Source organism: Tateyamaria sp. LSS28, from assembly GCF_059611725.1.
The window spans coordinates 645,001-702,671 of record NZ_JCAPFI010000002.1 but is presented as its reverse complement, the minus strand read 5'-3'; the positions used below and the strand labels follow the sequence as shown (position 1 = coordinate 702,671).

Below are 57,671 nucleotides of genomic sequence, written 5' to 3'. Positions count from 1 at the left end.
AGCCCAAAATCCATCCCGGCTCACAACGGATTGTATATTGTCGCCTGAGAGCTGCATGAAGGTAGCCTATCTCCCGGCCGGCACGCGCCTTAGAACCACATATCCTTCACGCTTCGACCGTCACTTGAAAGCGCGCTGAAGCTGTCGCGCCCGTCAAAGCGACGGATTGGCAGCTCACTGATTGCTCCCATGTCCGACATCCTGACATTCACCGCAGTTCAGTTGCGCCCATTTTCATCCGCGATGCACGCGACATAGTGGGTCACACACCCGCACTCGGGACAGAAATGGAACCGGATATCGCCACTGTCGGAACGCTGGTAGGTCCTTGTTTCTCCTTCGGTTTGGATGTCTTGGCCGACATAGCCATAGGCCCACAAGGCTCCGTAGCGTCGGCAGATCGTACAATTGCACGCCGTGACCGAAGTTGGCCTTGTCTCAAGGGTCCAGCGCACCTGACCGCAATGGCAGCTTCCTGTCAGCATGTATCATTCCCCGTTCTTGGAGCCGCTCGCGATCCTCGTAATTTTGGCGTGCGGACCGTGACACCGACCTCAGGCTCTCCGTATCAGCCCACGGGATGTCGCCAACGTCATGGCATAAACCAAAACGCCGCCTCCGCACAGATATTGGGGGGCCGAGTAGCGCAGCAGGCACTTTATGCAGCCAGCCCCCGCCCCTTGAGCAGCGCATCAACACCGGGCAAACGGCCGCGGAACGCCTTGTACAGTTCCGCCGCATCCACACTGCCACCTGTGCTGAGGATATGCTCCTCGAGGGCAGCCGCTTTTTCAGGATCAAACGGGCCGTCCGCCTCTTCGAAGGCGGCAAAGGCATCGGCATCCATCACCTCGGACCACATGTAACTGTAATATCCAGACGAATAACCATCGCCTGCAAACACATGCGCAAAGTGTGGCGTGGCGTGGCGCATCCCAATCGCGTGGGGCATTTCGAGACGTTCCAGCACCTCGGCCTGTTTCTGCATCGGATCGGCAGGGGCATCGCCATCATGGAATTCAAGGTCGACAAGGGCCGAGGCGACGTATTCCACCGTCTGAAACCCCATGTCATAGGTCGCTGCCGCCAACACATTGTCGAGCAGGGTCTGCGGCATCGCCTCCCCCGTCTCAGCATGGGTGGCAAACTCTTGCAGCACCTGCGGCACGTCCATCCAGTGTTCATAAAGCTGGCTGGGCAGCTCGACAAAATCACGGGCTACAGAGGTGCCACTGATCGACTCGTAGGTCACGTTTGACAGCATCTGGTGCAGCGCATGACCAAACTCGTGGAACAGCGTGCGCGCGTCGTCATAGGACAAGAGCGCCGGATCCCCCTTGGCGAAATTGCACACGTTGATGACGATGGGGGTTTGCGGTTTGGGATACTTGGCCTGCGACCGCATCGCCGAACACCACGCCCCCGACCGTTTCGAACCGCGTGCAAAATAGTCGCCGATGAACACGGCCACATGCTCGCCACCGCGCGTAACCTCCCACGCGCGGCAATCCGGGTGGTAGAGCGGGATGTCGAGCGGTTTGAATGCGAGGCCGAACAGGCGGCTTGCGCAATCAAAGGACGCGTCGATCATACGGTCGAGTTGGAAATACGGTTTGACCTCAGCCTCATCCAGATCGTGCAGTTCCTTGCGCCGCTTTTCGGCATAGAAACGCCAGTCCCAGGGTTCCAGCGGGCCGTCGATGCCGTCGGCCTTGAGCATCTGTTCCAACACCCACGCATCTGCATTCGCCTGGGATTTGGCGGGTTCCCAGACGGCCATGAGCAGGTCGCGTACGGCCTGTGGCGTCTTGGCCATCTCGGTTTCCAGCTTGAAGTTGGCAAAGTTGTCATAGCCCAGCAGCTTCGCCCGTTCTTCCCGCAGCTTCAGCGTCTCGGCGGCAATGGCACGGTTGTCCGTTTCACCGCCATTGGCCCCGCGTGCTGCCCAGGCGCGATACGCCTTTTCCCGCAGATCGCGGCGGGTCGAGAATTGCAGGAAAGGTACGATGATCGAGCGGGACAGGGTGACAACCGGGCCACCGGCCTCTTTCTCTTCCCCGGCCGCGTGCGCCGCATCGACAACAAAGGCAGGCAGTCCGGCCATGTCACCGTCGCCCAGCGCCATGTACCAATCGCGCTCATCCGCCAGCAGGTTCTGGGTAAAGGCAGTGCCAAGCTCAGCGAGCCGTCCCTTAATTTCCTTCATCCGGATATCGTCCGCCCCGTCAAGTGCCGCGCCCGACCGGACATAGTTGCGGTGGGTCAGCATCAGCACGCGGGCTTGTTCATCCGTCAGGTCCAGATCGTCGCGGGCGTCCCACACGGCTGCGATGCGGGCAAACAGCGCCTTGTTGCTGGAAATCTCGGCAAAATGCGCGGCCAGTTTGGGGGAAAAGTCCCGTTGCAGCGCCTCGCGCTGCGGGTTGCTGTCGGCTCCTGCCACGGTAAAGAACGTGCCCAGCACCTTTTCCAGGCCTTCGCCCGCCGCCTCTAATGCCTCGATCACGTTGGCGAATGTGGGTGCGTCATCACTGCCAGCAATCGCATCGATCTCGGCCTTGTGGGCGTCAAGGGCGATGTCGAGCGCTGGGGCAAAATCATCATCTGAAATGGCGTCAAAGGGGGCGATCTGGAACGGTGTGTCCCAGTCTTGCAGCAGCACGTTGGTCATGGGCGGGTCTCCTTTGAATACTGATGTAGGGCGGGGTTCACCCCGCCACCACCCCGGCGCAGGTTTCACAGTCCTTGCGGCGGGCCAGCGCGATCTTGCGGCTTTCGCCATAAAGCGCGTCGTAAATCACCATTTCACCGCGCAGGGGGGTGCCTGCACCGGTGATCAGCTTGACAGCTTCCACCGCCATCATGGATCCAACCACGCCCGGCAGCGGTCCGATCACCCCGGCCTCGGCGCAATTGGGCGCCAGTTCGGGCGCGGGCGCTTCGGGGAAGATGCAGCGGTAACAGGGGGCGTTGCGTGCGGGATCAAACACGCTCACCTGCCCTTCCCATTGCGTCAGCGCACCCGAGATGAGGGGAACGCCGGCCCGCACGGCGGCAGCGTTGACCCGGTAGCGCGTGTCGAAATTGTCGGTGCCGTCGATCACCAGATCATATTCTGCCACCAGGTCGTCCACCACATCATCAGTCAGGCGACGGTGATAAGGGCGCACCGTGACAAATGGGTTCTGCGCCTCCATCGCGGCCTGGGCCGAAAAGACCTTGGGCATCCCGATCCGGTCATCGGTGTGGATCGTCTGGCGCTGCAGGTTGGTGTTTTCCACCGTGTCATCGTCGATCACACCGATGGTCCCAACCCCGGCAGCGGCGAGGTATTGCAGCACCGGCGCACCAAGCCCCCCTGCCCCAACCACAAGCACCTTCGCGTCCTTAAGCCTCTTCTGACCGAGGCCGCCCACCTCGCGCAGTACGATGTGGCGGGCGTAGCGGTTAAGCTCGGTATCGCTGAACGGTCCCTCCTGAGCTTCGGCTGGCGCAACCTTGGCCTCCGCCACCTCGGCACGGTTGCGCAGCTTGCGCAAAACAGCCCGGTAGCCAACCGCGATCACGGCGAAGCCGCCCACGATCAGCCACAGCGCGGGGCTTTCCCCGGTTGCCATACGCAGCGGATGACCAGTAGGCAAAGCGACCTGAATGGCCAGCACCACCACGTAGAGCAGCCCGATCATCAACCATCGCGCCTTGCGCGGCGTGTTCATCATGGCACCGATGCCCCACAACACCCCGGCAAGCAGGACAACCAGAAGCATCAGCCGCGCCCCGTGGAACCGAAGCCGCCAGCGCCACGCGCGGTGTCATCAAGCGTATCCACCACGTCGAACGCAGCCTGTACGACGGGGGCCAGCACCATCTGCGCGATCCGCATGCCATGGGTCACGTCGAACGGCTGGTCCGAGGTATTGAGAAGGATCACACCCACCTGCCCCCGGTAGTCGCTGTCGATAGTGCCAGGGCTGTTGACCAGCGCGATGCCGTGTTTCAACGCAAGACCAGAGCGCGGGCGCACCTGCACCTCGAACCCATGTGGAATGGCCATAGCGAGGCCCGTGGGGATCAATGCCCGTTCGCCGGATGCAAGTGTCACGGTCTGACCATCCGGGAAATTGGCCCGCATATCTGCTCCCGCCGCGCCACCAGTCTCGTAAGCGGGCAAGGCAATGTCCGGGTCCGATCCGGCGACACGCATGATCTTCAATGCAACTCTGCTCATTTTCACCTTGTCAAATAAACTCAAGTCCGGCCGCTGCCAGTGGGTGCGACGCTTACGTTAACGCGTCCGCGATCCGCTGGGCGAGACGCATCGCCACCTCGGCCTTGGGCATACGCGGCCACGGATCGGCGCCATCCTCGGTGATCAGGATCACCGCATTCTCTGACCCGCCCATGATGCCCGTTTCAGGCGACACATCATTGGCAACGATCCAGTCGCACCCTTTGCGCGCGCGTTTGGCGGTGGCGTGGGCCTCCACATCATCCGTCTCGGCGGCAAAACCGACAACCAGGCCGGGTCGTCCTGCGGTCATCTGGGACACGCCTGCCAGAATGTCTGGGTTCTCGGCAAATTCCAGCACCGGCAACCCGTCTTTCGATTTCTTGAGCTTGCGGTCACTGGCCGTCGCCACGCGCCAATCCGCCACGGCGGCCGCAAAGACAGCCGCATCGGCGGGCAGTGCCGCGTCAACAGCCGCTTTCATCTCTTGTGCTGTTTGTACTGGTACGACACGCGCACCTGCGGGGGCGGCAACATCCGCCGGGCCAGTGACAAAGGTGACATCGGCTCCGAGTGAAACCAGCGCGCTCGCGACAGCGGCGCCTTGCGCTCCGGAAGAGCGGTTGGCAATGTAGCGCACCGGGTCAATCGGTTCGTGGGTTGGACCAGACGTCACCAACACATGCTTGCCCGTTAGAGGCTTGGGGCCGAAATGCGCTTCGACCGCTGCGGCGATCTCGAGCGGCTCGGACATACGGCCGGGACCATATTCGCCGCAGGCCATGTCGCCGTCATTGGGACCGACAACGGAAACACCATCATCCGCGATTTGCGCCAAGTTGCGTTGTGTCGCCGAGTGATCCCACATGCGGACATTCATCGCAGGCGCGATCATCACCGGTGTATCGGTAGCGAGCAGAAGCGTGGACGCCAGATCATCAGCACGACCCTGCGCCATCTTTGCCATGATGTCAGCGGTTGCCGGAGCAACAAGGATCAGATCGGCGGACCGGGAGAGCTGGATGTGCCCCATCTCAGCCTCATCTGTCAGATCGAACAGGTCGCGATAGACTTTTTCCCCTGCCAGCGCTGACACAGACAGGGGCGTTACAAATTGTTCGGCGGCGCGGGTCAGAACGGGCGTCACTGACGCACCGCGTTCCCGCAGGCGCCGGATCAGGTCGAGCCCTTTGTAGGCTGCGATCCCACCCGTCAGGATCAGCAGAATTCGTTTGTCTTGCAGCATGATAGCGTGTCCAGCTGGCTGTTATCGATGTGACCATAGGCGGACAGGGCACCGAGAACCAGCCCTGCGGCAATCAGGGGGCCAGCCCCCTCGCGCATCCGCGCTCACCCCCGGGATTTTTTTGAAACAGGGAAGAAGCGACGTCGGCTATTGCTTGAACACCGCGCACGGATCGTCACGGTCTGGGGAGGCTGCTCCGTTCAACGTCCAGGAAAACACGCCGTCGGGTGGCTCCTGCCGTTCGCCTTGCCCGATGCTGGTGACGTCAAGCGTTGGGCGTGCGCGCGTCAGGTAAGCGGGCACCCCCCAATCCATCCTGGCATGGCCGTTGCCAGTGATCAGGACCACCGGGCTGCCATAGGTCTCCAGCGCCTTGATGACAGACCGCGCAAAGGCGGCGTCGCGCAGGCGCTGCGCCTCGACCATCCCCCCCATCATCGCCTGCGGCATCGCTTCGCAGTGCGCATCAAACTGGTTGAGTTCGCGGATGGCCTGTTCCTCTTCCGCCAGCGGCTGTGTCAGGCCATAGGAATCGGCTTCCGCGCCAAACACCTCAGCCGCGCCGGAACTGAAGGCCGCGCGCATATCCTCGCGTGACAGGGCCGCACCGACGATCACCGGGCTTGCCGCCAGAACATCCGCGTAGTCCGCGATATTGGACCATTGAACGCTGCCGGTTGCGTCGCGCATTGCGTCAGGATCGCGGGGCACCTCTGCCAGTGCCTGCGCCTCCTCCGGCGTCAGCATTTCGAAGACAACCGCCTTGGGCTGGATGATCCGCACCGCATTTGCCTGCTCCGCGTGGTGCTGCGGGCTATCATGGACTTCGCCCATGATCAGCACCTCACCGGAGAAATCAGACCAATCCGTTGCCGCAAATAGAAATGCCGCCGTCGGAATGGTCGCGACGGCGGCAAGAATGATGCGTGTTATCGAGGTCCTCATACGAGGAAATGATGGACCTCGCGGCTTTGGTTTTCCAGTGCCTTGCGCATCTTTGTGAACGCCGCTGCCTCAAGCTGGCGCACGCGCTCTTTCGACAGGCTCAATTCGTTGCCAAGGCTCTCCAGCGTTCGGGGGTCTTCGCGCAGCTTGCGCTCTCGGACAATGAAACGCTCACGTTCGTTCAATCCGTTCAGCGCAGTCAGCAACCATTCCCGCAACTGTTCGGTGTCGTGCGAATGCTCGACCGTTTCCGCGGCCTGCGCGCTGTCATCCTCAAGTGCATCGATCCATTCCCGCCCTTCGTCATCGACGGATTGGGTGGCATTCAGCGAATAGTCAGAGCCCGACAGGCGCCCTTCCATCATTTCAACATCATGCAGGGGCACGCCAATCTCGGTCGAGATCATCTGACGCAGCTGGTGCTTGTCCAAAGTCTCGCCCGCGGCGGCGCTTTCACGTTCCAGCCGGGCCTGCACACGGCGCATGTTAAAGAAGAGGGACTTTTGCGAGGATGTCGAACCCGTCCGCACCATGGACCAATTGCGCATGACGTAATCCTGAATCGATGCTTTAATCCACCAGACGGCATATGTCGAAAACCGCACGCCGCGGTCCGGGTCGAACTTGTCCGCCGCCTTCATCAGGCCAAGGCCCGCTTCCTGGATCAAATCGTTCATCGGCGCGCCGTAGCGTTTGAACTTCGACGCCATCGAGATGGCCAGCCGCATATAGGCCGTGATCAGACGGTGAAGCGCCGCCTCGTCCCGTTCGTCTCGCCAGGCATATGCAAGCCGCAATTCTGTCTCTGCATCCAGCAACTCGGCTTTCATCGCCGTGCGCGATAGAGACATGTCCCGAACATTATCCAATGCCATGTAGTCATCCCCCTGGATGGTTATGCTTGTTTTGCGCACTTGATATGGATACGGGTCGAACCCGCGATTGGTTCACTCGTGAGACGAAAAAATGTTGCCCAACACGACACTCGTTCTAGGAGGCGCGGCTTCAGGAAAGTCGCAATGGGCGGAATCTCTGATCCTTAACAGTAGGTTAACGCCGATCTACTTGGCGACATCGCGCATCTGGGACGAAGAGATGCAGGCCAAGGTCGATCTGCACAAAGCGCGGCGTGGCGCGGAATGGACCACAATCAACGCGGCCGACGGGGTCGAGGATGGGTTGCGTGGCGCAACCCTGGATCAGTCCGTGTTGTTGGATTGCGCGACCATGTGGCTGACCAACCTAATGATGGACGAGGCGGATATTGGCGCGGCCCAGACTTCCCTACTGGCTGCACTTGCCGATTGCCCTGCGCCGGTCGTTGTCGTGTCGAACGAGGTGGGTCAGGGGATTGTCCCCGAGAACGCGCTGGCCCGCCGATTTCGCGAAGCACAAGGGCGTCTGAACATCGCCTTGGCTGCGCAGGCGGACACCGTATGGCACGTGCTGGCGGGCCTGCCGCAGCTGCGCAAGGGGGACGCGCCATGACCACCTGGCACTGGGTGCGGCACGGCCCAACGCATCAAAAGACATTCACGGGCTGGCGGGATGTGGATGCCGATCTGGGCGACACGGGCGCCATTACACGACTGGCAGCGCACCTACCGAACGATGCACTTGTCATCTCATCCGACCTGACCCGATCGATCAACACCGCAACAGCCCTCCAAGGCACGCGCACGCGCCTGCCTCATGACCCGGCCCTGCGCGAATTTCACTTCGGCACATGGGACGGTGTGCATTTTTCAACCGTGGCCGATTGGCACCCGGATCTGAGCCGCGCCTATTGGGAAACACCCGGAGATCACGCGCCCCCCGGAGGTGAAAGCTGGAACGCGTCCGCCGCCCGCGTGGCCATGGCAGTCCGTCGCATCGAAGCGGCACATCCCAGCCGCCATATCATCGCCGTGGCGCATTTTGGTGTGATCCTGACCCAGGTACAGGCTGTGTTGGGCATCACCGCGCATGATGTGTTAGGCCACAAGATCGACCCACTGTCCGTGACCAGCCTCAACCGCGCAACCGGGCAGGCGGAAACCATCAATCACACCCCGTGATGCGACACCCCACAAATCACCGTTGGGCAAAGGCACGCCCCTCCGCCTAGCCTGAGCGCATGACTTATGACCTCTATATCGGCGACCGCACTTTTTCGAGCTGGTCACTGCGCGGTTGGCTCATGCTAGAGAAATTCGGCCTGCCCTACCGCACCCACATGATTGGACTGTACTCGGGCACCATGGCGGATGACCTGGCACCGCTGGCCCCTGCACGGCTGGTGCCCACACTGAAACTGCCGGACGGAACGGTGGTGGGCGAAAGCATCGCCATGGCAGAGACATTGGCCGAACAGAACCCGGACGCCGGCCTGTGGCCCAAAGACCCCGCCGCGCGCGCCACCGCCCGGTGGCTCTGTGCCGAGATGGCATCGGGCTTCTCCGCCCTGCGGGGCGCATGCGCCATGCAACTGCAACAAGTGAACACCGGGTTCGAGGTGTCGGACGCGGTCCGCACCGATCTGGACCGCATCGAAACCCTCTGGACCCATGTCGCCCGCTTTAAAACAGACGGTCCGTGGCTGTTTGGTGCCTATTCGCTGGCTGACGTTTTCTATGCCCCGGTGTGCGCCCGGATCGTGGGCTACGACCTGCCTGTATCCGACATGGCGCGCACTTACTGCATGACCACGCTGGCAGATCCGGCATTCAAAGCGTGGCGGGCAGAGGGGCTGAAGACGGTTTATGACCCGTTCCCTTACGATATGGGTTTGCCGACGACGGATTGGCCTAGCGCATGAACCGTTGGCGGGCTTCGCGGGCGATGTTGTAACGCAGTTCCAACCGCGCAAGCTCCGCCATCGCGTCCTTGCGTGCCACCGGATCGGTCAGGCGTGCCAGCTGCGCACGCTGCTCTGCCAGGGCCTGTTTGATCTCTATCTCTTCGGGGACAACACCGGCCTGCGCCATCATCCGAAACCCGACGGCATCTCCAGTGTCCACAAACGTGTCTTCGGGGCGGTCAGGCAGGGGTTTGCCTTCGCCCTCTAGTCGATCCAGCTGACCCTCAAGGCGGGCCTTCTGGATCTGCCGTTCAATCAGTTCGCGCAAGCCTCGCGTCATGCCCTATTGTACCAGACGCAACATGATCCCACCAGCAACCAAACTTTAACCAATCGTAAACCAAGCCCCCGTAATCGTTAACCAAGAGTGAGGGAGATGGTTATGGTCGCACGGGCCTATACGGTTGCATTTCAGGGGGTCGACGCGCGCGAGGTCGAGGTGCAATGCGCCATGACACCGGGTCTGCCTGCCTTTTCCATCGTAGGACTGCCGGACAAGGCCGTGTCCGAAGCGCGCGACCGGGTCCGCGCGGCCCTGACAGCCATGTCCATCGCGCTGCCGTCGAAACGGATCACGATCAACATGTCGCCCGCCGATCTGCCCAAGGAAGGGTCGCATTTCGACCTACCGATTGCGCTGGCGCTGCTCGCCGCCCTTGGCATCCTGCCCGAGGATACGGTGGAAGGCACCGTTGCCCTTGGAGAGCTGTCCCTGGACGGCACCCTCGTCCCCGTTCTGGGCGCGCTGCCCGCTGCCATGGCCGCTGCCGAACAGGACCGCGGGTTGCTGTGCCCTGCGGGGTCGGGGGCCGAAGCCGCATGGGTTGACGCAACCAAGGTCATTGCCGCCACATCCCTTGGCGACGTAGTCCGGCACTACACGGGTCAGGTCACGCTGGAACCGGCAAAGGCTGGCCGGATCGCCAGCGGCACCGGCCTGCCCGACCTGCGCGATGTCAAAGGACAAGAACGCGCCAAGCGGGCGATGGAGGTGGCTGCCGCCGGGCGACACCATTTCCTGATGGTCGGCACGCCCGGGTCTGGCAAATCCATGCTGGCCGCACGCCTACCGGGCATCTTGCCACCGCTGTCGGCGATGGAAGCGCTCGAAACCTCGATGATCCACTCGCTGGCCGGTCTGCTGGACGCAGGCGGCATTTCAATGGATCGCCCGTTCCGCGAACCACACCACACCGCCTCTATGGCCGCGATCATTGGTGGCGGACGCGGGGCCAAGCCGGGCGAGGTATCGCTGGCCCATAATGGTGTCCTATTCATGGATGAGTTCCCCGAATTTCCGCGCACCGTGCTTGAGACCTTGCGCCAACCGATCGAGACGGGCGAGGTCATGGTGGCCCGCGCCAACAACCACATCAAATACCCCTGCCGCTTTATGCTGGTAGCTGCCGCGAACCCCTGCAAATGCGGCTACCTATCGGACGCATCCCGCGCCTGTGGCCGCGCACCTGCCTGCGGAGAGGACTATATGGGGCGCATTTCCGGCCCGCTCATGGACCGTTTCGATCTGCGGGTCGACGTGCCGCCGGTCACCTACACGGACCTCGACCTGCCAGCGTCAGGCGACAACTCTGCCACGGTCGCCGCGCGGGTCAATGCGGCACGACAACTACAAAGCGCACGTTTGACTGATACAAGGATGCGCAGCAATGCGGACCTAAGCGGTGCCGCGCTGGACGAATACGCCGCCCCAGATGCCGAGGGGCGCGACCTGCTCACTAAGGTCGCGGATCGGTTCGGGTTGTCGGCGCGTGGCTATCACCGCGTATTGCGCGTGGCTCGGACAATTGCCGACCTCGACGGGTCAGAAGATGTGCGCAAACCACACGTAGCCGAGGCGGTCAGCTACCGGGTCCCGGCACTCGTCCCAGTCTGAGCTTTGATCCACGCGGCCAAAGCATTGAGAGTGTGCCGCGCCTCGGGCAGCGTGTTGTGGAACAGGGGCCAAACGTGCGGCAGATCGTGTTCCTGGACATAGGTCACGTCGACTCCCTGCCCCTGCATCCGCTCAACAACACGACGACTGTCGTCCAGCAGGATTTCTGTATCTCCTGCCGTGATCCAAACCGGCGGCGCATTGGTAAAGTCGGCAAACAAAGGGCTTGCCAGCGGATTGGTGGCATCTTCTCCGTTCAGGTACATCTGCAACATTTCACTTGCCCGTTCGGCCGGCAAAACAACATCTGTCTTCGCGTTGTCGCGAATGCTCGCTCCGGAAAAGGTCAGGTCCGTCAGCGGAGAGAATGCGAAAACCGCATCAGGGGTCGGCTCTCCTTCGATCAGCAAATGCGCAAGCAATGACAGGGCCAAGCCTCCACCGGCACTGTCACCTCCAACGATCACGGGACCACCCTGCGCGCGGCACTCACGATAGGCAGCAATCGCATGATCAAGCGCGGCAGGAAACGGATGCTCCGGGGCCAATGGGTAACGCGGCAAAACCGCCCGCGCTGCCGCCCGCTTGGCAAGGGCGGCGGCCATGGCACCATGTGTTTGTGGCGATCCGAACACAAACCCACCCCCATGGAAGTACAAGATCGTCGTTTGCGGCTCGGCCCCTCGTCGCGGTGTCGCCCAAAGGGCATCTTCCCCCGCCAACGCCCCACGCCTCAGGCGCATGGACATAGGTCGATGAAAAAGCAGGCGCGCCTTGGTCTCAAGGCTGCGGCGCAAGGCATCCGGTCCTGACGCGTTCTGCATGTGCGGCTTTTCGGTCAGGCGCAGATAGGTGTTGAGAAGCGGCCGAAGCAAGCTCATCCGGTTTTTGCCTCAATGGCCTGCCAGATCTTCTCGGCAATATTCACGCCATCAAACCGTTCCAGTTCCTGGATGCCCGTGGGCGAGGTCACGTTGATCTCGGTCAGGTAGTCGCCGATCACATCAATACCGACAAAGACCTGCCCCTTCTCTTTCAGCAAGGGACCGATGGCCGCGCAAATCTCAAGATCGCGATCCGTCAGGCCGATCTTTTCAGGCCGTCCGCCCACGTGCATGTTCGACCGGGTCTCGCCCGCAGCAGGCACACGGTTAATGGCGCCCACAGCCTCGCCATCGACCAGGATCACGCGCTTGTCGCCATTCGATACATCGGGCAGGAATTTTTGCACAATCAGCGGCTCGCGACTGAACCCGGTGAACAACTCGTGCAACGAGGTGAGGTTACGGTCATTGGCATCCAGCCGGAACACGCCCGCACCACCATTGCCGTAGAGCGGCTTCAGGATCACGTCGCCATGCTTGGCCTTGAACGCCTTGATCGTGTCCAGGTCGCGGGCAATTGTGGTGGGTGGTGTGAGGTCCGGAAAATCCAGCACCAGCAGCTTTTCAGGATAATTTCGGACCCAGAACGGATCGTTCACCACCAGTGCCTGTCCTTTCAGACGATCCAGCAAATGGGTCGATGTGATGTAGTGCATGTCGAAGGGCGGATCCTGCCGCAGCCATATGACATCGAAATCAGCAAGATCAACTTCGCGTTCCAAGCCAAACTGCGCATGTTCTCCCTGCACCCGCTGGACAGTGAAATCATGGCCGCGGGCGGTTATACGTCCTTCCTGATAGGCAAGGTGATCCGGGGAGTAGAAAAACAAGGTATGGCCCCGGGTCTGCGCCTCTTCCGCCAGGCGAAAACTGCTGTCCGCATTGATGTCCACGGCCCCGATCGGGTCCATCTGAAAGGCGATCTTCATGGCGCAACTCCGCTGTGGTCTGCGCCTCTAGATGGCGCAGCGGGCGCGGTCACGCAATGGCAAGCTGTTGTGCAGTGCCGCAGAGCGTCCTGCGCACGGGTTCAGACATACCCTGCAAAGGCGTTTTCAAGGAATTCGGCGGCACCCGTTTGATCAACCAACGCGACATCAAACCGGACATCCGTCAACGCGCCATCAGTGAGAGTCGCGAGGTATTCATCCGCCGTCGCACACAGGCGTTTGACCTGCGCCGGGGTCAGATGCGCGGCGGCAGAAGCAAGGGATTTACTGGTTTTCACTTCGACCATGACCACCCCGATCGCCGTCGAGAAAATCAGATCGATTTCACCGCGTCGTCCGCGCCAGCGTTCAGCGATCAACTTGTAACCCGCGCGGATGTAAGCGCGCGCGACGATTTGCTCGGCCGCCATGCCGGCGTGATACGCCATGTGACCGCGCACCACACGCGTATCGAGCGGCTGGCCTGTATCACAACATCGCTCGTGCCGCGCCATGCGTCACCTTTCACATCATTGGTTGTTGCGCGCCAATTCCAATGCCCGTTGGTAGACCCGCCTGCGCGGCACATCCAGTGTTTCCGCCACGAATGCGGCCGCGTCCTTCACCGACATATCATTCAGCGCCGAGCTTAGCGCACCATCAATGTCTTTTTCCTTAACGGCCACCGTCTCTGCGCGGCCAATCAGCACGACAATTTCGCCTTTTGGCGTTGTGTTCTGGAATACCTGCGCCAGTTCATCCAAAGTGCCACTTCGCACATCTTCGAATTTCTTGGTCAACTCGCGGCACACCGTGGCCTGCCGGTCCGCACCCAGAACCTCGACCGCGTCTGCGAGCAATGCGCCGACACGTTTGGGCGATTCGTAGAGCACAAGCGTGGCCTTTACATCCGATAGATCTTGCAGCGCCTTTTGCCGCGCAGAACGCGATGCGGGCAGGAACCCGCCAAAATGGAAGGCGTCAGTCGGCAATCCACCGACCACCAGCGCCGTCAAAACGGCCGATGGTCCCGGCGCGCATGTCACTGCGACGCCCGCGGCTCGCGCGGCGCGTCCCAGTTCGAATCCAGGGTCCGCGATCAGAGGCATTCCAGCCTCGGACGCGTAGGCCACGCTTTCGCCACCCGCCGCGCGCGCGACCAGCCGTGTGACCTGTGTATCCTTTGAATGCTCATGCAATGCTTCGATCCGGCGTCCCTCCAGCGGCACGCCATGGATGTCCATCAACTTGCGCAAAGACCGAGTGTCTTCGGCCACAAGGACATCCGCCGACGCGAGCACGTCAAGCGCCCGCAACGTGATATCCCGAGCCGTCCCGATCGGCACGCCCACGAACCACAGACCCGCGGACAGGGGCACCTTGACATGATTCAAAGCTGGACCCGCCTTTCCTGACGTTTATTATCTGCCCCCAATGACCGGGCAGGCCAATGTCATGCCCCGCACTTAGGGAGTGACAGTATATGTTTGCGTTTTTCAAGACTCTGCGCAAGGCGGCGCGGCGGGTGATCGTGCCCTTGGCCGCCCTTGCACTGGCCGCCTGCGATCCGGCCGCTCTGGGTGGCCTTGGCGGATCGACCGGCGGGCCACGGATTGACACGTCGCAGCCGGTTCCGGTGGCGTTGCTCGTGCCGCGTGGATCGGGTCAGGCCAGTGACGAGCTGCTGGCAAACAATCTGGAAAACGCGGCGCGCCTTGCGATGCGTGACCTGCAAGGTGTGCAGATCGACCTGCGAGTCTATGGCACCGCGGGCAATGCAGGCACCGCCGCCAGCCAGGCTGCACAAGCCGTGAATGACGGCGCACAGATCATCGTTGGCCCGCTCTATGCCGAGGCCGCGAATGCAGCGGGCGTGGCCGTGGCTCCGCAAAACGTGAATGTTCTGGCCTTTTCCAACAACACCACGATCGCGGGCGGTAATGTCTTTGTCCTTGGATCAACCTTCGACAACACGGCCAACCGCCTGGTCAGCTATGCTGCCCGCCAGGGCAAGGATCGGATCGTCGTTGTGCATGCTCAGGATGTGGCGGGGCAACTTGGCCGCAACGCGATCCAGCAGGCGATCTCGCGCAGCGGCGCCACCATGGTGGGCACCGTCGACTATCCGCTGTCGCAGCAGGGTCTGGTTGCAGCGGTGCCCCGGGTAAAATCCGCCGTGGACAATTCGGGCGCCAACGCCGTGTTCATGACAGCCGCCCCTGCCGCTGGCTTGCCCCTTCTGTCACAATTGCTGCCCGAGGCAGGCATCAGCCCCGCCACAACACAGTATGTGGGACTGACACGCTGGGACCTTCCGCCACAAACACTGGAATTGCCCGGGGTGCAGGGCGGCTGGTTCGCTGTACCTGATCCGTCACGGTCATCCGCGTTCCAATCGCAGTACCAAGCCGCCTATGGCAGCGCACCTCACCCACTGGCCGGTCTGGCCTTTGACGGGATCGCGGCCATCGGGGCCCTTGCGGCACAAGGCAACTCGGGCGCGCTCACCGGTGCGGCACTGACCCAAGGGTCGGGCTTCCAAGGCGCGTCGGGCATCTTCCGTCTGCGCTCGGACGGCACCAACGAACGGGGACTTGCAATTGCAACCGTCCGCGACAACAAGGTCGTTGTGATTGATGCCGCCCCACGCGGGTTCGGCGGCGCAGGCTTCTGATCCGGCCCAACGGCCACCACGGAGAGCGTATTGAGCGACATCGCCTTTCAGGCCCCCACGACGCCTGACCAACACCTGATCTGCGCCGCCACCGAAATTTTCGATGGCGGCGCTTTCGACACGCTTCTGGGCACCAAACCTGAGCGTGCCGCGATTGTCGCGCACCTGAAGGACGCGCAAAAGGCAGGGCGGGCAGCAATCTCGGCTGCCTTCCGTGCGAACCCGTTTTCATCACGCCCAACCACGCAGGCCTATACGTTCCTGACCGACTGCCTGGTCCATGCAGCCCTGCGCACGGCACAGACGCTGATGCATCCGAACCCAACCCCCACCAATGGCGAACGGCTGGCGCTGCTGGCCGTAGGCGGCTATGGGCGCGGCGAAATGGCCCCGTTCTCGGACGTGGATCTGTTGTTTCTGACGCCCTACAAAATCACCCCCTGGGCCGAAAGCGTGATCGAAACCACGCTCTACATCCTGTGGGACCTCAAGCTGAAAGTGGGCCATTCCAGCCGCACGGTGCGGGACTGCCTGCGGCTCGGGACCGAGGATTTCACGATCCGCACCGCCATGCTGGAACACCGCTTTCTCTTTGGTGACGCCGCGCTGGCCAAGGAGCTGGACACCAAGCTGCGGACCGATCTGTTCGACGGAACCGAACGCGACTTTATCGAAGCCAAGCTGGCCGAACGGGACGCGCGACATGTGCGTCAAGGACAACGCTATGTGGTCGAACCCAATGTGAAAGAGGGCAAAGGCGGGCTGCGCGACCTGCAATCGCTGTTCTGGATCGGCAAGTACATCCACAAGGTGCAGGACGCGGCAGACCTTGTGCCGTTGGGCCTGTTCACGGATGACGAGTTCGACGCATTTGTCGCCGCTGAGGATTTCCTGTGGGCCACGCGCTGCCATATGCACCTAATCTCGGGTCGGGCCACAGAACAGCTGACCTTTGACCTACAGGTCGCCGTGGCCGAAGACATGGGCTATGACGACAAAGACGGACGGCGGGCCGTGGAATGGTTCATGCAGGACTATTTCCTGCATGCAACCGAGGTGGGCGACCTGACGCGCATCTTCCTGACCAAGCTTGAGGCCACGCATATCAAGGCCGAACCGCTGCTGGAGCGATTGTTCAAACGCAAGCCACGCGTCAAGCCCGGTTACGAGGTGATCCACAACCGGATCGCCATCGCCGATGATGGCGTGTTTCTGGATGACAAGCTGAACCTTCTCCGCATCTTCGAAGAAGCACTACGCACAGGCATGCTGATCCACCCCGATGCGATGCGGATCATCAAGTCGAACCTGCACCTGATCGACGATGACATGCGCACCACGCCAGAGGCACAGCGGATTTTCCTTGATCTGCTGCTAAAACACGGCAACCCGGAACGCGCCCTGCGGCGGATGAACGAATTGGGTGTACTGGCCGCCTTTATCCCCGAATTTGAACCCATCGTCGCGATGATGCAGTTCAACATGTACCACTCCTACACGGTGGATGAACATATCATCCAGTGCATCGCGCAACTGGCCATGATTGAGCGCGATGAGCTGGAAGAGGACCTGCCCGTCGCCTCCTCGATCCTCAAGGAAGGTGTGAACCGCAAGGTGCTCTATGTCGCGCTTCTGCTGCACGACATCGGCAAGGGACGGCCCGAAGATCACTCGATCCTCGGCGCGCAGATGGTCCGCAAGATCGCCCCGCGACTGGGGCTGAAACAGGACGATGTGGATACGGTCGAATGGCTGGTGCGCTACCACCTGCTGATGTCCGACATGGCCCAGAAACGCGACATCGCCGACCCGCGCACCGTGCGCGACTTTGCCAAGGCGGTGCAGACCGTCAAACGGCTGGACCTGCTTTGCGTGCTGACGGTCTGCGACATCCGTGGTGTCGGGCCCACCACATGGAACAACTGGAAGGCCGTGCTGATCCGCGCCCTCTACCGCCAGACGCGCCGCGCGCTTGAGGACGGCATGGAGGCGTTGACCCGCGAAGGCCGAGGAGCGGAGGCGAAAAAGGCATTGCGGGCCGAACTCGCCGACTGGCCGCGCAAGGACCTGCAAACCGAAACCGCCCGGCACTACGATCCCTATTGGCAGGGCCTGCACGTTACGGCCCACGTCGTCTTTGCCAGGCTCTTGCGCGACATCGACGAGAACGAGATCGCCATGGACCTGCATCCCGACGACGACCGCGACGCCACGCGCGCGTGCTTCGTCATGCCCGATCATCCCGGCATCTTTGCCCGACTGACCGGGGCGCTCGCGCTTGTGGGGGCCAACGTCGTGGATGCGCGCAGCTACACCACGTCCGACGGCTACGTGACCGATGCATTCTGGATACAGGACGCTGACGGCAACCCCTACGAGGCCAGCCGCCTGCCCCGCCTGCGCAAGATGATCGCGCGCACGCTTGCGGGCGAGGTGATTACCCGCGACGCGATCAAGGATCGCGACAAGGTCAAGAAGCGCGAAAAGGCATTCAGGGTGCCCACGCACATCACCTTCGACAACGAAGGGTCCGACATCTACACCATCATCGAGGTCGACACGCGCGATCGTCCCGGTCTGCTGCACGATCTCACACGCACGCTTGCGGCATCGAATGTCTACATCGCCAACGCGGTCATCGCGACCTATGGCGAACAGGTGGTGGACACCTTCTATGTGAAGGACATGTTCGGCCTGAAATACTACTCCGAGGCCAAACAGAAGACGCTTGAAAAGAAATTGCGCGCGGCAATCGTCGAAGGGGTCGAGCGGGCAGCGCAATAGGCGTCAGCCACCCGCATGAACGTCCGGCAGATCATCAGGTGATGACGTCGGGGCCATCGCGTCCGGTGCGCGCCTTGATCCCGGCCAGCGCGTCTGCGGCTGCGATGATGCCTGCCAAGGCCTCTTGCGGGTCCTGATCCAGCGCATCCGGCGCAGTTTCCAACTGCTCCAGATACACCCGCAGCGTCGCTCCATCGGTGCCAGTACCAGACAGGCGGAACACCACACGCCCGCCCCCTTCAAAATAGATGCGGATGCCTTGACCACGGGACGTGGAGCCATCGACCGGATCGTCATAGGAAAACTCGTCCGCGCCCGAGACCGTCAGCCCACCAGCACTCTGCCCAGCCAAATCACCCAAACGGGCGCGCAGATTGGCAATCAGGTCATTCGCCGCCGCGCTATCCACCGCCTCGTAATCATGGCGCGAATAGTAGTTGCGCCCATAGCTCGCCCAATGTGCCGCCATCAGATCAGATACGGACTTGCCCGTGGCGGCCAGAATGTTCAGCCACAGCAGAACGGCCCATAGACCGTCCTTCTCGCGCACATGGTTTGATCCGGTGCCCGCGCTTTCTTCACCACACAATGTCACCTTGTCCGCATCCAGCAGGTTGCCAAAGAACTTCCAACCGGTGGGTGTCTCGAAATGCGCCATGCCCTTGGCCTCGGCAACGCGATCTGCAGCGGCAGAGGTCGGCATGGACCGCGCCACCCCAGCCAGACCACCCGAATAGCCGGGTGCCAGATCGGCCTTGTCTGCCAGCAGCGCCAGACTATCCGACGGGCTGACATAGCACCGCCGCCCCACAATCATGTTGCGGTCGCCATCGCCATCCGACGCCGCCCCAAAGTCAGGCGCGTCACCCGCATACATCACATCCATCAGCGCCTTGGCCCAGACCGGGTTCGGGTCAGGGTGCCCGCCACCAAAATCCGGGCTAGGGACGCCATTCATCACCGTGCCCGCAGGCGCGCCCAGACGCTTCTCAAGGATCTCATGCGCGTAAGGCCCGGTGACAGCGTGCATGGCGTCAAAGCACATGCGGAACCCACCGCGAAACAGGGCCGCGATGGCATCGAAGTCAAACAGGCTCCCCATCAACTCGGCATAGTCCGCAACCGGGTCGACAATCTCGATCCGCATATCACCCAACTGGCTGTCGCCCAGCGCGTTCAGGTCCACCGCACCGCCTTCAAGAGTGTGATAGGCGTCAATCTCCGTCGTCCGGGCAAAGATCTTCTCGGTCACCCCTTCGGTCGCAGGACCACCGTTCGGACCGTTGTACTTTAGGCCAAAGTCCGCATCCGGCCCGCCCGGATTGTGACTGGCCGACAGGATCAGCCCGCCATCGGCCTTGCGCTTGCGGATCAGGTGCGAAGCCGCAGGCGTGGACAACAGCCCACCTTGCCCCACGATGCACTTGGCAGCACCATTGGCGGCCGCCATGCGCAGGATGGTCCCGATAGCGACGTCGTTGAAATACCGCCCGTCACCACCCACCACGAGGGTCTTATCGGCAATCCCGCCAATACCGTCGAAAATGGCCTGCGTGTAATTCTCAAGATACCCCGGCTGCATGAACACCGCCGTCTTCTTGCGCAGGCCGCTGGTGCCGGGTTTCTGCCCCTCGATCGGTGCGGTCTGAACTGTCTGATTGCTCATGCTTTAATCTTTCTTTCCTGAAATTCGGACGCGCCAACGGATCTGCCGCCAATAGGGCAGAGTTCAAGCGCAACGACGCTGTTGGGGGCGATGGACACCGCGCCCGCGCGTACAGCCCCGCCAGCGTGACCCGATGTGTCGATAACGCGCTGCCAGCGGTGTCCGGGCAGAGCTTCGGGCAGCGTCGCGCGGGTTTTGCCCCCCGCATTGAACAGGATGTAAATGGCCCCAAGGCGCGGCTCATAGGCGGGCGTGCCGCGCGCCATGCGCATCTCGACCCCAAGGAATTTCAACTCGGGCCGCTGCCAATCCTCTTCGGCCATCGCGGTGCAGTCAGCCTTGCGCCAGAACACATCCGGTTTGCCATCCACGGCCCGCTTGCCCGCATGCAAAAACCGCTTCTGGCGCAGGATCGGGCTCGATTTGCGAAACGCGATGATCTGACGGCAAAACGCCAGGAAATCCGGGTCGGCCTCGTCCCAGTTGACCCACCCGATCTCGTTGTCCTGACAATAGGCGTTGTTATTGCCGCCTTGGCTATTGCCCAACTCATCCCCGGCCAGGATCATCGGCGTGCCCTGGCTCAGCATCAGGGTGGCCAGCATGTTGCGCCGCCGTTGGGCGCGCAGGGCCATGATTGCCGGGTCATCCGTCGGCCTCTCGACCCCGCAATTGTCCGAACAATTGTGATCATGCCCGTCGCGGTTGCCTTCGCCATTCGCGGCGTTGTGTTTTTCATTGTAGCTGACCGTGTCCATCAGCGTGAAACCGTCATGGGCGGTCACAAAATTGATCGACGACGTGGCAGGCCGCCCGTCATGGTCAAAGCGCAGGGCCGACCCAGTCACATGCCCCGCCAGCTTGCGGGTGATGCAGGCATCCCCACGCCAGAACTTGCGCACGTTGTCGCGATACTTGTCGTTCCACTCGGTAAAAGGCGACGGAAAGGCCCCCAACTGATACCCACCCGGTCCCACGTCCCAAGGCTCGGCAATCATCTTGACCTTGTTCAGCACCGGATCCTGCCGGATCGCACGGCAAAACGGCCCGTCCCGGTCAAAGCCGCCCGAGGTGCGGGCAAGGGTCGAGGCAAGGTCAAAGCGGAACCCGTCCACATGCATGACCTCAACCCAATAGCGCAAGCTATCCATCACCATGCGCAGGACAAAGGGATGATCCAGATCCAGCGTATTGCCGCAACCCGTGTCGTTCACATAGTAGCGCGGATCGTCGGTCAGCCGGTAATAGCTTGCGTTGTCAAAACCCCGGAAAGACAGGGTCGGCCCGCGCTGATCCCCTTCGGCAGTGTGGTTGTAAACCACGTCGAGGATCACCTCGATCCCGGCAGCGTGGAAGCGGGCAACCATTTGCTGGAATTCAGAAATGTCGTGATTGCTCAGATACTTCGGCTCGGGCGCAAAGAACCCATAGGTCATGTAGCCCCAGTAATTGCTCAGCCCCTTGTCCACAAGGAACCGGTCATCGACAGCGGCCTGCGCGGGCATCAACTCAATCGCCGTCACCCCGAGATCAGTCAGATGGTCCAGCATCTGGTCCGACGCCATGCCAAGGAACCGGCCCGCATGGTTTATGTCCTTGCGCTGCGCGGTCAGCCCTTTGACATGCGCCTCGTAGATCACCGTATCGGACCACGGTGTATCAAGGCGCAGGCGTTCGCTCCGCCCCCATGTAAACGCCGGATCGACCACAACAGACCGTGGCATGTATTCCGCGCTGTCACGGGTGTCGAAACTCAGGTCCTTGTCAGCATGCCCAATCTCGTAGCCGTAAAGCGCATCATGCCACTGCACCTGCCCCGCCAATCGCTTGGCATAGGGGTCCATCAACAGCTTGTAGGGGTTGAAGCGGTGACCTTCCTCGGGTGCATAAGGCCCATGCACGCGGTAGCCATATTGCTGCCCGGGCCGCAGCCCAGCGATATAGCCGTGCCAGATATGGCCCTCGCGCTCGGCCAGATCGACAAGGTACACCTCGCGCCCCTGATCGTCACACAGGCACAACACCACGCGGGTCGCGTGCTGGGAAAACACGGCAAAGTTCACGCCTTCACCGTCGAACGTGGCCCCCAGAGGGTGCGGGCGGCCCGCGCTCAGTTGGAATGGTGTCATTCAGCAGCCTTTACCAGGTCGTCATACAGCGCGGCATAGGCCGCAGCCGACGGCGCCCACCCCACGGGCTGCGCCATCGCGTTTCGCTGCATCTTTGACCACAGCTTGGGCGCGGCGAAAAGGTCGCAAAGCTGCATCAACGCGTTTGAGAGGGCGTCCGCCGTCACCGGATGAAACTGCAGCCCGGTCGCGACCTCTTTGGCCATGGTCGCAGGCGTGGCCGGGATCACCGTATCCGCCAACCCGCCGGTCAGCGCCACAACGGGCAAGGTGCCGTATTGCAGGCCATAAAGCTGGGTCAGCCCACAAGGCTCAAACCGCGACGGCACAAGGATCGCATCGCCGCCCGCCATCATCCTGTGCGACAGCGCCTCGTCATACCCGATGCGGGCTGCAACACACGGGTGCTCATACTCGGCAAACGCCTTCTCCAACGCCGGATCGCCAGAGCCCAACAGCGCCAACTGCCCGCCCCGGTCAAGCAGCGCAGGCAAGGCGTCCAGCAGCAGGTCCAACCCCTTCTGCTCGGTCAGGCGCGACACCACCACGCACAGCGGGCCCTCGGCCTCCGGCAACCCGAACTCGTCACGCAAAGCCGTCTTGTTCGCAGCCTTCCCGCGCGGGGTCTTATACTGATGAATGTGGATGTCGACCTCGGGCGACCACACGTCCAGATCAATACCGTTGAGAATGCCGGACAGGTCAGCCTTGCGCGTCTGCAACACGCCGTCCAGCCCCATGCCGAACTCTGGCGTCATCAATTCCCGGGCATAGGTCGGCGATACGGTCGTCAACCGGTCGGCCCAGACCAGACCCGCTTTCAACGCCGAAATCTGCCCCCAGTATTCGACCCCCTCGCGGGTCAGATCGGCCTTGGCAATGCCCAGCGCCTTGGCGCGTGCCATCGGCACCAGTCCCTGAAAGGCAATGTTGTGGATGGTCAGGACGCTCGGCACTGAAACTCCGTCACGCTTGAGGTAGTAAGGCACCAACCCCGCCTGCCAATCATGGCAATGCACCAGATCAGGTCGCCAATCGCCCAAGGACCCACCGGCAATATCCGCCGCAACCCGGCACAACGCAGCAAAACGCTCGGGGTTGTCAGGCCAGTCCACGCCATCGTCGTTCAGGTAAATCCCGGCACCCCGGTCAAACAGATGCGGCGCATCCAGCACAAACAGGCTTAGCCCCGCCGCCTTGCCCGACAAAAGCCGCACCGCGCCACCAAAAAGATCACTGATGTCGGCAACGCGTTGGGCACCCGTCAACGCCTTCATCACAGCCGGATACCCCGGCAACAACGTCCGCATCTCGACATCCAAAGGCGCCAATGCACCGGGCAAAGCCCCCGCCACGTCAGCCAGCCCGCCGGTCTTGACCAGCGGGGCACATTCAGACGCGACGGACAGAACCTTGATCATTGCGCGGCCTTCCATGCCTCCACCATATCCTTGGTGATCAGCGTAGTGCCCTTTTCTGACACGCGGAAGAACTTGGCGTCCTCCATCGGGTCCTCCCCCACGACCAGCCCGGTGGGAATCTCAACCCCGCGATCAATCACACATTTGCGCAACCGGGCTGACCGGTTGATGACCACGTTGGGCAAGACAACCGAATGATCCAGCACGGCATAGGAATTGGTGTGGACCTGCGTGAACAGCAGCGAATTGCGCACCTCGGTCCCCGAGATGATGCAGCCGCCCGACACCATGGACGATATGGCAACTCCACGCCGGTCCTTCTCATCATGGATGAACTTCGCGGGCGGCACGCTTTCGGAATAGGTCCAGATGGGCCAGTTCTGATCCCACAAGTCCAGCTCGGGCGTGAAATCGGTCAGGTCGATATTCGCCTCCCAGAACGCATCAAGCGTCCCCACATCCCGCCAGTAACTCGGCGCGCCCTCGCCCCGGACACAAGAATCGTCAAAGCGATGCGCGACGGCCTTGCCGCCCTTCACGATCTCGGGGATCAGGTCATTGCCGAAATCATGGCTCGAATTCGGATCGGCGGCATCGGCAATCAGCAACTCGCGCAGATACTTCCAATTGAAAACGTAAATCCCCATCGACGCCAACGCCTTGGTCGGGTCCTCAGGCGTGCTGGGCGGATCGGCGGGCTTTTCCAGAAAGGACGTGATCTGGCTGTGCGCATCCACCGCCATCACACCAAAGGCGGACGCATCCGCGCGCGGAACGGTCAGGCAGCCGACTGTCACATCCGCGCCCTGCTCCACATGCTGGCGCAGCATGATCTCGTAATCCATCTTGTAGATGTGGTCACCTGCAAGGACAACGATGTATTCGATGCCATAACTATCAACGATATCAATGTTCTGAGTGACCGCGTCGGCGGTGCCACGATACCACATCTCCTCGGACACACGCTGTGAGGCAGGCAGAATATCCAGAAACTCGTTCCGCTCCGCCCGGAAAAAATTCCAGCCGCGCTGGCAATGGCGGATCAACGAATGCGCCTTGTACTGCGTGGCCACGGCCATGCGGCGGATGCCGGAGTTGACCGCATTCGACAGGGCGAAATCGACGATCCGCGTCTTGCCACCGAAGTACACCGCAGGTTTCACCCGCCGGTCGGTCAATTCCTTCAACCGCGATCCGCGCCCGCCCGCCAGCACGAATGCCATGGACCTCTGGGACAGCCGTGTCATGTCCGCCATATCGTTTCCTCCCCTAATATTTGTGTCGGAACACCACCGTCGCCAAAGGCGGCACGGTAATATCCACGAAATCCGGCAGCCCGTCCCAGTCGCCACTCTGGCTTTGGACCGCACCACCATTGCCCCGATCGCCGCCGCCATAGGCCGCCGCATCAGTGTTCAGAACCTCCTCCCAAAGGCCCGGAACCGGCACGCCAATGCGCCATTGACGCACGACCGGAGTGAAATTGCACACAACGACAACAGGCGCGTCACCGTCCTCGCCCCGCCGCACAAAAGCGGTCAGCGACTGATCAGGATCATTGGCGATCCATGCAAAACCCGACGGATCACAATCGCGCCGATGCAGCGCAGGCGTGTCACGGTAAAGGTGGTTCAGATCGCGCACCAACGCCTGCAACCCGCGCTGCTGATCCCCATGCAGCGCATCCCAATCCAGAGCCGCATCGTGGTTCCATTCGGCCCACTGGCCAAACTCGCAGCCCATGAACAACAGCTTCTTGCCGGGATGGCCCCACATGAACCCATAATAGGCACGCAGGTTGGCAAACTTCTCCCACTCGTTCCCCGGCATCTTGCCAATCATCGACCCCTTGCCGTGCACCACCTCGTCATGGCTGATCGGCAGGACAAAGTTTTCCGAGAAGGAATAGTCAATCGGTGCCGTCATCAGGTGATGATCGTATTTGCGATGCACCGGGTCCTTTTCGATGTAACGCAGGGTGTCGTTCATCCACCCCATGTTCCACTTGTAACCAAAGCCCAAACCACCCGCGTCCACAGGCGTGGACACACCGGGAAAGGCCGTGCTTTCCTCGGCGACGGTCATGATCCCGTCCACCTCACTATAGCAAAGGGTGTTCATCTCCTTGAGGAAATCGATAGCCTCGTAATTCTCGCGCCCGCCATCCTTGTTGGGCACCCATTCGCCGTCGGCGCGCGAGTAATCGCGGTAGAGCATCGACGCCACCGCATCCACACGTAGCCCGTCAATATGGTATTCCTTGAACCAATAGAGGGCGTTGGCGGTGAGGTGGTTCTTCACCTCGCGCCGCCCGTAATTGTAGATCAGCGTGTTCCAGTCCTGATGAAACCCCTCGCGCGGGTCGGCATGTTCGTACAGATGCGTGCCATCAAACTGTGCCAACCCATGGGCATCCGACGGGAAGTGGCCCGGCACCCAATCAAGGATCACGCCCAGCCCTGCCTTATGCGCGGCTTCCACCAGATCGCGGAACTCATGCGGCGGACCAAAGCGGATCGTGGGCGCATACAGCCCAAGAGGCTGGTAGCCCCACGACCCGTCAAAAGGAAACTCGCTGATCGGCAGAAACTCCAGATGGGTGAAGCCCATCCAGACGGCGTAATCGACAAGCTCCGTCGCCAGCTCGCGGTAGCTTAACCGCCGCCCGTCCGCCGTGTGCCGCCAGGACCCCAGATGCACCTCGTAAACCGAGATCGGCTTGTCCCGCTGCTGGGCGACACCGCGTCCTGCCATCCAGCCAGCATCGTCCCAGCCATAGCCCGAAATATCCCGCACGACCGAAGACGTCTCGGGCGGATGCTGCGCCCCAAATCCCACCGGGTCAGCCTTGAGGAACGGCGCACCGTCCTGTGGCGCGATCTCGTATTTATAGAGATCACCCTCACCCAGACCGGGCAGGAAAATCTCCCACACGCCGGTCTCGCCCACACGCCGCATTGGATGTCGGCGCCCGTCCCAGATATTGAAATCCCCCACGACAGACACGCGCGCCGCATTGGGTGCCCAGACAGCAAAATGCGTGCCTGCCACACCATCCACGTCGATCACATGCGCCCCGAGCGCCTGCCACAGCTGGCGGTGCGTGCCCTCACCCATCAGGTGCTGATCCATCTCCGTCAGGACAGGGCCAAAGCGATAGGGGTCCTCGAACGCCCATTCCGCCCCGTCCGCAAACGTGGCCGTCAAGCGATGCGGGGACTTGGAGTTCGGCACCTGTGCCGCGAAAAGCGGCCCTTCAACGCGCTCCAGCAGAACGGTCTTGCGCCCCACCACCGCTGTAACACTCGTTGCGTCCGGCACCAGGGCAACACACCACGCCACACGTCCGGTCGTGTGCACACCCAGAACATCAAAGGGGCGGTCATGGCGCGCATTAAGCAGCGCATCGACATCCCCTTGGGTCATATGGGGCGGCAAACTGGTCGTGTCCGCCCCACCCATCAAGCGATGCGCCCGATCAGAAACCCGCTTCCACCCAGTGTCACGCGCGCGCCATCGACCTCAGCGGACTGGTCCAAAAGGGACGTCACCACATGGGGCACATCCACACTCACAGGATCAGGCGACAGGTTATACAGGCACATCATGTTCTCCCCCCGCATGAACCCTAGCACGGGTTCCGGCAGATCAAGAAACACCGTCTTGCCTGCCCGCAAATCGTCCGACCCGCGGCGCAGCGCCAGCATCTCGCGGTAGAAGGCCAACACGCTATTCTCCCCCTGCGCCGACACGGCGCGCGCCGCTTGCGGCTCCTTGACCGGCAGCCATGTGCGGTTGGCCTGTGAAAAGCCCGCATTGGGCGCATCAGCCTCCCACACCATCGGCGTCCGGCACCCGTCGCGCCCTGTCTTCTCGGGCCAAAAGTTGATGCCCTCGGGATCGGTCAACTCGTCAAAACTCAGAACAGTATCGACCTGCCCCAGCTCCTCGCCCTGATAGATGCAGATCGACCCTTCGAAACTCAAAAGCAGCGCCGCCGCCTGCTTGGCCACGGCATCCTGATCCACCCCATGCTCCAGCCACCGGCCCACATGGCGCGGCACGTCATGGTTTGAAAACGCCCAGCAGGGCCAGCCTTCGGGTGCATCCCGAAAGAACGCCTCAATCCGCTCGCGAAAATGCTTGGGGCTGAAATCCGGCCCCAGCATTTCAAAGCTGTAGGCCATGTGCAGGCGCTGACCGGACGTGTACTGCCCCATGATGTCGATGGAATGATGGCTGTCGCCCACCTCACCCACCATGGTGCGATCATCGTATTCATCCAGAAGCGCGCGCAGCCGCTCCAAGAACGCGATGTTCTCGGGCCGGTTCTTGGAAAACAGCGTATACTGCATCTCAAACGGCCGCACGGCCTCCTGCGCCCAGTCGGACGGGTTGGCCGCATTGTCGCGCAGCAGATGGTCGTGGAAATAGAAGTTCACGGTATCGAGCCGGAAACCGTCGACCCCCCGATCCAGCCAGAAGCGGACGCAGTCCAGCAGGTAATCCTGCACCTCCCGGTTATGGAAATTCCAATCCGGCTGCTCCTTCAGGAAATTGTGCATGTAGTACTGCCGACGGCGTGCATCCCAGGTCCAGGCCGGGCCACCAAAAATCGACAGCCAGTTGTTGGGCGGCGTGCCATCGGGGTTCGGATCGGCCCAGATGAACCAATCTGCCTTGGGGTTGTCGCGGCTCTGACGGCTCTCGGTGAACAGGGCATGCTGATCCGACGCGTGGCTCAGCACCTGATCAATGATGACCTTCAAACCAAGGCCATGCGCCTTTGCCACCATCTCGTCGAACTGCGCCAAGGTGCCAAAAGTCGGATCGATGTCGAGGTAGTCCGACACGTCATACCCCATGTCGGCCATAGGCGACGGAAACACCGGGCTCAACCAGATCGCATCGATGCCCAGGGACGCCACATGATCCAAGCGGTCCATGATGCCCTTGATATCCCCAATCCCATCCCCATCCGCGTCCATGAAGGACCGGGGATAAATCTGATAGGTCACCGACCCGCGCCACCAGTCCTGTCCGTCTGCCATTTGTTCTGCCTTCGATTAGAGATGTGCATCACCATTCAAAGCGCTTTGACAGGCAACAGCAAGGCGAAAAACAATTGTTTCAAGTCGGGCGGAATGGGTGTCTGATCAGTGTGATCACATGATCGCTTAGCGGACCTTCGCCGCCGTTCGCCACTCTTGAAGACGTCTAGGGTATATGCTTGCAAAAGATGCGCTGAGGGCTGGAGGTAAGCTGGTGCGGAGATTTCGCGTAATTGCAGATTGGGAGGCAACATATGAAGACCCAATTGTGCTAAAGGCCGACGAAGAGTTTTGGCTGTCGGGCAAGACCGACGATTGGGATGGACATGTTTGGCTTTGGGCAAAAAACCAATCTGATAAAGAAGGTTGGATACCAGACAGTCTGGTAAGGAAAGTTGCTGGGAAAACCTACGCCATCGCCGACTTTTCGGCGATAGAACTAACGTGTCGCAACGGCGAGGTCCTAGACGCCAGCCATGAACTGAATGGATGGGTACTGTGCAGAGCGGCGAACGGCTTAAATGGTTGGGTGCCGGTCCGGAACCTTCAAGAACTATAGGCGCCGCACAGGGTATGAGGGTTACGCTTTGGGCTCAAAAAGCCTTTTCCGGCAACATCTGAAAACCACACGCCCCAAGCCCGGCCATTGCGCCCGCGCGCACCACAAGCTACCCAATTCCAAATGAAACCGATCCGCCTCATCAGCGGCTTTCTGACCGTTGGGGTCTGGACGCTGCTTTCCCGCATCTTGGGCTTCGTGCGCGAGATCATGATCCTGTCGCTGATCGGTCCCGGCCCACTGATGGATGCCTTCGTCGCCGCCTTCCGCCTGCCCAACATGTTCCGCCGTTTCTTCGCCGAAGGGGCGTTCAACGCGGCCTTTGTTCCGATGTTCTCTTCCAAGCTCGAAGGGGACGAAGACGCGGCGCGCTTTGGTCGGGACGCCCTGAACGGTCTGGCGCTGGTCACGCTGATCCTGACAGCGCTCGCCATGATCTTCATGCCCGCGCTCGTTTGGGCCACCGCAGGCGGGTTCGGGGAAGAACGGTTCGACCTTGCCACAGGCTTTGGCCGCATCGTCTTTCCCTACATCTTTTTCATGTCGCTCTCGGCGCTGTTTTCCGGCGTGCTGAACGCCACGGGTCGCTTCGCGGTCGCCGCAGCCGCGCCCGTCCTGCTGAACATCATGGTGATCGGCGCCATGACGCTCGCTTGGGCGACGGGCGGTACGGCGATCACATGGCTGGTCTGGACCATCCCGCTGGCCGGCATCGCGCAACTGGCGCTGACATGGGGTGCGGCTGCACAGGCAGGCTTCGCCCTGCGCCTCGGACGTCCCCGCTGGACACCGGACATGAGCCTGATGGTGCGCACCGCGATACCCGCAGCGCTGGCCACCGGTGTGATGCAGGTGAACCTTGTCGTCGGCCAGCTTGTCGCCTCGACCTATGACAACGCGGTCAGTTGGTTGTTCGCCGCCGACCGGCTCTATCAACTGCCGCTTGGGGTCGTGGGCATTGCCGTCGGCATCGTGTTGCTGCCGGACCTGTCCCGCAGGCTCAAGGCAGATGACAATGACGGCGCACGCACCGCCTATTCCCGCGCAACCGAATTTTCCATGGCGCTGACCCTGCCCAGCGCAGTGGCGTTGGTGGTGATCCCCCTGCCGCTTGTGTCGGTCCTGTTTCAACGCGGCGCCACAGGCGCGGACGACGCCGCCGCTATTGCCGTGGCCGTCGCCATCTATGGTGCGGGCCTTCCCGCCTTCGTACTGCAAAAGGTGCTGCAACCCCAATACTTCGCCCGGGGCGACACCAAGCGGCCCTTCCACTTCGCACTTGTGGCAATGGTCATCAATGCCGCCATCGCCGTCGGTCTGTCCCCCACGATCGGTTGGATCGCACCTGCTGTTGCCACGACGGTGGCGGGCTGGGCCATGCTGGGCCTGCTCTACATCGGTCTGCGCGGCATGGGGGACGTTGTGCGGGTCGATACCCGCTATCGCCAGCGCCTGCCGCGTATCATCATTGCATCGCTGGTGATGGGGATCGTTCTGGGGGTCTTTGCCATCCTTCTGAAGCCCGCGCTTGGCACGGACGGGGTGCGCTACATCGCTCTGTTGGGGCTGATCACAATGGGGGCAGGCAGCTATTTCGGCGTGGCCCACGCCATCGGTGCGCTGAAGCTGTCGGACATTCGCGGGGCCGTACGGCGCAGCTAGCGGCGGCGCAGGGTTGTCAGCACGCGCGCCCAACCGCCGGGCATTACAAAAGCAGTTAGGGCAAAGCCCGCGCAAAACCCCGACAGCTCCGCCACCCAGGCATAACCGACCTGAAAGAACATGCCGAACAGCAGCTGCAAACCCATCAACACCCCGATCAGGGTAAAGGCACGCGCCTGCGGCCCACCGGTCGCGGCCAGCTTCTGCCACAGCAGAAAGGTGAAAACACCGATCAGACCGTAAACCGAAGGGTAGGCTCCGATCAGCCACGCCTGATCCGTAAGCAGGCCAAAGACAAGCGCACCAAAGACACCGCACAGGACAAACAGCAGGATAACCGCCCAGCCGCCCATCACCTCGCCCACCATCTTGCCCATGGCCAGCAGGATGACTCCGGCAAACAGGGTCGAGGTAAAGGTGCCATGCACAAAGGGATAGGTCAGGAACCGCAGCAAATGCTCGGGCAACAGGATGCCATTGCTCAGCATGTAATCGAACGCCTCACCTGAAAAGCTGTAATCATTCAAGGCTTGCAACCGCCACCCGACCGCCCCTGGTCCACCGATCAGGTTCGCTTCACCCAGCGAAAACGCCAGCTCGGGCAAGGCCACCGCCAGAAAAAGCAGCCAAACGGCCGGAGGCAATGGGTTGACGGGGCTTGGATCATGATGCTCGGACATAGGGGCCTGCCTGCTTGAACTTTGTTTTAGCCATGGGTAAGCCAACCATGCAAATTTGCCCAGAGGTAAGCCGATGTCAGACAGCCAATTCACACCTCGCGTGTTCTCGGGCATGCAGCCTTCGGGCGGCCTGACGCTGGGTAACTACCTCGGCGCGCTCAAACGCTATGTCGAGATGCAGAACGAAGGCACCTACGAGACGGTCTACTGCATGGTTGACCTGCACGCGATCACGGTTTGGCAGGACCCCGCCGAACTGGCGGCCAAGACCCGCGAACTGGCCGCCGCATACATCGCGGCAGGCGTGGACCCCGAACGGTCCATCCTCATCAACCAGTCCCAGGTGCCTGAACACGCGCAGCTCGGCTGGGTCTTCAACTGTGTGGCCCGCATGGGCTGGATGCAGCGCATGACGCAGTTCAAGGACAAGGCAGGCAAGAACGCCCAGAACGCGTCGCTTGGTCTCTTCGGCTACCCGGCCCTGATGGCAGCGGACATCCTGATCTACCACGCCACCCATGTGCCCGTGGGCGACGACCAAAAGCAGCACCTTGAACTGACGCGCGACATCGCCGCCAAGTTCAACCACGACTACGGCGTCGATTTCTTCCCCCTCACCGAGCCGGTGATCAAAGGGGCGGCCACACGTGTAATGAGCCTGCGGGACGGGTCCAAGAAGATGTCGAAATCCGATCCCTCGGACGCCTCCCGCATCAACATGACGGACGACGCTGACACGATTGCCAAAAAGATCCGCAAGGCCAAGACAGACCCCGAGGCTCTGCCCTCAGAGTACAAAGGGCTCGACGACCGCCCCGAGGCACGCAACCTCGTGAACATCTTCGCCGCACTTGCGGACATGAGCGTCGAGCAGGTGCTGGCCGATCACGGCGGCGCCCAATTCGGCACATTCAAACCGGCGCTGGCAGAACTCGCGGTCGAAAAACTCAGCCCCATCGCGTCCGAGATGACGCGGCTGATGGGTGACGTCACCGAGATCGACAGGTTGCTGGCCCGCGGCGCAGAACAAGCGCGCGAGATCACGCAACCGATCCTAAAGAAAACCTACGAGATCGTGGGGATGGTCGGAAGCTGACAGAACCGCATCAACGGTGCGAAATGTCCGCAGTGCGGACTTTGCTGCCGTTAGTCTTCGCTATCCGAAGGTCAGCTTGTAGTAGCTCCGGAGCAGTGCGCCGGTTGCTTACGAAATACCATACCTGCGGCAAGTGTGTCAGAGATATCTGACATTTTTGACCAAATTTGCGTAAATGAAATTGCCAAATTCATGCCCCTTTTATGCCTTTGAGAAAGAGTAAAGCTCCCAAAGAGAAACTGTGTGAGCCATGCCCGGATACATTTCAGAGATTGATTACGATGGTGGCGCGAATGACAACTTCGTGGAAGTTGTCATTCCGAGCGGCACCGATGTGTCAGGTTACAGCATCGTCGTCTATGACACGGACGGTACAGTAAACGTGACGCTGAATTTCGATCCGTCCGTACAAACAATCGCTGGACAGGACGTTTACCTGTTTGACGGAACCGACCCGGACTTTCCCGACATAAAGAACGAACAGGCACTGGCGCTTGTCGATGATACCGGAACCGTCATTCAGTTCATCGCGTTCAAGGATCCCATTACCGCAACCGAAGGCCCGGCAAATGGCATGTCGGCGACGCAAGTCGGTGAACACAGCGGCGGACAGGAATCCTTGGTTACATCCGACGGAGGGGGAAGCTACCAGCCCGGTTCGTCCTCCACACCCGGATCGGTTCCCTGTTTTGCAAGGGGAACGCTTATCGGTACATCTGAGGGCTGGAGACGGGTGGAGGATTTGCGTGTTGGTGACAGTGTGATGACGTTGGACAACGGCGCCCAACAAATCCTGTGGAAACGCCACGCAAGACAACCACTGCTCGAGGCTGAACGAAGTCAGAAACCCGTTTTGATCAAGGCAGGAGCGTTAGGACCAAACCGGCCCTTTAGGGATTTGATCGTGTCTCCCCAACACCGCATTCTTCTCGGCGAAGAGCGACAGTTGGAGTATGTATTTTCCGACCCCGTGCTTGCAGCGTCCAAGGCCTTGGCGGTTTGCCCGGATGTTCGCCACATGATGGGCCGCAAAGAAATTGAATGGTTCCACTTCGCGTTTGCAAGTCATGAGATCGTATTTGCCAACGGATGTGCAGCGGAGTCTTTGTTGCTGGGGGCTATGGTCTTGAAAGGCATGCATCCGCTTGAGCGGAAAGACTTGATGAGATTGTTCAAGTGGAGACAGCCCTTTGGGGCGCTCAACGGGCCATCAGCACGAACAGTCATTGAGGTGCAAGAAGCCAAGCATGCGTTGCGGGGTGTCAGGTCAAAACTAATGCGCGCTGCATAGATAGTCTTGCTGTACATAGCAGACCTTCGACACATCGCTGCAAGCCGGTAAGTTGGGCTCGAAGCTGACATCTGGCGATGTATTCAATTGACAGCTGCGATCTCAAACCCATTGCTACCCCTCAAACATTCCCCGACATAAACGTCACCACCGCCCGCGCCAGCTCCGGCCCCACATCCTCCTGCAGGAAGTGCCCGGCGCCATCAAAGATGACATGCGCCTGCCCCTTAGCCCCCGGCATCTTGTGCTGAAACACCTTCTCAACCCCGGCCATCACCTTGTCTTGCGCGCCAAAGGCGGTCAGGACGGGCAATTCCAAAGTCTCAAGCACAGCCCACGCCGCCCGGTTCGGCCCCGCCGCTGGGTCATCCGGCCCGTCCGGGACCAGCATCGGAAAAACACGTGCGCCTGCCTTGTAGCTCTCATCGGGAAAGGGCGCATTGTAGGCCGCGACCTCTTCCGGCGTCAGCTTCGTTTCGGTCCCGCCATGGACAATCCGGCCCGCATCGAACAGATCAACCGTCTGGGAGAATTCACGCCACGCCTTGAACGCATCACTCATCGGATGATCCCCCGTGGGCAGCGCCGTATTCGCCACCACCAGCCGCGCGAACCGCTCCGGCATGGCGGCCAAAAGGCGCAAGCCAATCAACCCGCCCCAGTCCTGGCAGACCAGCGTGATCCTGGTCGCATCAACCTGCCGCAGCCAGTCGCTCATCCACTCCACATGCCGTTGATAGGTATAATCGGATTGCTGTACGGGCTTGTCCGACCGGCCAAAGCCCACCAAATCCGGCGCCAGCACCCGATGACCTGCAGCGGTAAAAACCGGGATCATGTGACGATAGAGGTAACTCCAGGTCGGCTCCCCGTGCATGACCAGCACAACCTCACCCTCGGGCGGCCCTTCGTCCAGGTAATGGACACGCAATGACCCGCCATCGGTATCGTCGATATCGACATAATGCGGGGCAAAGTCGAAATCCGGCAACCCGTCAAACCGGGCATCGTCGGTCCTCAAAACATCCATGGCATCCTCCGCTGGCGGATGCTCAGCCTATGGGCGTCCAAGCGTATCTGTCCACCGCCCCGCACCAACGCTGTGCGGAACTGCGCCTAGGCACTGAACCTGACGGTCCCTAGCTTTTGGATCACAAGGAGACACATCATGACCGCCAAAGTCCCGGCTGATACGCGCGTCGGCCATATCCACCTCAAGGTCACCGACCTCGAACGGTCCATAGCCTTCTACCGCGATGTCCTCGGCTTCACCCTGACACAGCGCTATGGCGATCAGGCCGCATTCCTGTCGGCGGGCGGCTATCATCATCATATCGGGTTGAACACCTGGCATTCGCGCGGCGCGGGTCCAGCGCCGGAACAGGCGGCGGGCCTCTATCACGTGCTTCTCTTCCCCGACCGCGCGTCGCTTGGGGCGGCCTTGGGCCGTGTGCTGGATCACGGCACAGCACTGGACGGGGCCGCTGATCACGGCGTGTCCGAAGCCGTCTACATCCGCGACCCGGATGGCAACGGGATCGAGCTTTACCGCGACCGGCCAGAGGCGGAATGGCCCCGAACATCCGATGGCGCACTTGCCATGGTCAACACCCCGTTGGATGTGCCCGCACTGCTGGCCGAAGGTGCGGCATAATCGCCCCCGTTAACTGTTTCTAAGCATGGTTTTCTGTCTGCGAGCCCGAATATCGCAGTTTGCCCGCCAAATGACGCAGTTTTTCGGAAACAGGCAAAAGGACCCCAGAAATGGCCACCTCAAATGTCGTAGTTTCTCAGGGAAAACACGCAGTTTTGACACAAGACGCCCGTCAAGGACGCCGCCAATCCCGCGCAGACATCATGGTTAACAGATCGCACGCTGGCATGGACAATCCCGGACCGCTTCGCCACCTTCGACCGCAAAGGGAGGGGCGCAGATGAGCACTGGATTCTACTGGGACGAACGCACAATGTGGCACGGCGGCGGCAACTATGCCTTCACCGTTCCCTTGGGCGGATTGGTGCAGCCACTCGCCGCCGGTGGCCTGCCGGAGAGCCCTGAAACCAAGCGGCGGATGAAGAACTTGATGGATGTCACGGGTCTGACAAATGACCTGCATGTCACCACGGCTGACGCTGCGACGCATGACCAGTTACTGCGTGTGCATCCCGACAGCTACCTGAGCGAATTCAAAACCTTATCCGATGCAAAAGGGGGCGAGATCGGCCACCACGCGCCCTTCGCCACTGGCGGATACGAGATCGCAGCACTGGCCGCAGGCCTCACCACCGCAGCGGTCGAAGCCGTACTGAAAGGCACCCATGAAAACGCCTACGCCCTTGCCCGTCCGCCAGGCCATCATTGCGAGGCGGCGACCCCCATGGGCTTCTGCCTGATGGCCAACATCGCCATCGCGATCGAGGCTGCCAAGGCCACACGCCCCGACCTGCGTGTCGCCGTTCTGGACTGGGATGTGCACCACGGCAATGGCACGGAATCCATTTTCTATAACCGGCCCGACGTGCTCACGATCTCCTTCCATCAAGAGGGGAATTATCCTTTAGAAACAGGATATTTAGCAGATCGCGGCACCGGCGACGGAGAAGGTGCGAACATCAACCTCCCCCTGCCCGCAGGGACCGGCCACACCGCCTACCTTCACGCCATTGACCGTGTGGCCGCTCCCGCCATCGAGGCCTTCAATCCCGACCTGATCATCGTGGCATGCGGCTTTGACGCGGCCGCCGTGGACCCGCTGGCCCGGATGCTCGCCACTGCCGAAACCTTCCGCGAAATGACGTTGAAGATCAAAGCCTTGGCGGAACGTATCTGCGACGGCAACTTGGTCCTCAGCCACGAGGGCGGATACTCTGAAATCTACGTGCCCTTCTGTGGCCATGCCACGCTCGAAGCGCTGTCCGGCAGCAAGATCACCGCCCCCGATCCCATGGCCCGCGCCTTGAACAACCGTCAGCCGGGACCACGCTTCGATGCCTTCCTGCGCGCCGAAATCGACCATATGGCCCAACAACTTGGCCTCTAACCCCTTGACGTCGCAGCCAATCGCCACGACATGACCCTCAACATGTAAAAAGGCGTAACATATGCCCGCAAGAAACCAAGCGGCCCTCGACTTCCTTTTGACCCGCCGGTCCCGCCCCGCCAAGACGCTGCGGGAACCGGTGCCGGATCGGGCAACGCTCGAACAGCTTCTGACGGCGGCTGCCCGCACCCCGGATCATGGCAAACTGGAACCGTGGCGCTTCATCGTGCTGGGCAAAGCGGCCATGCCCCGATTGGCCGAGGCGGCCGAAAAACGCGGCATGGCACTTGGCCTCGACCCTGATCAAATCACCAAAGGTCGATCACAATTCGATCAGGGACACCTTGCTGTCGCAGTCATTGAAGTCACACGCCCGGTCGAAAAAATCCCAGCACTTGAAATGACTTACTCTGCGGGCGCGGTTTGTCTGTCGCTGCTCAACGCAGCCCTCGCCGCAGGTTGGGGTGCCAACTGGCTCAGCGGTTGGCCGAGCCATGATCGGGGGTTCATGACCGACGCGCTCCATCTGTCAGATAACGAACGGATCGCCGGTTTCGTTCATATCGGCACCGAAACCTCCGCGCCGCCGGAACGCCCCCGCCCCGATGTACCAGCCATCACCACATGGGTCGACGCATGATCCTGACCACATTCTTCGCAGCCCTTGGCCAGATCAGCGACCCGCGCTTTCGCCGCGTGCTGCTGCTGGGCATTGCCCTGACAATCGCACTTCTGGTCGCGGCCACATCTGGCTTTGTCTGGTTCATCGGTTGGCTCACGGCGGATGGTGTGTCCCTGCCGTGGATCGGAACCATCACGTGGCTCGGCGACATCATCACCTGGAGCTCATTCTTCCTGTTCCTGGTGCTGTCGATCTTCCTAATGATGCCAGTGGCATCGGCCATAACTTCCATGTTTCTCGACGAAGTCGCGCAGGCGGTCGAAGATCGGCATTACCCCAACCTGCCACCGGCACAAAACGTCCCGTTTGGGGATGCGGTCGTGGACACGGTGAACTTCCTCGGCGTGCTGATTGGCGCCAACATATTGGCACTGATCCTCTACGTGATGTTCGCGCCCGCTGCACCCTTCATCTTTTGGGGCCTGAACGGGTTCTTGCTGGGCCGAGAGTACTTCACCCTCGCTGCCATGCGCCGCGTGGGTCGCGCCCGCGCCAAGGAACTGCGGCGCACCCATAACGGAACGATCTGGCTCGCAGGCACACTCATGGCGATCCCACTGTCTGTACCGCTGGTGAACCTGCTGATCCCGATCATCGGGGCCGCAACATTCACCCACATCTTTCACAAGGTCACAGCGGCTCAATCGCCCGGTCAAAGAAGTTCATATCATCCAGAGTGATCCATCCCGAGAGGATGATCCCGGCGATGATGATCCACAGGACCAGTGCCACCCACGTCACGATCCACGCCTTGCGGCGGGTGTGGTGATGTTCGGGCGCGCCTGCATGCGTGCCCGGCTCAACTTCGCCCAGATCACCCTGCGTCTGCACCTTGATGGGCAGGGCGATCAGGAAGCACAGCCACCAGATGACCGCATAGAGGACAAGGGCGGATGTGATGCCCATCAGACCTGCTCAAGCTCGGTCAGGGTGCCGTTCATGTCTTTTGGATGCAGGAACAGCACTGGCTTGCCATGGGCGCCGATCTTGGGCTCGCCATCGCCCAGCACACGCAGGCCGCTGGCCTTCAGATGATCGCGGGCCGCGATGATGTCTTCCACTTCGTAGCAAACATGATGGATGCCGCCCGCCGGGTTCTTGTCCAGGAAACCTTGGATCGGGCTGTTGTCACCCAAGGGATAAAGCAATTCGATCTTGGTGTTCGGCAGCTCAATGAAAACAACAGTCACGCCGTGATCGGGTTCGTCCTGCGGTGCACCGACATTCGCGCCCAGCGCGCTGCGATATTGCGCGGCGGCGGCCTCGAGGTCGGGGACGGCAATGGCAACGTGGTTGAGGCGACCGATCATGTTCTAAGGCTCCTTTGGCTGGCAACTGCGCCCTTATCGCCAACGTGCACGCTGCACGCAAGGCGACGTTAACGCGCTGTTAGGCATGGCGACGTAACGATGAGTCGCAAGAGCTTTTTTGGAGGATCTGATGGACACGACGGACCCGTTCAAACCAAGTTACCCGGCCCCAACCGCCTTGCGCCCGCTCTTGGGGCTGACTGTTCTCGTGATCGAGGATAGCCGCTATGCATGCGAAGCGATGCGATTGCTTTGTCTGCGCAGCGGTGCGCGCATCAGGCGCGCCGATACGATGCGCGCGGCCCGACGGCATTTGCAGGTATATCGCCCGTCCGTCGCGATCATCGATTTGGGACTGCCAGACGGGAACGGTGCCGATCTCATCCAGGATCTTGCGACAGCCGGGCAACGACCGGATGTGATCCTCGGCATTTCAGGCGATGTCGACAGCGCGCACCGCGCGCTGGAGGCTGGGGCGGATGGTTTCATGGAAAAGCCCGTGGTCTCGCTCGCCAACTTCCAAGAGGCGATTCTGACGCATTTGCCAGAAGACAGGCAACCGCTTGGGCCACGAACGCTCCCCGAAGGAGATGTTGAACCAGACCCAATCGCATATCGCGACGATATGGTACATGTCGCCGATGTACTGGAAGACGTTCATGACGCACGCACGCTTGACTACATCGTGCAGTTTCTTGGGGGCGTCGCGCGCAGCGCACATGACACTGAACTACTTCAAGCCACAAACGCACTCGCCGCCAAGCGCGCGCGGGGCGATGCCGCCGCATCGGAAACGGCAGCCATCGCTGGTTTGGTTCAAGACAGGTTGTCAGAAAAGATCGCGATCTGACGGGCGGTCTACCCGCCCGCTAACATCGGATCATCAGCCACACGTACAAGCCGGGTCAAATCGGACAGGCGTTCGATCTGCATACCCTCGGCATCGAAGTTGGTATCTGACAACCATGCGCCAAACGCTTCCTTGAGGGCGGGCCACTCGGCATCGATGGCGGCAAACCAGGCGGTGTCCCGATTGCGTCCTTTCACGACAGTCGCTTGGCGAAAGATGCCTTCGTAGCTCAGTCCAAGCCGTTGCGCAGCAGCGCGCGAACCGCGGTTCAGTGCATCACATTTCCATTCGAAGCGACGGTAACCTGCTTCAAAGGCCCAGGTCATCATCAGGTACAACGCCTCGGTCGCGGCGCGTGTCTTTTGCAATGCCGGGCTGAAATTTATGTGCCCTACCTCGATACTGCCTGCTTCGGGTGCAATGCGCAGAAAGCTGGCGACACCTTCATATTGGCCGGTCGCGAGATTGAAGACTGCATAAAACTGCAGGGCCGGATTCTGCTCTGCATCGCGCACCCAACGATGATACTGCGCAGACGACGAAAACGGGCCGTAAGGCAAATAGTCCCAGACATGGTCATGGCCGACATATGCACGGTGCAGCAAAGCCGCGTGCTGCTCAGCCCGCAACGGCTCGAGCTTGGCATGGACGCCGGTCAAGATGGTTGACGCATCCGGTACGCGCGGCGGTGTCCAATCCGGGACAGGGGCCGCATTCACTTTGTAAATCGCAGTCATGGCCGGACGTTAGGCAAGTAACCGCCCAAGTCCAAGTGGCATTGCGCATGGATCAGAGGATCAGGCCCGGATCGTTACCCATGTCCAAGCCGGGGAAAACAGCACTCTCCAACACATTCCGATCCAGCCCCGTCAAACTCTGCATCACCCAAGCCGCATGCGCGCGGACATCGCCCGTAGGCATCAGATCACGATCCTGGTACAGATCACCATCACCCAAGCCAGGCCATTGACCAAAAACACGCCCACCCTTGATCGCGCCACCGGCAAGGATCATCAGCCCGCCCGTACCGTGGTCTGTACCAAGCGTTCCGTTCTGGCGCGCTGTACGACCAAACTCGGTCATCGCAACAACCGCTGTCTTGCGCCACGTGTTCCCGCGCATCTTGCCCCGCAGGGTCAGCAGTGTTTCCGCCAGACGGGTTAACGCGGTGTTCATGAAGCGCGGTTGCCCACCGTGGGTGTCCCACCCGTTCAACGAAAAGGCTGCGATCCTCGCTTCCTCTGAAAGACGTGCAGCCGCAAACTCGGCAATTTGCACGTGGCTGCCCTTGCGTCGTTTCTGTATGTCGTCGGTCACTTCCGACAGTATCTGGGCTTCGGCCAAAGCGGCATGCAAGGCTGGATCCGACTCCGTTACAATCTCAAGCAATCGCGCGGCTTGCGGGCTCAGGCTCAGGTCCGCATCCGGCGACCAATTTGCCACTTCTGCCGGTCCCTGAAGCAACAGCATATCGCTGCGCCCCACGGCGTAGGCGGTCTGTGACGTCACGCCGGGAACTGCCTGTAGCATACGGTTCAGCCATCCATCCCGAACGCCTGCCATGGTCGTGGTTCCAGCCTCCAACAGGTCTTGACCATCGAAATGGCTGCGTTTGTCACGGTAGGGCGTGGACACAGCATGCACGAAAGAAAGCTGCCCCGCTTCCCACATCGGGATCAGCGGCCCAAGGCTTGGGTGCATGGCAAAGTAGCCATCAAGATCATAGGCACCGCCCTCGGGTCCGAGGGCCAACGACCCGCGAAGCGTGTTAAAGGCGGGATCACCATAGGGCTGCACAACATCCAGCCCGTCCATGCCCCCCCGGAGGATGATGACGACCAACCGCGTGTCCCAAGGCGCTGCCGCAAAGCTCACCGGTGTCAGCAACGGGCTCGCCGCCAGGGAACATCCGATCACGCCGGTGCGGGCCAAAAAGTCACGGCGAGATAAGGACGACGACATCGTAATCTCCTATTTGCGCTGGAACGCTGGGGACATAAGGACAAGGCCCACAGCCTCGGGACGGCTTTCGGCAGATGCCGCGGCAAATCGGACCGCATCATCCGCGAAACGCCCCAACGCGGTTTCAGCAAAGTCACGCGGATCAGGCAGCGGATCTTTCACACGAACAGGTACGGCCATGGCCCAAGATACCCGGGCAGCAACCCCTTGCGGCGTGATCCATTTGAAATCCTCTTCCGCCCAACCGTCCGGTCCAACCGGGCGTTCCCATGTCTGCCCCATGCGTGTCAGGGGTTGGCTGAAAAACCGGCCAATCCACTTTTCCTCACGCTCCGCAAAGGATTCCTTGGGGATTGCCAGAGCGCGCAATGCCGATGACACAAAATCAATGGGCAGTTTGAAGTTTGACAACGTAGGCTGCCATACCGATGGATGTCCCAGCAGCGCCTCATAGACCGGCGTCAGCGCACCGTCGTTTTCGACATATGCCGCCTCCAACGCGTTGATCAATTCAGGATCAGGAGTATCTGACACGAAATGAACCGCCAGCTTCCAGGCCAAGTGTCGTGCGGTGGCCGGATGCGCAGCAAGGTCAGACAAAGCGCCGCGCACCCATTTCACATTTGGCTGCTCGCCATACGCCACGCCAAGTACGTTTTCGGCACCGGGTTCCGCCAAATCTTTTCGAAACTTGAAACCGTTGCGCGCATCAAAGGTCAAACCGGTAAACAGCTCGGCCAGTTGCGTCACGTCTTCCTGAGTATACGATCCGTCGACCCCCAGCGTGTGCAGCTCCAGAACCTCGCGCGCAAGATTTTCGTTCAAGCCAGCCGGTTTCTTGGGACCTCGTTTGATTGCGCGTGCACTTGTGGGACCCATGGCACGGGTCTGATCCAGATAGTCCAACATCAGCGGGTGCATGACGGCAGACTGCAGCAAGTCTTCAAATCGCCCGGCAACAAACGGACGAATGGCATCTTCAATATAGGGTGACGTCCCTCGTCGAATGACGCCACGCTTGCCGCGCGCGGTAAAGTGATCTGCCCAAAACGCAACGATCCGTTCCCGGAAAGCTGTTTGCGTATGTGTGCGCCGCAACATCGTTTGGCCCAGCCAGCCAAACATGGCTATCCGCGCTTCCTTGTTCAGCACGTTTCGTTGCTTGCGGGCAGCGGCGGCAAGCTCAGTCCCACGATTTCTGCGCCGAATTTCGTTTTGATCCTGCGCAGCGACCATACGTGACCTGAACTTGGCAAAGCTTTCAATGGGAAACGCGCTTTGCATCACGTCAGGACCTGACAGACCCTCCAGCATTTGCCCAATGCTTTCCGGCGGCCCGTGCACAGGTGACAGTCCGAATCCAAACCGGATTTCGGCAAGTTGAGGGTCAAAATCACGCACGTCTACGCACCATGGGACTTTCTGAACACGGTCCCAAGATAGCATCGGTTGCCCACGTTTTCACGGGGCAACCGGATGTCATTGCGCAATTGCTTGCCTAGTCCTGCGGAATAACGCGCAAGCCCAACTCCATCAGCTGGTCGCTGGTGGGATCGGAGGGTGCCTGCATCATCAGATCTTCGGCCCGCTGGTTCATCGGGAACAAGATCACTTCGCGGATGTTCTGCTCACCCGCCAGCAGCATCACGATCCGGTCAATGCCCGCAGCACATCCACCGTGAGGAGGCGCGCCATATTGGAACGCGTTGACCATACCACCAAAGCGTTTGCGCACCTCGGCCTCGTCATAGCCTGCGATCTCGAACGCCTTGAACATGATCTCGGGCCGGTGGTTCCGGATCGCCCCCGACACCAGCTCATAGCCGTTGCACGCCAGGTCATACTGAAAACCCAGCACCTTGAGCGGGTCGCCCTGCAGCGCCTCCATCCCGCCCTGCGGCATGGAGAAGGGGTTGTGTTCAAAGTCGACCTTGCCGGTTTCCTCATCCGCCTCGTAGATCGGGAAATCCACGATCCAGGCGAAGGCGAAACGATCTTCGTCGATAAGCTTGAGTTCCTCGCCAATCACGTTGCGCGCCCGGCCTGCGATGGCTTCGAACGCCTTCGGCTTGCCACCAAGGAAGAAGGCCGCGTCGCCCACACCCAGACCAAGTTGCTGACGGATTGCTTCGGTGCGTTCGGGACCGATGTTCTTGGCCAACGGACCAGCCGCTTCCATACCCTCGCCCTGATCACGCCAGAAGATGTAGCCCATCCCTGGCAGACCCTCTTTTTGCGCATAAGCATTCATCCGGTCACAGAATTTACGGCTGCCACCTGTGGGTGCAGGAATGGCGCGGATCTCGGTGCCATCCTGTTCCAACAGCTTTGCGAAAATCGCAAAGCCGGAATCGCGGAAGTGGTCGGAGACCACTTGCATTTTAATAGGGTTGCGCAGGTCGGGCTTGTCGGAACCATACCACAGGGCTGCATCACGGTAGCTGATCTGCTCCCATGTCTCGGGCGCGTCAACCTTCTTGCCGCCGCCGAACTCTTCGAACACGCCAGCCAGCACAGGGGCGATGGTGTCGAACACGTCCTGCTGCTCGACAAAGGACATCTCAAGGTCAAGCTGGTAGAAGTCGGTGGGCGAGCGGTCGGCGCGCGGGTCTTCGTCACGGAAGCACGGCGCGATCTGGAAATACTTGTCAAAGCCCGACACCATCAGCAGCTGCTTGAACTGCTGCGGGGCCTGCGGCAGAGCATAGAACTTGCCCGGATGCAGGCGCGACGGCACTAGGAAGTCACGCGCCCCTTCGGGCGAGGACGCGGTGATGATCGGCGTCTGGTACTCGCGGAATTCCTTGTCCCACATGCGCTTGCGGATCGACGCCACGACGTCGCTGCGCAGCTTCATGTTCTCCTGCATCTTCTCACGGCGCAGGTCGAGGTAGCGATAGGTCAGGCGGGTTTCTTCCGGGTACTCCTGATCGCCAAACACCATCAAAGGCAGCTCTGCCGAATGGCCCAGCACTTCGATATCGCGGACATAGACCTCAATCTCGCCCGTAGGCAGCTTGGGATTGATCAGGCTGCCGTCCCGCGCTTTCACGTTGCCGTCGATGCGGATGCACCATTCGCTGCGCACCTTCTCGACCTCGGCAAAGACCGGGCTATCGGGGTCGCACAGCACCTGCGTCACACCATAGTGGTCGCGCAGGTCGATGAACAACACGCCGCCATGGTCGCGCACCCGGTGGACCCAGCCCGACAGACGCACAGTATCACCCACATTGGCCGAGGTCAGAGCGGCGCAGGAGTGAGAGCGGTAGGCATGCATGGCGGAATCCCTTCGGGGCTGCGGTTTTTGATCGGCGCAGATACACCGGGCAGGGGGTGGAAAGTCAAGGCGACAACGCCGTTTGCCCCATGCTATCACCAAGGAAAAGGGAGGGTTCGATGGACGATAAATGGGCCAGGGGCATGGGCGTGCGCCGGACCGTGCTGGGCGATGCCCACGTGGACCGCGCCGAAGCGGTTAAAACGCCCTTTGACGCCCCGTTTCAGGAACTGATCACCGAAGGGGCCTGGGGCACCGTCTGGGCCAGCGATGCGATCAGCCTGCGGGAACGGTCCATGCTGACCCTCGCGCTGCTGGCAGCAACCGGCAACTTCGATGAAATCCCCATGCACATCCGCGCCACGGCGCGGACGGGAGCCAGCAAACAGGATGTGACAGAAGCATTCCAGCATGTCGCCATCTATGCAGGCGTGCCGCGCGCCAACCGCGCGCTGAAAATTGCCAAGGAGACCTTTGCCGAAATGGAAGCCGAGACATGAGCGACGGTCCCCTCTTCCACCGGGATCGCACCTGGCACCCGAAACCACTGTCGCCCGACTACAAGACAAGCGTGGTGCGCTCACCGCAAAAGGCGCTCTTGTCGATGAACACGACGCTGAGCGAGGAAACCGGCCCGGTCTTTGCGCACGACATGCTGGGCGAACTCGACAACGACCTGATCCTCAACTTCGCCAAGCCCGGCGAAATGGCGCTGGGTCAGCGCATCATCGTGCACGGTCGGGTGCTGGACGAAAACGGGCGTGGTGTTCCGGGCGCGCTTCTGGAGTTCTGGCAAGCCAACGCGGGAGGACGTTATCGCCACGCGAAAGAAGGGTACCTCGCACCGCTCGACCCGAACTTTGGCGGCTGCGGGCGCACGATCACAGATGCCGACGGCCAATACAGCTTCCGCACAATCAAACCCGGCGCTTACCCATGGCCCAACGGCGTGAACGATTGGCGCCCGGCCCACATCCACTTCTCTGTCTTCGGGCGCAGCTTTGGTCAGCGCCTGATCACCCAGATGTATTTCGAAGGCGACCCGCTGATCCCGCTTTGCCCCATCGTGCGCACGATCAGCGACCCGGAGGCCGTCGCCCAACTCATCGCGCCGCTCGACATGAACAACACGGTGCCCATGGACGCGCGCGCCTACACGTTCGACATCGTGCTGCGCGGGCGCCGGTCGACCATGTTCGAAAACCGGATGGAGGGGAACTGATGCAAAAGCTGACCCCCCTCAAGGAAAGCCCGTCGCAGACAGCGGGGCCTTATGTTCATATCGGATGCGTGCCGAATTTCTGCGGTATCACAGGCGTTTATGACCAAGACCTTGGATCGACCATGGTCAACGACCAAACCAAGGGCGAGCGGATCACCGTCACGGGCACCGTGTTCGACGGCACGGGCACACCGCTCAAGGATGCGTTGGTCGAGATTTGGCAGGCCGATACCGACGGCATTTACAAAACCGGTGATCCACGCGGCGCGGGTGATCCGAACTTCACCGGCTGGGGGCGTGCCGCGGGCGACTACGACACGGGCATCTGGACATTCGAAACGATCAAACCCGGCGCGGTTCCCTTCCCCGATGGGCGGATGATGGCGCCGCATATCGCCTTCTGGATCGTGGCGCGGGGCATCAACATCGGACTGCAAACGCGGATGTATTTCCCCAACGATCCGATGATGGCAAACGACCCGTGGCTGACGCGCATCGAACATCAAAACCGCGTGCAAACCCTGATCGCCAAGGAAGCGTCACCAGCGACTTTCCAATTCGACATCCACCTGCAGGGACCGGACGAAACCATCTTTTTCGATGTCTGAAACAAAAAACGCGGACCAACATGGGCCCGCGTTTCACTGGTTTATAATGCCTTACAGCAGGTCGAACCGGTCGTTGTTCATAACCTTGGTCCATGCGGCGACAAAGTCGTTCACGAACTTCTCGGCATTGTCGTCCTGCGCATACACCTCGGCATAGGACCGCAGGATCGAGTTTGAGCCAAAGACCAGGTCAGCACTGGTGGCCGTGTACTTGATCGCACCGGTTGCGCGGTCGCGCAGCTCATAGCTGCCGTCGCCCGCCGGGTGCCAACTGTAACCCATGTCGGTCAGGTTGACGAAGAAGTCCTGCGTCAACTGGCCAACCCGGTCGGTGAAGACACCATGCGAAGTGCCGCCATGGTTGGTGCCCAACACACGCATACCACCCAACAGGGCCGTCATTTCCTGCGCATTCAGACCCATCAGCTGCGCGCGGTCCAGCGTCAGTTCTTCGGCGCTAATGGCAAGATCCGCCTTGGCGAAGTTCCGGAAACCATCTGCGTGCGGCTCCAGCACATCGAAGCTGTCGGCATCCGTCATCTCGTCGGTGGCATCTCCGCGGCCCGGTGTGAACGGAACAGTCACGTCGAAACCAGCCGCCTTGGCCGCTGCTTCCACAGCAACGTTACCGGCCAGAACGATGACATCCGCTACCGAAGCACCGGTTTCCGCAGCAATCGGCTCCAACGCAGCCAGAACGGCGTCAAGACGCTCCGGCTCGTTGCCTTCCCACGTGCGTTGTGGTGCCAAACGGATGCGCGCACCATTGGCCCCGCCCCGCTTGTCCGACCCACGGAACGTGCGAGCACTGTCCCAAGCTGTCGCGATCAGGTCAGCATGGCTGACACCGCTTGCCGCGATCTTGGACTTCACAGCATCCACATCGTAGCCGGTGTTGCCTGCGGGGATCGGGTCTTGCCAGATCAGATCCTCGGCCGGAATGTCGGGGCCGATGTAGTTGGCACGGGGGCCCATATCGCGGTGGGTCAGCTTGAACCACGCGCGGGCAAAGGTGTCGCGGAAGTAGTCTTCGTCCGCGATGAACTTTTCGCAGATTTCGCGATAGATCGGATCGACCTTCATCGCCATGTCCGCGTCCGTCATCATCGGCATCGTGCGCTTCGAAGGATCGGACGCATCGACAGGCATGTCCTCTTCCTTGATGTCGACGGGTTGCCATTGGTTCGCGCCTGCGGGCGACTTCGTCAGCTCCCAATCATAGCCAAAGAGCAGCTTGAAATAGCCCATGTCGAACTTGGTCGGTTCGGTTGTCCATGCACCTTCAATGCCCGACGTGACAAGCGAGCTGGCATTGTCAGTCTGGTTCGGGTTCATCCAGCCCATACCCTGCGCCTCGATACCGGCACCTTCGGGTTCAGCACCCAATGCACCTGCATCGCCATTACCGTGCGCCTTGCCGACGGTGTGACCACCGGCTGTCAGCGCCGCCGTTTCCTCGTCGTTCATGGCCATGCGGGCAAAGGTCTCGCGAACATGCAGTGCCGTACGTGCCGGGTCAGGATTGCCGTTCACACCTTCCGGGTTGACGTAAATCAGGCCCATGTGCACAGCAGCCAACGGGTTCGCCATGGTCGACGGATCGTCCAGATCCTCGTACCGGTTTTCACTTGGGGCAAGCCACTCGGCCTCTTCCCCCCAGTTGATATCGATGCCGGGCGCCCATGTATCGGCACGACCAAAGCCAAAGCCGAAGGTCTTCAAGCCCATGGATTCATAGGCAATATTCCCTGCCAGCAGCATCAGGTCAGCCCAGGACAGGGCATTGCCGTATTTCTTCTTGATGGGCCACAGCAGGCGACGGGCTTTATCCAGGCTCGCGTTATCAGGCCAGGAATTCAACGGGGCAAACCGCTGATCACCGGCGGAACCGCCACCGCGTCCGTCCTGCATCCGGTACGTACCAGCAGCGTGCCACGCCATGCGGATCATCAAGCCACCGTAATGTCCCCAGTCCGCGGGCCACCAGGGTTGGCTGTCGGTCATCAACGCATGCAAGTCCGCCTTGACCGCATCATAGTCGAGCCCTTTGACGGCTTCCCGATAGTCGAAATCCGGGTCCATTGGATTGGTCCGGGCGCCGTGCTGGTGAAGCACCTCAACCTTGAGGGCATTCGGCCACCAATCCTTGTTGGTGCGCCCACCAAAGGTGCTGTGCAGGCTCGCGCCGTGCATCACCGGGCATTTGCCGATGTCGTTGCCGTCCATGTCAGTCTCCATTCATTGCTGCGTTGCGTGTCGTTGCTAAGGTCTGATCTAGGGAAAGTTAAGAATCATTCTAGACTTGTCTTCAGAATGATTTCCGCCCCCCGCTGATACATCCCAATGCGCACGATTCGCCCACGATCAGGTGAACCATCGCACTTACAAAGACAAACCTAGAAGCAACTGACGATTTGTAGAAGTTGCATTTTCCAATGATCTCCATAACTAAAACCTATGAATATCACTTTGCGACAACTCCGATACTTCAAGGCACTGGCCGAGGATCTGCACTTTGGTCGTGCGGCCGACCGCTGCGCCATCTCTCAACCCGCCCTCTCCGTCCAAATTCGCGAGTTGGAAGAAAATCTGGGCGTCGAATTGTTCGAACGGCAACCCCGCGCCCTGCGCCTGACACAGCGGGGTGAGGAGTTCTCCGAACGCGCCAATCCGATTCTGCAAGCCGTGGACGAGCTGGGGGACTGGGCCCAAACCGCCCGTGGACGTGGGTTGAGTCTGTTGCGCCTTGGGGTCATCCCCACGATCGCCCCTTACCTGCTGCCAAATTTCATAAGTGCGTTGACAAAAGCCCACCCCAAGGTCGACTTGCACGTGCGCGAAACCGTTACTCCGCGCCTGGTGGACGAATTGCTGGATGGCCAACTTGACGCGGCCATTGTGGCCCTGCCGCTTGACGAACCCGCACTTGTCGAAACGCCACTTTTTACCGAAGAAATGGTGTTGATCCGCCCGAACACCGATCAGAACGCGACACCCGTTCAACTGGACACACTGGCATCAATGCGCCTCTTGCTTCTGGAGGAAGGGCACTGTTTTCGTGATCAGGCCATATCGTTCTGCAACATCAATCCAAACCGCCCCGGCGGTGGGTTGGACGGCAGTTCGCTAGGCACATTGGTGCAGATGGTGGGCGCGGGCATCGGGGTCACACTAATCCCGGAAATGGCAATCGACGTCGAAACGCGATCTGCACCTGTTTGCATCAATCGCTTTGACGCGCCGGCCCCACAACGCTCCATCGGCCTCGCGTGGCGTGCGTCAAATCCGATGGGCGAAATGCTGAATGAACTTGCGGACATTGTACAGAAGGCCGCCGGGCGCGGCGAAGACCAACAACCCGCTGCATAGCAGAAAAGCGAAGGGTCCAAACGGGAAACGCCGCCCAGAAGGGCGGCGTTTTGGTTGCGGGAGTAGGATTTGAACCTACGACCTTCAGGTTATGAGCCTGACGAGCTACCGGGCTGCTCCATCCCGCGCCAGTTGGTTCGGGTCATGTACGCCGAGTCGCGGGGGACCGCAAGACCGTCCCCCACATTTGCTGTCAGAAAACCATCATAAAATCGCGCAGCTACTCCCAGAACTCCGCCTGCCATTCCAAGTTTGGCAGTTCTTCGACAACTTCAAAGGCAATCGTGTCGCGGTAGACGCGGTCATGGCGATCGGTAACCGTAATTTCGACGGTATGGGTACCCACAGGCAAGTCGGCAGGCATTTCCAGGCGCCATAGGTGGCTACTGTTGTCCGTCAGCATCCAGCCCTGAAACGGATTGGCTTTCCCGCTCCAGGACGTGCCCTGCCAAGTGGTGAAACCAGCCGTTTCATCCCCACCATCAACAGACCGCGCCGCGATCGACCCTTGCGTCGATTGCATGGCCAGCGCGAACGGGTCGGCATACTCGACCCCTTCCAGTTTCTCTTCACCCGTGCCGGATTGGGTCCGCTCGGCCTGCATCGCCTCACCGCCATTCAGAGCGGCAAAGACGACGGAAGATGCTGAGCCATTCCACACATTGACGGTCAACCATGTGCCCTCGACCAGATCGTCCGTGGTCAACATCAACATGTCACCCAGATCACGGCGCACAACCGGCGGCGTCTGATCAAATTCCCGATCATACAGCGCACGATATGTCAGCAAACGGTCTGCCCACTCCCGAAACCGAGGCGTGTTGAACGACGCGTGAAACTGGTCTTCTGCATGGGTGTGGAAAGTACGGTAGGTGTCGACAAATTCCGGCCCATTGAACGCAAGCTCATAGAAACCACGCGGGCTGCCCAATCGCTGCGTGCTGTGCGGAACCCCTTGAGCATTCAGGTCACCCGCCCACCAGCTGCCAGACAAACCGCCCGCGATGATCTGATGAAACGGTGCAGGCCCCAAATTCGTGTTCTCTTCCCATCCGTGAAAGTGCTCGCCTTTTTCAATGTTTTCAGTGGTATGGGTGTGGCCAGCCAAGCTCAAAACCGGGCGATCTCCCAGCACGGCAACCAGTTCGTCCAGGTTATCTGTCTGGTGCTTCGCCGCCGTATTGTCGGTAAATGTCTGGAACGGAATATGCGCGGTCAGGACGATCAGTTTGTCCTCGGGCACATTCGTCAGATCATTGGCCAGCCATTCCAACTGCCGCCCCGTGATCACACCGTTGTAGGTGTGGTTCTCGTCGGTGGCACAAAACGGATGCGGATCGACGCCGTTGCAGGGGTAACGCACGTTATCAAGTCCGACAAAATGCACATCACCGATATCGAACGAGTAATACTCTGGGCCCCATTCCCGTCGAAACGTGTCGAAACTGTCTTTGTCATCCTCCGCATCGAAATCGATATCATGATTGCCGCCGACGAAGTATTGTGGCGTTTGCCCGACGGCGATGATCGACTTGAAACGGGGATACAGGGACAAGTCATCCCCCATCACATCCCCGGCAAAGATCAGGCATTCGGTGTCACTCAGGTCGCTGGTTGCCAGCATTTGGCCCGCAGTATCACGGACATAACCAATCTCGCGATTGGTGTAAGCCTGCGCATCGCCAAAGACGAGACAGTTGAAGTCGGGCCCGACCGCATCTTCGATCAATGGAAAATTGATTGCTTCTGGCAGGGGGCCGGTCGGGGCGATCCCGCCAAAGCGTAGATCCGGCGACCCTTCAACCTTGTGAATATAGGCAAATTGCGGAACCATGTCGGCGCTCACAGGGGTGCTGTATCCTGCGGGCTTGGTCACCATCAGGTTCATATCGTCATAGGCCGGCAGCGCATATGTCCCATCGTCCCCGGTCAAGACCACTTCGCGCCCGTTGGACACTGGCACACCGGACAACCCGGTCTCGCCCGGGTCCAGCTTCGAATTTCGGTTGGCGTCCAGAAACACAGTGCCGCGCGCCATATCCGCCCCGTCACCACTGCCGCGGATCGTTTCAACTGCCCCAATGTAAGCCGGATCTTTGGCCAGTGCCGAACAGGCAAAAAGCGACAGTGCGGTTGTCAGAAAATACTTTTGCATAGCGGACCTCTCAGTGATCAGAGGTGTCCAGCATGGTCAGAGTCTGTGTCGGGGCAACAACCGCAGCGTGAATTTTTGACGACAAATGCCAGTTCGGCGTCAATCCGCCGTGTCTTGCCAGATCGCCCTCACCCACTGCGATGGCAAAACATAGCGACGAAGGCTTTGAAATTTGCGGGCTTGGCGCGCCGCGCGGGCAATGTGCTGCAGCGGTGGAAGATAGGGCAGGCTATCCGAGAACTGGCCAATGGCCGCATCCGCAGGGTTGGGCACGCCAGCAAAGATAACCACACGCGCGTCACGGGGCAGCCTGGGTTCAATAAAGTAATTCAATGGAAACAGAGGGATACACTCGATCCGAAAATGGCGTACCCAGCGCTTTGGCCAAAACTTTACGCCATTCGGCGCTGTTTTTGTTACGAAAACCTGTTCCCATTTGTAGGTGTCCGCAACGGCTTGTGGGTCTTCGGCAAACGCGCGTTGCAAATCGGCAAGCGCGCCAACCGGCATCCGATAGATCGATGTCTGGCCCAGCTTGTGAAACGGTTTCGCGACATTTCGCGCCAACACCACATCCTCAGGCGCCCCGAATGAAAAGAAGTCGTCGAGCGACCCTGTGATCACCACATCCAGATCCAGAAACAGAACCGGGCCTTCCAAATCCGGCAGGGTTTCGGCCCAAAGTCGTGACTTGGGCCATTTTCCACGCGTGTTTTTGGGCATTTCGCCAGGCATGGGGGGCAAATCATGGCAAATCACTTCATCCCGAACGCCCTCGCGTATGTCCGTGTAACAAACGAATTTGAAGGGCGGCGTGATATTGCGCGCGACCATCTGGTACAGGCGATTGATGTATGGCGCACCATAGCGGGTGCCCCAATTGATGCACATGATCTGTTTGGTCATTCTGCGTCCTACCAAGCCGCGCGTTGGCACGCAATCAGGTGTATCTGGTGACCTCTGATGAAGTCGATGTACGGCGCCCTTAGAAGCAGCCTCATTCCGCGACGTTAGGGCTAACGGGCAGGGATCGGATACGAGAATTGACTTTGTATGGTCCGCCAACACGAACATCACCGCACAAAAAAACCGCCCCGGAAGGGCGGTTGATTTATGAAACATCGTCAGAGAGATACAATTAAAGGGCTTTTTAGGTTTGGCAGTGACCTACTCTCCCACGCCTTAAGACGCAGTACCATCGGCGCTACAGCACTTAACGGCCGGGTTCGGGATGGGACCGGGTGTTTTGCTTGCGCTATGACCACCAAACCGAAAAAGCCCTCTAGGTCCAAGTCATGTACGACTGATTGTGTGTGTATGCTCTTGATGTATCGTTCGAAGTCTTGCTTCTACTGGATCAAATCAAGCCTATCGGACAATTAGTACCAGTCAACTGAACGCATTACTGCGCTTACATCTCTGGCCTATCGACGTGGTGGTCTACCACGGTCCTCAGGGATACCTTGTTTTGAGGGGGGCTTCCCGCTTAGATGCCTTCAGCGGTTATCCTGTCCGAACATAGCTACCCAGCACTGCCGTTGGCACGACAACTGGTCCACCAGTGGTTCGTTCACCCCGGTCCTCTCGTACTAGGGGCAACTCCTCTCAAGTATCCTACACCCACGGAAGATAGGGACCGAACTGTCTCACGACGTTCTAAACCCAGCTCACGTACCTCTTTAAACGGCGAACAGCCGTACCCTTGGGACCTGCTCCAGCCCCAGGATGAGATGAGCCGACATCGAGGTGCCAAACACTGCCGTCGATATGGACTCTTGGGCAGTATCAGCCTGTTATCCCCGGCGTACCTTTTATCCGTTGAGCGATGGCCCTTCCACTCGGGACCACCGGATCACTATGGCCGTCTTTCGACTCTGCTCGACTTGTCAGTCTCGCAGTCAGGCTGGCTTCTGCCATTGCACTCAACGAGCGATTTCCGACCGCTCTGAGCCAACCTTCGCGCGCCTCCGTTACGCTTTAGGAGGCGACCGCCCCAGTCAAACTACCCGCCACACAGGGTCCCGGATCCGGATAACGGACCGCGGTTAGACATCAAGCAAAGCAAGGGTGGTATCTCAAGGGAGGCTCCACAAAGACTAGCGTCTCTGCTTCAAAGCCCACCACCTATCCTGCACATGCTTGGCCTGATGCCAGTGTGAAGCTGTAGTAAAGGTGCACGGGGTCTTTCCGTCTAACCGCGGGAAACCTGCATCTTGACAGGTAATTCAATTTCGCTGAGTCTATGTTGGAGACAGCGGGGAAGTCGTTACGCCATTCGTGCAGGTCGGAACTTACCCGACAAGGAATTTCGCTACCTTAGGACCGTTATAGTTACGGCCGCCGTTTACCTGGGCTTCAATTCAAGGCTCTCACCTCTCCTTTTAACCTTCAGGCACCGGGCAGGCGTCAGACCCTATACGTCGTCTTGCGACTTCGCAGAGCCCTGTGTTTTTAATAAACAGTCGCCACCCCCTGGTTTGTGCCCCCAGCCCCTAGTTGCCTAGGAACCGGGCCTCCTTCTCGCGAACTTACGGAGGTATTTTGCCGAGTTCCTTCAACATAGTTCTCTCAAGCGCCTTGGTATTCTCTACCAGTCCACCTGTGTCGGTTTAGGGTACGATCTTATAGGAGGGCTATTTCCAGGAACCTCTTAGCAGCCCATTCAATCCGATAAGGATGAACTACCTTCGAGATCCGTCACCACTCCATGGCCCAGGAATATTAACCTGGTTCCCATCGACTACGCCTTTCGGCCTCGCCTTAGGGGTCGGCTTACCCTGCTCAGATTAGCTTTAAGCAGGAACCCTTGGACTTTCGGCGAGAGTGTCTCTCACACTCTTTGTCGCTACTCATGTCATCATTCTCACTAGTGATCTCTCCACCGGATCGCTCACGCGCCGGCTTCACTGAAAGCTTCTCTCCTCCAATGCGGGCGAACCCGCTAAGGAGGAATGAAACTATGTCACACTACGCTCTGCTACCATGCCTTACGGCATCCTAAGCTTCGGCTCATGGCTTGAGCCCCGTTACATCTTCGCCGCAGGACAACTTATTTAGACCAGTGAGCTGTTACGCTATCTTTAAAGGATGGCTGCTTCTAAGCCAACCTCCTGGTTGTTTTGGTCGTCCCACTTGCTTTCCCACTTAGCCATGAATTGGGGGCCTTAGCTGTAGGTCAGGGTTGTTTCCCTCTCCACGACGGACGTTAGCATTCGCCGTGTGTCTGCCATCTAGTACTCCCGGGTATTCGGAGTTTGGTTAGGATCAGTAAGCCTGTGGGGCCCCATTACCCATCCAGTGCTCTACCCCCCGGGGTATTCGGATGACGCTCTACCTAAATAGATTTCGCAGAGAACCAGCTATCTCCGAGTTTGATTGGCCTTTCACCCCTAGGCACAATTCATCCCGATCTTTTTCAACAGATGTGGGTTCGGCCCTCCAGTAAGTGTTACCTTACCTTCAGCCTGATCATGCCTAGATCACTCGGTTTCGGGTCTGATCCACCTAACTCGACGCCCTATTAAGACTCGCTTTCGCTGCGCCTACACCTAACGGCTTAAGCTTGCTAGATAGACCAAGTCGATGACCCATTATACAAAAGGTACGCTGTCAGGCCGCAAGGGCCCTCCAACTGATTGTAGGCGTTCGGTTTCAGGAGCTGTTTCACTCCCCTCGTCGGGGTGCTTTTCACCTTTCCCTCACGGTACTGGTTCACTATCGGTCAGTAAGGAGTACTTAGCCTTCGAAGGTGGTCCTCCGATCTTCAGACAGAATTTCACGTGTTCCGCCCTACTTAATACGTCCAATCATGCTTCCAATACGGGGCTGTCACCCACTATGGCCGACCTTTCCAGGTCGTTCTTGTCACAATCATGGCTCGGCTGGTCCCCGTTCGCTCGCCGCTACTAGGGGAGTATCAATTGATTTCCTTTCCTCCGGGTACTTAGATGTTTCAGTTCCCCGGGTTTGCTCTTTTAAACCTATGTATTCAGTCTAAAAGTACCTGTTTCAGCGACATATAAGCTGGCTTGCGCCAATTATATGAAACTGTCAGGTGGGTTGCCCCATTCAGAGATCCATGGATCAAAGCTTATTCTCAGCTCCTCATGGCTTATCGCAGAGTATCACGTCTTTCATCGCCTCTTACTGCCAAGGCATTCACCAAACGCCCTTCTCGCGCTTGATTTGATCCAGAAAAAGTAAGACTTGCGTCAAACGCGGATGCACAGCTGGTAACTTAATGCATCCATTCTTCTGGTATCAAAAGCATACTTTCCCGCCAGCATGTTTTGTAACCATGCTGACAATTGAACAGTCACGTGTGTCTACCATCCGTGCGGGAGGCAGACTGTGCTGTTCGGGTTAGTGTACTTGACTTGGACAACTCTGTTTGTTTCAGCAGGGATATACGTAACGCAGCGAGGAAGCACCGGGTTACATACCTTCCACCGAAGTGGAACCAAACTGAGATCATCGCCACACTCGGCGCGATCAAACAGTGTTGATTGTCACTTCGAGATTGCTCTCAAAGTAACTTGTATCTCTCTATACGATGTCAATTCGTCCGGATCGGACGAGTAAAAGCGCCGTAGCGCTCTTACTGATCTGATCCATCAACTGTCTTGAACCATTCCGGAAGCGTTGTCCGCGCGATATGGTGTATGCCGGGTGACCGGATAACGCCGTCATTGTCGCTGAGTTTCATATCCGAGGTTATGATGTCATATGCGTCGCTGACTGCCTTGCTCCAGGGTTGAACCTGCAGGCTTTCAGCTGTCTCAAAGAACTTTTTTGCGTGAGTGCCTGCTCGTTGCCAAGCAAGTCCAGGCATACCCGGCAAGTCAGTGCGACCTAGTGCAGTACGCGTTTCGTTAACCTCAATAAGCTCCTGCATCGAGGAAAACTTGAGGTGAACCAGATAAACTCCCTTTGGAAACGCATATGAATGCGTTGGCTTTCCATCGGTTGCTATGGCAACGCCATGCCTCACAAGAGGAATGGGTTCTTTCACCGCCCATGCTTTGCTGTAGTGACCAGAGATCACTGCCGCATCCCGCTGATCAAACACCGAAGTGTCTCGATCAATCTCGCTGTCGTTGGGCGTCTCAAACAGGTTGAGACCCATCGAAAACACCGCGTCATCATGCTGACTTTCAAGCAGTTGCCTGATATTACCGTGCATTTGCGGATCTACGCAGATCAGTTCATCAGCAT

50 protein-coding genes, 1 tRNA gene and 2 rRNA genes (2 of these 53 only partly in view) are annotated in these 57,671 nt (G+C 60.0%); 20 read left to right on the top strand and 33 right to left on the bottom strand.

What is annotated here, in order from left to right; translation table 11 throughout:
• Window positions 1–59, top strand: partial view of a hypothetical protein gene (locus AC53L6_RS08015; protein WP_496907467.1) — the end only. 358 nt of this gene lie to the left of the window's left edge; the window shows 59 of its 417 coding nt (coding positions 359–417); the start codon falls outside the window, past its left edge; the stop codon is at window positions 57–59.
• 159 nt (window positions 60–218) lie between these two features.
• On the opposite strand, the gene AC53L6_RS08010 is transcribed toward AC53L6_RS08015, so the two are convergent.
• The 7 genes from AC53L6_RS08010 to AC53L6_RS07980 all read right to left on the bottom strand — a co-directional run bounded on the left by AC53L6_RS08010 (window position 219) and on the right by AC53L6_RS07980 (window position 7,294).
• The gene (locus AC53L6_RS08010) at window positions 219–485 is read right to left on the bottom strand and encodes a GFA family protein (protein WP_496907466.1); all 267 of its coding nucleotides are present in this window, start codon (window positions 483–485) and stop codon (window positions 219–221) included.
• Between the two features lie 173 nt (window positions 486–658).
• On the bottom strand, window positions 659–2,671 hold the full coding sequence (locus AC53L6_RS08005) for a M3 family metallopeptidase (protein ID WP_496907465.1): 2,013 nt from the start codon (window positions 2,669–2,671) through the stop codon (window positions 659–661).
• Window positions 2,672–2,708: 37 nt separating this feature from the next.
• Window positions 2,709–3,767: a HesA/MoeB/ThiF family protein gene (locus tag AC53L6_RS08000; RefSeq protein ID WP_299704502.1), complete on the bottom strand. Its 1,059-nt coding sequence runs from the start codon at window positions 3,765–3,767 to the stop codon at window positions 2,709–2,711.
• On the bottom strand, window positions 3,767–4,228 hold the full coding sequence (dut, locus tag AC53L6_RS07995; RefSeq protein ID WP_299771681.1) for a dUTP diphosphatase: 462 nt from the start codon (window positions 4,226–4,228) through the stop codon (window positions 3,767–3,769). The genes AC53L6_RS08000 and dut overlap by 1 nt, the downstream gene beginning before the upstream one ends.
• A 52-nt stretch (window positions 4,229–4,280) precedes the next feature.
• On the bottom strand, window positions 4,281–5,474 hold the full coding sequence (gene coaBC / locus AC53L6_RS07990; RefSeq protein WP_496907464.1) for a bifunctional phosphopantothenoylcysteine decarboxylase/phosphopantothenate--cysteine ligase CoaBC: 1,194 nt from the start codon (window positions 5,472–5,474) through the stop codon (window positions 4,281–4,283).
• Between the two features lie 147 nt (window positions 5,475–5,621).
• Window positions 5,622–6,419: a ChaN family lipoprotein gene (locus tag AC53L6_RS07985; protein WP_496907463.1), complete on the bottom strand. Its 798-nt coding sequence runs from the start codon at window positions 6,417–6,419 to the stop codon at window positions 5,622–5,624.
• Window positions 6,416–7,294 (bottom strand): RNA polymerase factor sigma-32, encoded by an 879-nt coding sequence (locus AC53L6_RS07980; protein WP_496907462.1) that lies wholly within the window; start codon window positions 7,292–7,294, stop codon window positions 6,416–6,418. The genes AC53L6_RS07985 and AC53L6_RS07980 overlap by 4 nt, the downstream gene beginning before the upstream one ends.
• Window positions 7,295–7,385: 91 nt before the next feature.
• On the opposite strand from AC53L6_RS07980, the gene cobU reads away from it, so the two are divergent.
• From cobU to AC53L6_RS07965, 3 genes are read left to right on the top strand one after another with little or no spacing between them, the layout of a single operon-like run.
• Window positions 7,386–7,907 (top strand): bifunctional adenosylcobinamide kinase/adenosylcobinamide-phosphate guanylyltransferase, encoded by a 522-nt coding sequence (gene cobU / locus AC53L6_RS07975; RefSeq protein ID WP_496907461.1) that lies wholly within the window; start codon window positions 7,386–7,388, stop codon window positions 7,905–7,907.
• A complete protein-coding gene (locus AC53L6_RS07970; protein WP_496907460.1) occupies window positions 7,904–8,476 on the top strand; it encodes a histidine phosphatase family protein in 573 nt (190 codons plus the stop codon). The genes cobU and AC53L6_RS07970 overlap by 4 nt, the downstream gene beginning before the upstream one ends.
• 59 nt (window positions 8,477–8,535) lie before the next feature.
• Entirely contained in the window at window positions 8,536–9,216 is a 681-nt protein-coding gene (locus AC53L6_RS07965; RefSeq protein ID WP_496907459.1) for a glutathione S-transferase, read from the top strand.
• Here AC53L6_RS07965 and AC53L6_RS07960 read toward each other — a convergent pair.
• The gene (locus AC53L6_RS07960) at window positions 9,206–9,538 is read right to left on the bottom strand and encodes a DnaJ family domain-containing protein (protein WP_299704518.1); all 333 of its coding nucleotides are present in this window, start codon (window positions 9,536–9,538) and stop codon (window positions 9,206–9,208) included. The two genes, AC53L6_RS07965 and AC53L6_RS07960, sit on opposite strands and share 11 nt — an antisense overlap.
• 102 nt (window positions 9,539–9,640) lie before the next feature.
• Here AC53L6_RS07960 and AC53L6_RS07955 point away from each other — a divergent pair, with 102 nt between their 5' ends.
• A complete protein-coding gene (locus AC53L6_RS07955) occupies window positions 9,641–11,152 on the top strand; it encodes a YifB family Mg chelatase-like AAA ATPase (RefSeq protein ID WP_496907458.1) in 1,512 nt (503 codons plus the stop codon).
• On the opposite strand, the gene AC53L6_RS07950 is transcribed toward AC53L6_RS07955, so the two are convergent.
• The 4 genes from AC53L6_RS07950 to rsmI form a co-directional block, all read right to left on the bottom strand.
• Entirely contained in the window at window positions 11,122–12,033 is a 912-nt protein-coding gene (locus AC53L6_RS07950) for an alpha/beta hydrolase (protein ID WP_496907457.1), read from the bottom strand. The genes AC53L6_RS07955 and AC53L6_RS07950 overlap by 31 nt on opposite strands.
• Entirely contained in the window at window positions 12,030–12,965 is a 936-nt protein-coding gene (gene gshB, locus AC53L6_RS07945) for a glutathione synthase (protein WP_496907456.1), read from the bottom strand. Before gshB ends, AC53L6_RS07950 begins: the two co-directional genes overlap by 4 nt.
• Window positions 12,966–13,066: 101 nt before the next feature.
• Complete coding sequence (locus AC53L6_RS07940; protein WP_496907455.1) at window positions 13,067–13,480, bottom strand: YraN family protein; 414 nt, start codon at window positions 13,478–13,480, stop codon at window positions 13,067–13,069.
• Between the two features lie 15 nt (window positions 13,481–13,495).
• Entirely contained in the window at window positions 13,496–14,359 is an 864-nt protein-coding gene (gene rsmI, locus AC53L6_RS07935) for a 16S rRNA (cytidine(1402)-2'-O)-methyltransferase (protein WP_496907454.1), read from the bottom strand.
• Window positions 14,360–14,448: 89 nt separating this feature from the next.
• Here rsmI and AC53L6_RS07930 point away from each other — a divergent pair, with 89 nt between their 5' ends.
• A complete protein-coding gene (locus tag AC53L6_RS07930) occupies window positions 14,449–15,639 on the top strand; it encodes a penicillin-binding protein activator (protein ID WP_496907453.1) in 1,191 nt (396 codons plus the stop codon).
• A gap of 30 nt (window positions 15,640–15,669) precedes the next feature.
• Entirely contained in the window at window positions 15,670–18,423 is a 2,754-nt protein-coding gene (locus AC53L6_RS07925; protein ID WP_496907452.1) for a [protein-PII] uridylyltransferase, read from the top strand.
• Between the two features lie 34 nt (window positions 18,424–18,457).
• Here AC53L6_RS07925 and AC53L6_RS07920 read toward each other — a convergent pair whose 3' ends face one another.
• Genes AC53L6_RS07920 through AC53L6_RS07895 form a run of 6 tightly spaced genes read right to left on the bottom strand, consistent with a single transcriptional unit; the run spans window position 18,458 to window position 28,690 of the window.
• Window positions 18,458–20,089 (bottom strand): alpha-D-glucose phosphate-specific phosphoglucomutase, encoded by a 1,632-nt coding sequence (locus AC53L6_RS07920; RefSeq protein WP_496907451.1) that lies wholly within the window; start codon window positions 20,087–20,089, stop codon window positions 18,458–18,460.
• A complete protein-coding gene (glgX, locus tag AC53L6_RS07915; RefSeq protein WP_496907450.1) occupies window positions 20,086–22,218 on the bottom strand; it encodes a glycogen debranching protein GlgX in 2,133 nt (710 codons plus the stop codon). Before glgX ends, AC53L6_RS07920 begins: the two co-directional genes overlap by 4 nt.
• Entirely contained in the window at window positions 22,215–23,639 is a 1,425-nt protein-coding gene (glgA, locus tag AC53L6_RS07910) for a glycogen synthase GlgA (protein ID WP_496907548.1), read from the bottom strand. Before glgA ends, glgX begins: the two co-directional genes overlap by 4 nt.
• Window positions 23,636–24,886: a glucose-1-phosphate adenylyltransferase gene (gene glgC / locus AC53L6_RS07905; RefSeq protein ID WP_496907547.1), complete on the bottom strand. Its 1,251-nt coding sequence runs from the start codon at window positions 24,884–24,886 to the stop codon at window positions 23,636–23,638. Before glgC ends, glgA begins: the two co-directional genes overlap by 4 nt.
• Window positions 24,887–24,908: 22 nt before the next feature.
• Window positions 24,909–27,065: a 1,4-alpha-glucan branching protein GlgB gene (glgB, locus tag AC53L6_RS07900; protein WP_496907449.1), complete on the bottom strand. Its 2,157-nt coding sequence runs from the start codon at window positions 27,063–27,065 to the stop codon at window positions 24,909–24,911.
• A gap of 35 nt (window positions 27,066–27,100) precedes the next feature.
• Window positions 27,101–28,690, bottom strand: a complete 1,590-nt coding sequence (locus AC53L6_RS07895; protein ID WP_496907448.1) for an alpha-amylase family glycosyl hydrolase — start codon at window positions 28,688–28,690, stop codon at window positions 27,101–27,103.
• 214 nt (window positions 28,691–28,904) lie between these two features.
• Here AC53L6_RS07895 and AC53L6_RS07890 point away from each other — a divergent pair, with 214 nt between their 5' ends.
• Both AC53L6_RS07890 and murJ read left to right on the top strand, forming a co-directional pair.
• The gene (locus tag AC53L6_RS07890; protein WP_496907447.1) at window positions 28,905–29,249 is read left to right on the top strand and encodes an SH3 domain-containing protein; all 345 of its coding nucleotides are present in this window, start codon (window positions 28,905–28,907) and stop codon (window positions 29,247–29,249) included.
• A 123-nt stretch (window positions 29,250–29,372) separates the two neighbouring features.
• Window positions 29,373–30,911 (top strand): murein biosynthesis integral membrane protein MurJ, encoded by a 1,539-nt coding sequence (gene murJ / locus AC53L6_RS07885; protein WP_496907446.1) that lies wholly within the window; start codon window positions 29,373–29,375, stop codon window positions 30,909–30,911.
• Here murJ and AC53L6_RS07880 read toward each other — a convergent pair.
• Complete coding sequence (locus AC53L6_RS07880) at window positions 30,908–31,591, bottom strand: rhomboid family intramembrane serine protease (RefSeq protein ID WP_299208355.1); 684 nt, start codon at window positions 31,589–31,591, stop codon at window positions 30,908–30,910. The two genes, murJ and AC53L6_RS07880, sit on opposite strands and share 4 nt — an antisense overlap.
• Before the next feature lie 73 nt (window positions 31,592–31,664).
• Here AC53L6_RS07880 and trpS point away from each other — a divergent pair, with 73 nt between their 5' ends.
• Both trpS and AC53L6_RS07870 read left to right on the top strand, forming a co-directional pair.
• Window positions 31,665–32,687 (top strand): tryptophan--tRNA ligase, encoded by a 1,023-nt coding sequence (gene trpS / locus AC53L6_RS07875; RefSeq protein WP_496907445.1) that lies wholly within the window; start codon window positions 31,665–31,667, stop codon window positions 32,685–32,687.
• Window positions 32,688–32,937: 250 nt separating this feature from the next.
• Window positions 32,938–33,978, top strand: coding sequence for a Hint domain-containing protein (locus AC53L6_RS07870; RefSeq protein WP_496907444.1), 1,041 nt, complete (start codon window positions 32,938–32,940; stop codon window positions 33,976–33,978).
• A gap of 121 nt (window positions 33,979–34,099) precedes the next feature.
• On the opposite strand, the gene AC53L6_RS07865 is transcribed toward AC53L6_RS07870, so the two are convergent.
• Window positions 34,100–35,008, bottom strand: a complete 909-nt coding sequence (locus AC53L6_RS07865; protein WP_496907443.1) for a haloalkane dehalogenase — start codon at window positions 35,006–35,008, stop codon at window positions 34,100–34,102.
• Between the two features lie 138 nt (window positions 35,009–35,146).
• Here AC53L6_RS07865 and AC53L6_RS07860 point away from each other — a divergent pair, with 138 nt between their 5' ends.
• The 4 genes from AC53L6_RS07860 to AC53L6_RS07845 all read left to right on the top strand — a co-directional run bounded on the left by AC53L6_RS07860 (window position 35,147) and on the right by AC53L6_RS07845 (window position 38,381).
• Complete coding sequence (locus tag AC53L6_RS07860; RefSeq protein ID WP_496907442.1) at window positions 35,147–35,632, top strand: VOC family protein; 486 nt, start codon at window positions 35,147–35,149, stop codon at window positions 35,630–35,632.
• A 280-nt stretch (window positions 35,633–35,912) separates the two neighbouring features.
• Window positions 35,913–37,019 carry a class II histone deacetylase gene (locus AC53L6_RS07855; RefSeq protein WP_496907441.1) on the top strand — a complete coding sequence of 369 codons (1,107 nt, stop codon included), beginning with the start codon at window positions 35,913–35,915 and terminating at the stop codon, window positions 37,017–37,019.
• 61 nt (window positions 37,020–37,080) lie between these two features.
• The gene (locus AC53L6_RS07850; protein WP_496907440.1) at window positions 37,081–37,659 is read left to right on the top strand and encodes a nitroreductase family protein; all 579 of its coding nucleotides are present in this window, start codon (window positions 37,081–37,083) and stop codon (window positions 37,657–37,659) included.
• A complete protein-coding gene (locus AC53L6_RS07845; RefSeq protein WP_496907439.1) occupies window positions 37,656–38,381 on the top strand; it encodes an EI24 domain-containing protein in 726 nt (241 codons plus the stop codon). The genes AC53L6_RS07850 and AC53L6_RS07845 overlap by 4 nt, the downstream gene beginning before the upstream one ends.
• Here AC53L6_RS07845 and AC53L6_RS07840 read toward each other — a convergent pair.
• Window positions 38,332–38,607, bottom strand: a complete 276-nt coding sequence (locus tag AC53L6_RS07840) for a DUF1467 family protein (RefSeq protein ID WP_496907438.1) — start codon at window positions 38,605–38,607, stop codon at window positions 38,332–38,334. The genes AC53L6_RS07845 and AC53L6_RS07840 overlap by 50 nt on opposite strands.
• A complete protein-coding gene (gene mce, locus AC53L6_RS07835) occupies window positions 38,607–39,011 on the bottom strand; it encodes a methylmalonyl-CoA epimerase (RefSeq protein WP_496907437.1) in 405 nt (134 codons plus the stop codon). Before mce ends, AC53L6_RS07840 begins: the two co-directional genes overlap by 1 nt.
• Window positions 39,012–39,141: 130 nt before the next feature.
• Between mce and AC53L6_RS07830 the strand changes: the two genes are divergently transcribed.
• Window positions 39,142–39,861 (top strand): response regulator, encoded by a 720-nt coding sequence (locus AC53L6_RS07830; RefSeq protein ID WP_299771742.1) that lies wholly within the window; start codon window positions 39,142–39,144, stop codon window positions 39,859–39,861.
• Between the two features lie 8 nt (window positions 39,862–39,869).
• On the opposite strand, the gene AC53L6_RS07825 is transcribed toward AC53L6_RS07830, so the two are convergent.
• From AC53L6_RS07825 to aspS, 4 genes are all read right to left on the bottom strand, one after another.
• Window positions 39,870–40,598: a GNAT family N-acetyltransferase gene (locus tag AC53L6_RS07825; RefSeq protein WP_496907436.1), complete on the bottom strand. Its 729-nt coding sequence runs from the start codon at window positions 40,596–40,598 to the stop codon at window positions 39,870–39,872.
• 52 nt (window positions 40,599–40,650) lie between these two features.
• Window positions 40,651–41,823 carry a DUF1501 domain-containing protein gene (locus AC53L6_RS07820; RefSeq protein WP_496907435.1) on the bottom strand — a complete coding sequence of 391 codons (1,173 nt, stop codon included), beginning with the start codon at window positions 41,821–41,823 and terminating at the stop codon, window positions 40,651–40,653.
• 9 nt (window positions 41,824–41,832) lie between these two features.
• Entirely contained in the window at window positions 41,833–43,224 is a 1,392-nt protein-coding gene (locus AC53L6_RS07815) for a DUF1800 domain-containing protein (protein WP_299746069.1), read from the bottom strand.
• Window positions 43,225–43,321: 97 nt separating this feature from the next.
• Entirely contained in the window at window positions 43,322–45,103 is a 1,782-nt protein-coding gene (aspS, locus tag AC53L6_RS07810; protein WP_299704550.1) for an aspartate--tRNA ligase, read from the bottom strand.
• Between the two features lie 119 nt (window positions 45,104–45,222).
• Between aspS and pcaC the strand changes: the two genes are divergently transcribed.
• The 3 genes from pcaC to pcaG are packed head-to-tail and all read left to right on the top strand — an operon-like array spanning window position 45,223 to window position 46,933.
• Window positions 45,223–45,603 (top strand): 4-carboxymuconolactone decarboxylase, encoded by a 381-nt coding sequence (gene pcaC / locus AC53L6_RS07805; protein WP_299208340.1) that lies wholly within the window; start codon window positions 45,223–45,225, stop codon window positions 45,601–45,603.
• Entirely contained in the window at window positions 45,600–46,325 is a 726-nt protein-coding gene (pcaH, locus tag AC53L6_RS07800; protein WP_299601767.1) for a protocatechuate 3,4-dioxygenase subunit beta, read from the top strand. Before pcaC ends, pcaH begins: the two co-directional genes overlap by 4 nt.
• Window positions 46,325–46,933 carry a protocatechuate 3,4-dioxygenase subunit alpha gene (gene pcaG, locus AC53L6_RS07795; protein ID WP_496907434.1) on the top strand — a complete coding sequence of 203 codons (609 nt, stop codon included), beginning with the start codon at window positions 46,325–46,327 and terminating at the stop codon, window positions 46,931–46,933. The genes pcaH and pcaG overlap by 1 nt, the downstream gene beginning before the upstream one ends.
• A gap of 51 nt (window positions 46,934–46,984) precedes the next feature.
• On the opposite strand, the gene katG is transcribed toward pcaG, so the two are convergent.
• Window positions 46,985–49,159 (bottom strand): catalase/peroxidase HPI, encoded by a 2,175-nt coding sequence (katG, locus tag AC53L6_RS07790; protein WP_496907433.1) that lies wholly within the window; start codon window positions 49,157–49,159, stop codon window positions 46,985–46,987.
• 231 nt (window positions 49,160–49,390) lie between these two features.
• Between katG and AC53L6_RS07785 the strand changes: the two genes are divergently transcribed.
• The gene (locus tag AC53L6_RS07785; RefSeq protein WP_496907432.1) at window positions 49,391–50,302 is read left to right on the top strand and encodes a hydrogen peroxide-inducible genes activator; all 912 of its coding nucleotides are present in this window, start codon (window positions 49,391–49,393) and stop codon (window positions 50,300–50,302) included.
• Window positions 50,303–50,353: 51 nt separating this feature from the next.
• Here the strand turns inward: AC53L6_RS07785 and AC53L6_RS07780 are convergent.
• The 6 genes from AC53L6_RS07780 to AC53L6_RS07755 all read right to left on the bottom strand — a co-directional run.
• A tRNA-Met gene (locus AC53L6_RS07780) sits at window positions 50,354–50,430 on the bottom strand.
• A gap of 92 nt (window positions 50,431–50,522) precedes the next feature.
• Window positions 50,523–52,457 (bottom strand): calcineurin-like phosphoesterase C-terminal domain-containing protein, encoded by a 1,935-nt coding sequence (locus tag AC53L6_RS07775; protein WP_496907431.1) that lies wholly within the window; start codon window positions 52,455–52,457, stop codon window positions 50,523–50,525.
• Window positions 52,458–52,556: 99 nt separating this feature from the next.
• A complete protein-coding gene (locus tag AC53L6_RS07770; RefSeq protein WP_496907430.1) occupies window positions 52,557–53,363 on the bottom strand; it encodes a glycosyl transferase in 807 nt (268 codons plus the stop codon).
• 248 nt (window positions 53,364–53,611) lie between these two features.
• A 5S ribosomal RNA gene (gene rrf, locus AC53L6_RS07765) occupies window positions 53,612–53,726 on the bottom strand.
• A gap of 89 nt (window positions 53,727–53,815) precedes the next feature.
• Window positions 53,816–56,643, bottom strand: a 23S ribosomal RNA gene (locus tag AC53L6_RS07760).
• 411 nt (window positions 56,644–57,054) lie between these two features.
• On the bottom strand, window positions 57,055–57,671 hold the 3' portion of the coding sequence (locus tag AC53L6_RS07755; protein ID WP_496907429.1) for a glycosyltransferase family 2 protein. 265 nt of this gene lie beyond the right edge of the window; the window shows 617 of its 882 coding nt (coding positions 266–882); the start codon falls outside the window, past its right edge — the gene reads right to left on this strand; it ends in the stop codon at window positions 57,055–57,057.

What these genes read in the sequence shown, in the direction of transcription:
- AC53L6_RS08010 (WP_496907466.1), bottom strand. Translation starts at nt 485, where the DNA reads ATGCTGACAGGAAGCTGCCATTGCGGTCAGGTGCGCTGGACCCTTGAG.
- AC53L6_RS08005 (WP_496907465.1), bottom strand. Translation starts at nt 2,671, where the DNA reads ATGACCAACGTGCTGCTGCAAGACTGGGACACACCGTTCCAGATCGCC.
- AC53L6_RS08000 (WP_299704502.1), bottom strand. Translation starts at nt 3,767, where the DNA reads ATGCTTCTGGTTGTCCTGCTTGCCGGGGTGTTGTGGGGCATCGGTGCC.
- dut (WP_299771681.1), bottom strand. Translation starts at nt 4,228, where the DNA reads ATGAGCAGAGTTGCATTGAAGATCATGCGTGTCGCCGGATCGGACCCG.
- coaBC (WP_496907464.1), bottom strand. Translation starts at nt 5,474, where the DNA reads ATGCTGCAAGACAAACGAATTCTGCTGATCCTGACGGGTGGGATCGCA.
- AC53L6_RS07985 (WP_496907463.1), bottom strand. Translation starts at nt 6,419, where the DNA reads ATGAGGACCTCGATAACACGCATCATTCTTGCCGCCGTCGCGACCATT.
- AC53L6_RS07980 (WP_496907462.1), bottom strand. Translation starts at nt 7,294, where the DNA reads ATGGCATTGGATAATGTTCGGGACATGTCTCTATCGCGCACGGCGATG.
- cobU (WP_496907461.1), top strand. Translation starts at nt 7,386, where the DNA reads ATGTTGCCCAACACGACACTCGTTCTAGGAGGCGCGGCTTCAGGAAAG.
- AC53L6_RS07970 (WP_496907460.1), top strand. Translation starts at nt 7,904, where the DNA reads ATGACCACCTGGCACTGGGTGCGGCACGGCCCAACGCATCAAAAGACA.
- AC53L6_RS07965 (WP_496907459.1), top strand. Translation starts at nt 8,536, where the DNA reads ATGACTTATGACCTCTATATCGGCGACCGCACTTTTTCGAGCTGGTCA.
- AC53L6_RS07960 (WP_299704518.1), bottom strand. Translation starts at nt 9,538, where the DNA reads ATGACGCGAGGCTTGCGCGAACTGATTGAACGGCAGATCCAGAAGGCC.
- AC53L6_RS07955 (WP_496907458.1), top strand. Translation starts at nt 9,641, where the DNA reads ATGGTCGCACGGGCCTATACGGTTGCATTTCAGGGGGTCGACGCGCGC.
- AC53L6_RS07950 (WP_496907457.1), bottom strand. Translation starts at nt 12,033, where the DNA reads ATGAGCTTGCTTCGGCCGCTTCTCAACACCTATCTGCGCCTGACCGAA.
- gshB (WP_496907456.1), bottom strand. Translation starts at nt 12,965, where the DNA reads ATGAAGATCGCCTTTCAGATGGACCCGATCGGGGCCGTGGACATCAAT.
- AC53L6_RS07940 (WP_496907455.1), bottom strand. Translation starts at nt 13,480, where the DNA reads ATGGCGCGGCACGAGCGATGTTGTGATACAGGCCAGCCGCTCGATACG.
- AC53L6_RS07930 (WP_496907453.1), top strand. Translation starts at nt 14,449, where the DNA reads ATGTTTGCGTTTTTCAAGACTCTGCGCAAGGCGGCGCGGCGGGTGATC.
- AC53L6_RS07920 (WP_496907451.1), bottom strand. Translation starts at nt 20,089, where the DNA reads ATGAGCAATCAGACAGTTCAGACCGCACCGATCGAGGGGCAGAAACCC.
- glgX (WP_496907450.1), bottom strand. Translation starts at nt 22,218, where the DNA reads ATGACACCATTCCAACTGAGCGCGGGCCGCCCGCACCCTCTGGGGGCC.
- glgA (WP_496907548.1), bottom strand. Translation starts at nt 23,639, where the DNA reads ATGATCAAGGTTCTGTCCGTCGCGTCTGAATGTGCCCCGCTGGTCAAG.
- glgC (WP_496907547.1), bottom strand. Translation starts at nt 24,886, where the DNA reads ATGACACGGCTGTCCCAGAGGTCCATGGCATTCGTGCTGGCGGGCGGG.
- glgB (WP_496907449.1), bottom strand. Translation starts at nt 27,065, where the DNA reads ATGACCCAAGGGGATGTCGATGCGCTGCTTAATGCGCGCCATGACCGC.
- AC53L6_RS07895 (WP_496907448.1), bottom strand. Translation starts at nt 28,690, where the DNA reads ATGGCAGACGGACAGGACTGGTGGCGCGGGTCGGTGACCTATCAGATT.
- murJ (WP_496907446.1), top strand. Translation starts at nt 29,373, where the DNA reads ATGAAACCGATCCGCCTCATCAGCGGCTTTCTGACCGTTGGGGTCTGG.
- AC53L6_RS07880 (WP_299208355.1), bottom strand. Translation starts at nt 31,591, where the DNA reads ATGTCCGAGCATCATGATCCAAGCCCCGTCAACCCATTGCCTCCGGCC.
- trpS (WP_496907445.1), top strand. Translation starts at nt 31,665, where the DNA reads ATGTCAGACAGCCAATTCACACCTCGCGTGTTCTCGGGCATGCAGCCT.
- AC53L6_RS07870 (WP_496907444.1), top strand. Translation starts at nt 32,938, where the DNA reads ATGCCCGGATACATTTCAGAGATTGATTACGATGGTGGCGCGAATGAC.
- AC53L6_RS07865 (WP_496907443.1), bottom strand. Translation starts at nt 35,008, where the DNA reads ATGGATGTTTTGAGGACCGACGATGCCCGGTTTGACGGGTTGCCGGAT.
- AC53L6_RS07860 (WP_496907442.1), top strand. Translation starts at nt 35,147, where the DNA reads ATGACCGCCAAAGTCCCGGCTGATACGCGCGTCGGCCATATCCACCTC.
- AC53L6_RS07855 (WP_496907441.1), top strand. Translation starts at nt 35,913, where the DNA reads ATGAGCACTGGATTCTACTGGGACGAACGCACAATGTGGCACGGCGGC.
- AC53L6_RS07850 (WP_496907440.1), top strand. Translation starts at nt 37,081, where the DNA reads ATGCCCGCAAGAAACCAAGCGGCCCTCGACTTCCTTTTGACCCGCCGG.
- AC53L6_RS07845 (WP_496907439.1), top strand. Translation starts at nt 37,656, where the DNA reads ATGATCCTGACCACATTCTTCGCAGCCCTTGGCCAGATCAGCGACCCG.
- AC53L6_RS07840 (WP_496907438.1), bottom strand. Translation starts at nt 38,607, where the DNA reads ATGGGCATCACATCCGCCCTTGTCCTCTATGCGGTCATCTGGTGGCTG.
- mce (WP_496907437.1), bottom strand. Translation starts at nt 39,011, where the DNA reads ATGATCGGTCGCCTCAACCACGTTGCCATTGCCGTCCCCGACCTCGAG.
- AC53L6_RS07830 (WP_299771742.1), top strand. Translation starts at nt 39,142, where the DNA reads ATGGACACGACGGACCCGTTCAAACCAAGTTACCCGGCCCCAACCGCC.
- AC53L6_RS07825 (WP_496907436.1), bottom strand. Translation starts at nt 40,598, where the DNA reads ATGACTGCGATTTACAAAGTGAATGCGGCCCCTGTCCCGGATTGGACA.
- AC53L6_RS07820 (WP_496907435.1), bottom strand. Translation starts at nt 41,823, where the DNA reads ATGTCGTCGTCCTTATCTCGCCGTGACTTTTTGGCCCGCACCGGCGTG.
- aspS (WP_299704550.1), bottom strand. Translation starts at nt 45,103, where the DNA reads ATGCATGCCTACCGCTCTCACTCCTGCGCCGCTCTGACCTCGGCCAAT.
- pcaC (WP_299208340.1), top strand. Translation starts at nt 45,223, where the DNA reads ATGGACGATAAATGGGCCAGGGGCATGGGCGTGCGCCGGACCGTGCTG.
- pcaH (WP_299601767.1), top strand. Translation starts at nt 45,600, where the DNA reads ATGAGCGACGGTCCCCTCTTCCACCGGGATCGCACCTGGCACCCGAAA.
- pcaG (WP_496907434.1), top strand. Translation starts at nt 46,325, where the DNA reads ATGCAAAAGCTGACCCCCCTCAAGGAAAGCCCGTCGCAGACAGCGGGG.
- katG (WP_496907433.1), bottom strand. Translation starts at nt 49,159, where the DNA reads ATGGACGGCAACGACATCGGCAAATGCCCGGTGATGCACGGCGCGAGC.
- AC53L6_RS07785 (WP_496907432.1), top strand. Translation starts at nt 49,391, where the DNA reads ATGAATATCACTTTGCGACAACTCCGATACTTCAAGGCACTGGCCGAG.
- AC53L6_RS07775 (WP_496907431.1), bottom strand. Translation starts at nt 52,457, where the DNA reads ATGCAAAAGTATTTTCTGACAACCGCACTGTCGCTTTTTGCCTGTTCG.
- AC53L6_RS07770 (WP_496907430.1), bottom strand. Translation starts at nt 53,363, where the DNA reads ATGACCAAACAGATCATGTGCATCAATTGGGGCACCCGCTATGGTGCG.